Source organism: Bradyrhizobium forestalis (genome assembly GCF_002795245.1).
Taxonomy (GTDB): domain Bacteria; phylum Pseudomonadota; class Alphaproteobacteria; order Rhizobiales; family Xanthobacteraceae; genus Bradyrhizobium; species Bradyrhizobium forestalis.
The window spans coordinates 57,672-115,342 of record NZ_PGVG01000014.1 but is presented as its reverse complement, the minus strand read 5'-3'; the positions used below and the strand labels follow the sequence as shown (position 1 = coordinate 115,342).

47 protein-coding genes and 2 pseudogenes (2 of these 49 cut by a window edge) are annotated in these 57,671 nt (G+C 58.2%); 11 read left to right on the top strand and 38 right to left on the bottom strand.

Annotated elements, in window-relative coordinates:
* Nucleotides 1-32, bottom strand: the 5' portion of a protein-coding gene (locus CVM73_RS18645) for a CehA/McbA family metallohydrolase (RefSeq protein WP_245452336.1). It extends 2,602 nt beyond the left edge of the window; the window shows 32 of its 2,634 coding nt (coding positions 1-32); the start codon lies at nt 30-32; its stop codon lies off the left edge, out of view.
* Nucleotides 33-222: 190 nt separating this feature from the next.
* On the bottom strand, nt 223-1,548 hold the full coding sequence (locus tag CVM73_RS18640) for an MFS transporter (RefSeq protein WP_100233377.1): 1,326 nt from the start codon (nt 1,546-1,548) through the stop codon (nt 223-225).
* Nucleotides 1,549-2,253: 705 nt separating this feature from the next.
* On the opposite strand from CVM73_RS18640, the gene CVM73_RS18635 reads away from it, so the two are divergent.
* On the top strand, nt 2,254-3,036 hold the full coding sequence (locus CVM73_RS18635) for an enoyl-CoA hydratase-related protein (protein ID WP_100233376.1): 783 nt from the start codon (nt 2,254-2,256) through the stop codon (nt 3,034-3,036).
* Nucleotides 3,037-3,094: 58 nt separating this feature from the next.
* On the opposite strand, the gene CVM73_RS18630 is transcribed toward CVM73_RS18635, so the two are convergent.
* The 14 genes and pseudogenes from CVM73_RS18630 to CVM73_RS18560 all read right to left on the bottom strand — a co-directional run.
* Nucleotides 3,095-4,315: a substrate-binding protein gene (locus CVM73_RS18630; protein ID WP_167406917.1), complete on the bottom strand. Its 1,221-nt coding sequence runs from the start codon at nt 4,313-4,315 to the stop codon at nt 3,095-3,097.
* A gap of 150 nt (nt 4,316-4,465) precedes the next feature.
* Nucleotides 4,466-5,722 carry an amidohydrolase family protein gene (locus CVM73_RS18625; RefSeq protein ID WP_158237578.1) on the bottom strand — a complete coding sequence of 419 codons (1,257 nt, stop codon included), beginning with the start codon at nt 5,720-5,722 and terminating at the stop codon, nt 4,466-4,468.
* 77 nt (nt 5,723-5,799) lie between these two features.
* Entirely contained in the window at nt 5,800-6,495 is a 696-nt protein-coding gene (locus tag CVM73_RS18620) for an ABC transporter ATP-binding protein (protein ID WP_100233374.1), read from the bottom strand.
* Nucleotides 6,488-7,222, bottom strand: a complete 735-nt coding sequence (locus CVM73_RS18615; RefSeq protein ID WP_100233373.1) for an ABC transporter ATP-binding protein — start codon at nt 7,220-7,222, stop codon at nt 6,488-6,490. Before CVM73_RS18615 ends, CVM73_RS18620 begins: the two co-directional genes overlap by 8 nt.
* Complete coding sequence (locus CVM73_RS18610; protein WP_100233372.1) at nt 7,209-8,219, bottom strand: branched-chain amino acid ABC transporter permease; 1,011 nt, start codon at nt 8,217-8,219, stop codon at nt 7,209-7,211. Before CVM73_RS18610 ends, CVM73_RS18615 begins: the two co-directional genes overlap by 14 nt.
* A gap of 65 nt (nt 8,220-8,284) precedes the next feature.
* Nucleotides 8,285-9,505 (bottom strand): substrate-binding protein, encoded by a 1,221-nt coding sequence (locus CVM73_RS18605; protein ID WP_100233371.1) that lies wholly within the window; start codon nt 9,503-9,505, stop codon nt 8,285-8,287.
* Complete coding sequence (locus CVM73_RS18600) at nt 9,502-10,365, bottom strand: branched-chain amino acid ABC transporter permease (RefSeq protein WP_100233370.1); 864 nt, start codon at nt 10,363-10,365, stop codon at nt 9,502-9,504. The genes CVM73_RS18605 and CVM73_RS18600 overlap by 4 nt, the downstream gene beginning before the upstream one ends.
* A 904-nt stretch (nt 10,366-11,269) precedes the next feature.
* Nucleotides 11,270-13,039, bottom strand: coding sequence for an FAD-dependent oxidoreductase (locus CVM73_RS18590; protein ID WP_100233368.1), 1,770 nt, complete (start codon nt 13,037-13,039; stop codon nt 11,270-11,272).
* Nucleotides 13,032-13,895, bottom strand: coding sequence for a phosphoenolpyruvate hydrolase family protein (locus CVM73_RS18585; protein WP_100233367.1), 864 nt, complete (start codon nt 13,893-13,895; stop codon nt 13,032-13,034). Before CVM73_RS18585 ends, CVM73_RS18590 begins: the two co-directional genes overlap by 8 nt.
* Nucleotides 13,888-15,135, bottom strand: coding sequence for a Tm-1-like ATP-binding domain-containing protein (locus CVM73_RS18580; RefSeq protein WP_245452335.1), 1,248 nt, complete (start codon nt 15,133-15,135; stop codon nt 13,888-13,890). Before CVM73_RS18580 ends, CVM73_RS18585 begins: the two co-directional genes overlap by 8 nt.
* 1,280 nt (nt 15,136-16,415) lie before the next feature.
* Nucleotides 16,416-17,765, bottom strand: a complete 1,350-nt coding sequence (locus CVM73_RS18575) for a type II toxin-antitoxin system HipA family toxin (protein ID WP_100233424.1) — start codon at nt 17,763-17,765, stop codon at nt 16,416-16,418.
* Nucleotides 17,755-18,096, bottom strand: coding sequence for a helix-turn-helix transcriptional regulator (locus tag CVM73_RS18570; RefSeq protein WP_100233366.1), 342 nt, complete (start codon nt 18,094-18,096; stop codon nt 17,755-17,757). Before CVM73_RS18570 ends, CVM73_RS18575 begins: the two co-directional genes overlap by 11 nt.
* A 777-nt stretch (nt 18,097-18,873) precedes the next feature.
* The gene (locus CVM73_RS39210) at nt 18,874-19,134 is read right to left on the bottom strand and encodes a hypothetical protein (protein ID WP_146006610.1); all 261 of its coding nucleotides are present in this window, start codon (nt 19,132-19,134) and stop codon (nt 18,874-18,876) included.
* 70 nt (nt 19,135-19,204) lie between these two features.
* Nucleotides 19,205-20,187 (bottom strand): annotated as a pseudogene (locus CVM73_RS18560) (IS630 family transposase); the annotation flags it as partial.
* On the opposite strand from CVM73_RS18560, the gene CVM73_RS18555 reads away from it, so the two are divergent.
* Nucleotides 20,186-20,485 (top strand): LexA family protein, encoded by a 300-nt coding sequence (locus CVM73_RS18555; RefSeq protein WP_347338458.1) that lies wholly within the window; start codon nt 20,186-20,188, stop codon nt 20,483-20,485. The pseudogene CVM73_RS18560 and the gene CVM73_RS18555 overlap by 2 nt on opposite strands.
* Here CVM73_RS18555 and CVM73_RS40375 read toward each other — a convergent pair.
* Complete coding sequence (locus tag CVM73_RS40375) at nt 20,412-20,939, bottom strand: hypothetical protein (protein ID WP_167406910.1); 528 nt, start codon at nt 20,937-20,939, stop codon at nt 20,412-20,414. The genes CVM73_RS18555 and CVM73_RS40375 overlap by 74 nt on opposite strands.
* Before the next feature lie 575 nt (nt 20,940-21,514).
* On the opposite strand from CVM73_RS40375, the gene CVM73_RS18545 reads away from it, so the two are divergent.
* Nucleotides 21,515-22,024 carry a hypothetical protein gene (locus CVM73_RS18545; RefSeq protein ID WP_100233364.1) on the top strand — a complete coding sequence of 170 codons (510 nt, stop codon included), beginning with the start codon at nt 21,515-21,517 and terminating at the stop codon, nt 22,022-22,024.
* 322 nt (nt 22,025-22,346) lie between these two features.
* Here CVM73_RS18545 and CVM73_RS18535 read toward each other — a convergent pair whose 3' ends face one another.
* The 6 genes and pseudogenes from CVM73_RS18535 to CVM73_RS41755 form a co-directional block, all read right to left on the bottom strand.
* Nucleotides 22,347-22,973, bottom strand: a complete 627-nt coding sequence (locus tag CVM73_RS18535) for a hypothetical protein (RefSeq protein WP_146006609.1) — start codon at nt 22,971-22,973, stop codon at nt 22,347-22,349.
* A gap of 602 nt (nt 22,974-23,575) precedes the next feature.
* A complete protein-coding gene (locus CVM73_RS18530) occupies nt 23,576-24,649 on the bottom strand; it encodes a DUF2939 domain-containing protein (RefSeq protein WP_100233362.1) in 1,074 nt (357 codons plus the stop codon).
* 97 nt (nt 24,650-24,746) lie between these two features.
* Nucleotides 24,747-24,920, bottom strand: coding sequence for a hypothetical protein (locus CVM73_RS40370; protein WP_167406916.1), 174 nt, complete (start codon nt 24,918-24,920; stop codon nt 24,747-24,749).
* A 168-nt stretch (nt 24,921-25,088) separates the two neighbouring features.
* Entirely contained in the window at nt 25,089-25,586 is a 498-nt protein-coding gene (locus CVM73_RS18520; RefSeq protein ID WP_100233422.1) for a thermonuclease family protein, read from the bottom strand.
* 153 nt (nt 25,587-25,739) lie between these two features.
* The gene (locus CVM73_RS40990) at nt 25,740-26,003 is read right to left on the bottom strand and encodes a tetratricopeptide repeat protein (protein ID WP_245452334.1); all 264 of its coding nucleotides are present in this window, start codon (nt 26,001-26,003) and stop codon (nt 25,740-25,742) included.
* Between the two features lie 225 nt (nt 26,004-26,228).
* Nucleotides 26,229-26,384, bottom strand: a pseudogene (locus tag CVM73_RS41755) (DUF4236 domain-containing protein); the annotation flags it as partial.
* Nucleotides 26,385-27,022: 638 nt separating this feature from the next.
* Between CVM73_RS41755 and CVM73_RS18510 the strand changes: the two are divergent.
* Both CVM73_RS18510 and CVM73_RS18505 read left to right on the top strand, forming a co-directional pair.
* Entirely contained in the window at nt 27,023-27,592 is a 570-nt protein-coding gene (locus CVM73_RS18510) for a DUF2130 domain-containing protein (RefSeq protein WP_245452333.1), read from the top strand.
* Nucleotides 27,593-28,400: 808 nt separating this feature from the next.
* Nucleotides 28,401-28,952 (top strand): hypothetical protein, encoded by a 552-nt coding sequence (locus tag CVM73_RS18505; RefSeq protein WP_167406915.1) that lies wholly within the window; start codon nt 28,401-28,403, stop codon nt 28,950-28,952.
* A 4-nt stretch (nt 28,953-28,956) separates the two neighbouring features.
* Here CVM73_RS18505 and CVM73_RS18500 read toward each other — a convergent pair whose 3' ends face one another.
* The 8 genes from CVM73_RS18500 to CVM73_RS18465 form a co-directional block, all read right to left on the bottom strand.
* Complete coding sequence (locus CVM73_RS18500; protein ID WP_245452332.1) at nt 28,957-30,711, bottom strand: phosphoenolpyruvate hydrolase family protein; 1,755 nt, start codon at nt 30,709-30,711, stop codon at nt 28,957-28,959.
* Nucleotides 30,712-30,768: 57 nt separating this feature from the next.
* Nucleotides 30,769-31,881 carry an ABC transporter ATP-binding protein gene (locus CVM73_RS18495; protein WP_100233358.1) on the bottom strand — a complete coding sequence of 371 codons (1,113 nt, stop codon included), beginning with the start codon at nt 31,879-31,881 and terminating at the stop codon, nt 30,769-30,771.
* Nucleotides 31,881-32,708 (bottom strand): HAD-IIA family hydrolase, encoded by an 828-nt coding sequence (locus tag CVM73_RS18490; RefSeq protein WP_100233357.1) that lies wholly within the window; start codon nt 32,706-32,708, stop codon nt 31,881-31,883. The genes CVM73_RS18495 and CVM73_RS18490 overlap by 1 nt, the downstream gene beginning before the upstream one ends.
* Entirely contained in the window at nt 32,701-33,471 is a 771-nt protein-coding gene (locus tag CVM73_RS18485) for an SDR family NAD(P)-dependent oxidoreductase (protein WP_100233356.1), read from the bottom strand. Before CVM73_RS18485 ends, CVM73_RS18490 begins: the two co-directional genes overlap by 8 nt.
* Nucleotides 33,468-34,391, bottom strand: coding sequence for a ribokinase (locus tag CVM73_RS18480; RefSeq protein ID WP_245452347.1), 924 nt, complete (start codon nt 34,389-34,391; stop codon nt 33,468-33,470). The genes CVM73_RS18485 and CVM73_RS18480 overlap by 4 nt, the downstream gene beginning before the upstream one ends.
* Before the next feature lie 14 nt (nt 34,392-34,405).
* Nucleotides 34,406-35,266, bottom strand: a complete 861-nt coding sequence (locus CVM73_RS18475; protein WP_100233421.1) for a carbohydrate ABC transporter permease — start codon at nt 35,264-35,266, stop codon at nt 34,406-34,408.
* Nucleotides 35,267-35,277: 11 nt separating this feature from the next.
* Complete coding sequence (locus CVM73_RS18470) at nt 35,278-36,240, bottom strand: carbohydrate ABC transporter permease (RefSeq protein ID WP_100233354.1); 963 nt, start codon at nt 36,238-36,240, stop codon at nt 35,278-35,280.
* A 68-nt stretch (nt 36,241-36,308) separates the two neighbouring features.
* Nucleotides 36,309-37,694, bottom strand: coding sequence for an ABC transporter substrate-binding protein (locus CVM73_RS18465; protein WP_100233353.1), 1,386 nt, complete (start codon nt 37,692-37,694; stop codon nt 36,309-36,311).
* Between the two features lie 1,957 nt (nt 37,695-39,651).
* Between CVM73_RS18465 and CVM73_RS18445 the strand changes: the two genes are divergently transcribed.
* The 5 genes from CVM73_RS18445 (at nt 39,652) to CVM73_RS18425 (ending at nt 45,733) form a co-directional block, all read left to right on the top strand.
* Nucleotides 39,652-39,882, top strand: coding sequence for a hypothetical protein (locus CVM73_RS18445; protein WP_100233351.1), 231 nt, complete (start codon nt 39,652-39,654; stop codon nt 39,880-39,882).
* 1,484 nt (nt 39,883-41,366) lie between these two features.
* Nucleotides 41,367-42,491 carry a hypothetical protein gene (locus CVM73_RS18440; RefSeq protein ID WP_100233350.1) on the top strand — a complete coding sequence of 375 codons (1,125 nt, stop codon included), beginning with the start codon at nt 41,367-41,369 and terminating at the stop codon, nt 42,489-42,491.
* A gap of 695 nt (nt 42,492-43,186) precedes the next feature.
* Nucleotides 43,187-43,630, top strand: a complete 444-nt coding sequence (locus tag CVM73_RS18435; RefSeq protein WP_100233349.1) for an SET domain-containing protein — start codon at nt 43,187-43,189, stop codon at nt 43,628-43,630.
* Between the two features lie 407 nt (nt 43,631-44,037).
* The gene (locus CVM73_RS18430) at nt 44,038-44,589 is read left to right on the top strand and encodes a MarR family transcriptional regulator (RefSeq protein WP_100233348.1); all 552 of its coding nucleotides are present in this window, start codon (nt 44,038-44,040) and stop codon (nt 44,587-44,589) included.
* 589 nt (nt 44,590-45,178) lie between these two features.
* Nucleotides 45,179-45,733 carry a hypothetical protein gene (locus CVM73_RS18425; protein WP_245452331.1) on the top strand — a complete coding sequence of 185 codons (555 nt, stop codon included), beginning with the start codon at nt 45,179-45,181 and terminating at the stop codon, nt 45,731-45,733.
* 651 nt (nt 45,734-46,384) lie between these two features.
* Here CVM73_RS18425 and CVM73_RS18420 read toward each other — a convergent pair.
* The 7 genes from CVM73_RS18420 to CVM73_RS18380 form a co-directional block, all read right to left on the bottom strand.
* A complete protein-coding gene (locus CVM73_RS18420) occupies nt 46,385-46,651 on the bottom strand; it encodes a DUF3551 domain-containing protein (RefSeq protein ID WP_100233346.1) in 267 nt (88 codons plus the stop codon).
* 1,450 nt (nt 46,652-48,101) lie between these two features.
* Nucleotides 48,102-48,458, bottom strand: a complete 357-nt coding sequence (locus CVM73_RS41480) for a HipA domain-containing protein (RefSeq protein WP_283809922.1) — start codon at nt 48,456-48,458, stop codon at nt 48,102-48,104.
* Complete coding sequence (locus tag CVM73_RS18410; protein WP_283809921.1) at nt 48,377-49,408, bottom strand: HipA domain-containing protein; 1,032 nt, start codon at nt 49,406-49,408, stop codon at nt 48,377-48,379. The genes CVM73_RS41480 and CVM73_RS18410 overlap by 82 nt, the downstream gene beginning before the upstream one ends.
* On the bottom strand, nt 49,405-50,163 hold the full coding sequence (locus tag CVM73_RS18405) for a zincin-like metallopeptidase domain-containing protein (RefSeq protein ID WP_430641307.1): 759 nt from the start codon (nt 50,161-50,163) through the stop codon (nt 49,405-49,407). The genes CVM73_RS18410 and CVM73_RS18405 overlap by 4 nt, the downstream gene beginning before the upstream one ends.
* 1,133 nt (nt 50,164-51,296) lie before the next feature.
* Nucleotides 51,297-53,420, bottom strand: coding sequence for a prolyl oligopeptidase family serine peptidase (locus tag CVM73_RS18395; protein ID WP_100233345.1), 2,124 nt, complete (start codon nt 53,418-53,420; stop codon nt 51,297-51,299).
* Between the two features lie 594 nt (nt 53,421-54,014).
* Nucleotides 54,015-54,323, bottom strand: a complete 309-nt coding sequence (locus tag CVM73_RS40690; protein WP_157329652.1) for a hypothetical protein — start codon at nt 54,321-54,323, stop codon at nt 54,015-54,017.
* Nucleotides 54,324-55,161: 838 nt separating this feature from the next.
* Nucleotides 55,162-55,737: a hypothetical protein gene (locus tag CVM73_RS18380; RefSeq protein ID WP_100233344.1), complete on the bottom strand. Its 576-nt coding sequence runs from the start codon at nt 55,735-55,737 to the stop codon at nt 55,162-55,164.
* A gap of 1,657 nt (nt 55,738-57,394) precedes the next feature.
* Between CVM73_RS18380 and CVM73_RS18375 the strand changes: the two genes are divergently transcribed.
* Nucleotides 57,395-57,671 carry the 5' portion of an MFS transporter gene (locus tag CVM73_RS18375; RefSeq protein ID WP_167406914.1) on the top strand. 1,070 nt of this gene lie beyond the right edge of the window, so only the first 277 of its 1,347 coding nucleotides appear in the window; its start codon is at nt 57,395-57,397; its stop codon lies beyond the right edge, outside the window.

Sequence of the window (57,671 nt, the reverse complement as noted above, 5' to 3'; positions counted from 1 at the left end):
GGCGTGAAGTGCGGCGATGAAGGTGTTTTCATGCTTCGGACTCCAGTTTCAGCAACTCAGTGCCGCGTAAGCAGTCTTTGTGTTGTGAATGACTGCTCTCGCAAGGACGCTTGCGCCGACCCCATGCTCAAAGGGATACGCGCGAGCGCTCTTATGTTTTGCACCTGACGTGGACACTTTGCGTCTGCCGCGGGTACGGCGAAGCGCAGGGGCAGAGCGTGTTCATTCACCGATGTAGAGGCGCCCGCGCTTCTTGGCGATCTGGTAGACCAGCACGCTGAGGAGCGCGATCAACGATCCGTAGACGGGAAACATCCAGGCGATGTGCTCGCGTTGCAACCAGACCAGCAGATAGGGTGACGTCCCACCAAACAAAGAGACGCCGAGCGCATAGCCGAGAGCCACTCCGGTGGTCCGCACGGCGCGCGGCATCAGCGTGGTGGCGATGAAGTTATAGAGGGCCATGTTGAAGCCGACGATCGCGCCGCCGAACACCGTGACAAAGAAGAACGTGACGATGCCTTTTTCCGAATAGAGCAGTGTCAGGAAGAAGCATGGGATGAGCAAAAGGCGCAGCAGCGTGAACGCACGCGAGGGTCGCACCTTGTCCGCGAAAGCGCCGATAAGAGGCGCCGTTGACATCCAGATCAGGACCATCAGCGTCATGATCCCGTACACATACGTGCTGTTCTCCTTGAAGACTGTGTTTGCCATGTTCGGCAGACCGGTATTCCAGGCATAGTTGGCGATCTGCACCGACCCGATCACCAGGATGACGGCGAGCAGCGAAAGGCGGACGCTCCATAGCGTTTTCCACACACCGCCAGTCGTTTCCTGAATGCGCGAAGACTCGTCTTGACGATGCATGGCTCGATTGATCAAGGTTTCCGGCACCGTCGTGCGCAGATAGATGATCAGAAGGCCGAGCACGCCACCGACCGCAAAGGGTATGCGCCAGGCCCATTCGCGCATGGCTTCAGGTGCGACGGAGGCACTCACCAGGAAGGCAACCAGGCTGGACCCAAGGTTTCCTAACTGGATGAACGTGCCACCAATCAGACCGAGGTAGTGCCCCTCCTTTCCAGGTGGCGCCAATTCAATTGCGATGGCGTTGGCGACACCAGCCTCAGCGCCTGTGGCAAGCCCCTGAATTAGACGCATGATCAGCAGCGCTATGGCCGCCGTGACGCCGAGGTCCTTGTAGGTGGGCAGCAAGGATATCAAAAGCGAGCAAACCGCCATGGCCGTGACCGAGATCAGCATCACGCGCTTGTGGCTGATGCGATCTGCGACCGGCCCCAGCAAAACCGCGCCGAGCGGTCGAGCGCAAAAGCCCGCCCCGTACACGGCCAGCCCCGCCAGCAGCGAGGTGGTGGGATCATCGGAAGGGAAGAAGTGCGGCGAGAGAAACGCTGCCATTACGCCGTAGACATTCCAGTCGTACCACTCCAGCGCCACCCCTCCTCCAAGGCCGGCGGTCATCCGCTTGTTGGCAGTTTGCTTGTCAAGCTGGATGGGTCCAGCGCTGGGCTGAGCAATGATGTTCATGGGTCCTCGGGCTTCGTTGATGACGTTAATGATATTGCGGGTCGCGCGAGAACGAGCAGCCGCTCGTCGGCTCAACTGCGCCCGCCGCGATGGGGGGTCTACGATAGCGGCGGCCTTGAGCAGGCCGGACCCGCGGAAGCCAGGCGCAAAAGGTGTCCGGGACGCCGACGGAAAGCCCGCCTGGCTTCATGTATTTGCGGGCCTCGCCTCACGAGTGGCCGTTGCACGACAATCGCGCAGGACGCCTCCACCGTTGCTTCCGACTTGCGCGGCGGCTCGCATAAAGCGCGCGCCACATTCCGTGCCATTCCCATGGCTAACCCTCCTCCTGTTGCTCTAAGCGCGCTTCTGAAGAAGCTGATGTTCTTGTTGGACAGCGCGGCGTCGCAAGACCGCCGCAGCGTCAATGAGATCCTTCAGATGCGACCCACCGGCCGCACGCTTCCGGTTTCCCGCATTCATCGGGCATACTGACACCATCTTTGAAATCGATTTCACGATCAATAAGAATTCGGAACCGTGGAGTCAAGCCGCTTTTCAAGGCTGAGGGCCGCCTTATGGGGCCACTTCAGCCCACCTTGAGCTTGTGGCGCCAGCGCCGCGGGCGGCTGATACCGTGAAAACAGCCCTCAAAGAGCGTTGTTGCTAAGAAATCGATTTCAGTTTAAGGGCCTGACTCTCATATTACTTCAAGAGAACCGCTCCATGACCAATACGTCCGATCTCATCCTGTCGACATCTGTCGCGCCCCACGTGCGCCTTTTGACGCTGAACAGGAAATCGAAACGAAACGCCTTAAGCAACGACATGATCGTGGATCTAGGCGCCACCTTGCGCGATGCCGCAATCGACGAAGATGTCCGCTGTGTCGTGCTTTGTGGCAGCGATGCGTTCTTCTCTGCCGGCGCGGACATCAAGGAGATGCGAGAGCGCGGCTTTGAGGCAATCGACAATTCCGCGCGACGTTCTGCCTGGAGGGATGTCGCCAATTTCCCCAAGCCTCTCATTGCCGCAGTCGAGGGCATTTGCTTCGGCGGCGGCCACGAATTGGCACTGCTCGCGGATATCGTGATAGCAGGCGAAGGGGCGGTATTTGGGCAGCCTGAGATCAACATCGGGATATTGCCGGGCGACGGCGCTACGCAAAGGCTGACACGCGTGGCTGGCAAGTCGCTGGCCATGCTGATGATCCTGAGCGGCCAATCCATCACGGCGCGGATCGCGATGCAGGCCGGCCTTGTGGCGGAAGTTGTCGAAGGCGGCAGGGCGCAGATTCGTGCGCTCGAACTAGCCGATCTGATTGCGCAAAAGCCTCCCCGTTCGGCTGAACTTGCCAAAGCCGCCGTTCTCGCCGCGTTTCAGACCACGCTGGACGCCGGGCTCGAGTTTGAGCGCCAAGCGATCCGGTTTGCCTTCAGCACAGCTGACCAACAGGAAGGCATGAACGCCTTCTTCGAGAAGAGGCCGCCGAACTATCGCGGGAACTAGGTATCGCGATCTGCCCGCATGCGGCGCCAGCGAAGCCGGCCCGTGCAACATGGGGCATTCAACACTCCTTCGGGTCGACCAGGCCGGCGCTACGGGCGACGATCTCGTATTGGCCGGCCCTTGCCACACCAACATACATGTTCATCCTGCAGTGGCGCCTGCCCGGCACCATCTCCGCCGGCCCGCCAGGCCCTTGCGCAAGCTTTGCGTGGTCGAGCGCGACGGCGACCGCGTCGCGGTCAATTGTACCGGCTTCCTTGACTGCGGCTTCCCACAGCTTCAACCCTCGATAAGTGCCGGTCGCGGCGCTGCCTGCTGAGAACCGGAACTTGCCAGGAAACTGCTTTTCGTAAGTCGACTGAATTTTGGCGCTCACCGGATCTTCCACCGCGAACGCCCTGTAATAGTCCAGGCTGCTGGCGAGGCCTTCGATCTCGTGAGCCTGATTCATTTCGAGCGTGTTCTCGTCGTAGTAGACGCAGCCCAGCTGCCCCCCATTCCTCGAAAAGCCCGCTTCATAAAGCTGTTTGAAGAAGGAGCCTACGCCCGGGGGGATGACGCTGTTGAATACCACGTCTACTTTGTTGGACGTGATGCGGCTCACGGTCGATGAAAAATCGATCTGGTCGAGGGGATAGTACTCCTCGAACACCACCTCCCCGCCGCTACTCTCGATCACCTTGCGCGCATAGGCGTTGATTGTTTGTGGCCAGACGTAGTTGGAGCCAGGCAACGCGAAGCGTGTGCCACCATTCTTGATCAGCCAGGGGATGAACCGGTCGCAATTCTGCGCCGGTGCCGGGCCGGTGCAGAACAGATAGGGCGTGCACTCCCTGCCTTCGTAGGCCTGCGGATAGATGTAGAGCGTCTTGCCACGAGAGATGATGATGTCCTTGATGGCGTTGCGCATCGAGCTCGCAATGCCACCGAGCACCAGGTCGACCTTGTCTCGCTGGATCAGCTTGCGGACATTGCCAACAGCTACGGACTCGTTGGACGCAGTGTCCTCGATCAGGAGCTCGATGGGGCGCCCCAGCAGACCACCAGTCTCGTTGATCTCATTGACCACCATGCGAGCGACATTGGCGTCGGTATTCCCGGCAAAGCCGAGTGCCCCCGTAAGGTCGGTGGCAATGCCTATCCTGATCGGGCCTTCGGCGGCGTTGGCCCAGTCAGGACGGATCACCCAGCTGCCCGGGCCGGCCGCAATGGCCGCAGAGGCAAAGGCGAAATTGCGGAGAAAGCGGCGGCGGCTGAGTTGTCGGTGATCATTCAACATCGAACTGACCTCCTCTTAGCTCATGGCCTTAAATCCACGTGCCCTGCTCTTTCCGGCGGACCGCGGCAGCCTGAAAGCTATCCCTCGTTTTGGGTTTCAATCACCCTCTTCAGCTCATGTTTGGGTAAAATCGCGTAACGAAGGCAGCATTCAGGACAGTCTGAAAAACTCCTTCGCGTTCTCGCCAAGGATTCTGATTGCCAAGCGCTCTGCGTCTCGCGACCGAAAGTAACCGTTCGCGACTTTTTCGTTCAGAACCTCGCCGATCAACCGGCGCGCGCCCTGTATTGCGGCAAACGTCTCCTCAACGTGAAGACAATCTCCTCCAATCATCATTCGCGATTCATCTGGCAAGACTTCAATGGCTTCGTGGAGGGCGAGCTTGAAATGGGAAGGGCTCAACAGAAAAGACCAGCACAAATCAAGCCAGACATTTCGGTACACAAAGGCCATTCCCAACAGGTCCCGGCTCCATGGATAGGCCAAATGCATCAGCAGAAAGCGGGTCCGAGGATGACGCTCAATCAACCCGGTCATGCGCAGGGGGTGGGAGCCGCTTATGATTGCCGTTCCAAGATGAGTTTGGACTGGCAGGTCGGCCTCGCCTGCGAGTTGGCAAAACAAGTCGACGACAAAGTCGCAGAACGCCTTGCGCGCCGCAGGGGATGGAGATCTTTGTCCCCAAGCCTGCCGAGCCAGTTCCTCATCCGGATCGTCAAAGCTTAGATTCCGGTCATAGGCGAGTGCGTTTTTGAGCGCAACGTGATTGCGCCGGGCGCAGCCGGCTACGAGCTCACGGATTGCGCCGCAATAATCATCGAAGGTTTTCACCTCTAGGCCGAGGCGCCGCAGCAACGTATGCCCACAATTTCCATTATGATCGCAAGATTCGGGATGCCAGCCGAGGGCGAATGCGTTAATGCGCAGGACCGCATCGTAACTTTGCCCAAGGACCGGCCGCGGATCCATCAACGGATCGAGAAACGGGTCCGTTACGATCCTTCCGATGGCGGCCCGCCCAATCACTTCACTTGGCCATGTCGCTTCCTTGTGGCGCAAGCGCACTAACGCGTCTACCGCCTCCCAGTTGTCGCGCGTGATTCCAGTGTCGGCGACGCCGTAAAGCTCGGCGACTCCGCGGACGAGGTTACGGACGAATGCGTTCGATCCGCTCCTCTCGAGGAACGGAGCAAGGGCCTCCCAGTTGGTCGGCTCGGTAGGGCTAGATATCACTTCGATCGTTGCCTTGGGCTCGGATGGCAGCACGTGGCTCGTCCAAGCCGCATAGCTCTGTTGGAGCAGTTTCAACAGATTTACGTCCGGGCTGTGTGCGACCTCGGGCATGTGATGTTCATGAACATCGACGACTTGGCACGCATTGACAAAATCGCTGATGGTTTCGGACATGGACCCTCTCTGCTCAGCCATCTCAAGGAACTCGAATGCGCCACCTTCCACCAGGGAGTGGCCGCCGGCGAACGCCTCTACGGCGCCAGATACGTCAACAGCCGCGGGTCGTTGCGCAGCTGTTGCGCCGGGCCCGAAAGCGCGACACGGCCGCGATCGAGCACATAGGCCTGCTCCGCTACACGCATTGCGAGGTCGAGATGTTGCTCGACGATGATGATGGCGATCTCTCCGGCTAGCTCGACCAAGCGCTCGGTGATCTCCTCGATGACGCCGATCCAGACACCCTCGGTCGGCTCATCCAGCAGGAGGAGTTTCGGGTTTCCGAGGATCGCGCGCCCGATTGCGAGCATCTTGCGCTCGCCACCGGACAGCGTTCCGGCCGGCTGATCGAGGCGCTGGCCGAGTTTCGGAAACATCCTCATCACCCGGTCCACTGCCGATCCATCGCGGTGCAAAAGCGATCCGACGGCGAGATTGTCACGCACGGAGAGGCGCGCGAACACTGAATGCTCTTGCGGCACGTATCCAATGCCGGCCCGCACCCGCACTTCGGTCCGCCGGCCATCGATGTCTTGGCCGTTGAACTGCAGGCAGCCCTTCCATGCCGGCAGTTCGCCCACAATCGCTTTCATGAGCGTGCTCTTTCCGGCGCCGTTGCGGCCGAGGACGGCCACCCCGCCACGCGGCGGGATGGCCATATTGACTCCGAACAAGACTTGGCTACGTCCATAGCCGGCATCGAGATGATTGATATTGAGGAATTCAGGCACGGCGCAAATAAATCTCCTGGACGCTTCTGTTGGCTTGGATCTCGGCAACCGTTCCTGACGCCAGCACCTTGCCCTGATCGAGCACGGTCAGGCGGTCACAGATGTCGCGGATGAAATCCAGGTCGTGCTCCACGATGACGATCGAGCAATGCTGTTTGACCGGCTGCAGCAATTCGCCGGTGACGCGGCGCTCCTCCAGGCTCATGCCGCCGGTGGGCTCGTCCAACAGCAGCAGGCGCGGTCGGCATGCGAGCGCCATCGCGATCTCCAACCATTGCTGCTGCCCGTGAGATAGGGTCGCCGCAGCATCAAAGGCCCGATCGGCGAGCCGGAACTGGAGGAGCAGCGTCATGACCTCCTCGTGCAGTCGTCCACGAGTGCGCGAGAACGCCAGGTCCAGCAGTGACGACTGGGCCTGCAGCGCGAGCAGAATGTTGTCGTAAAGCGTGAGGGGCGGTAGCACGGCGGTGATCTGGAATTTCAGGCTCATGCCGGCCCGCGCACGCTCTGGCGGCGTAAACGAGGTGACGTCAGTGTTGATGAACGTCACCTTGCCTCGGGTCGGCACGAGCGCACCTGCAAGACACTTCATCAGCGTGCTCTTGCCCGAGCCGTTCGGCCCGATGAGGCCATGAAACTCTCTCTCGCCGACGGTGAGCGCCGCTCCATCCAGAGCGGTGAGCTTGCCAAAGACCTTGGAGATGCCGGCGGCTTCAAGGAGCGGCATTGCGCTTCTCCTTGAGGCTCGGGCCGAAATGACCTACACGATCCCGCTCGCCCAACACGAGGCTGATCAAGCCGAGGGGCCGGAACAGAATGACGAGCAACAGCAGAACGCCGAGAATGATCGGCCAAATATCGCGATAGTTGTCGGACAGCCAGAAGCTGAGTCCCTCGACAATCGCCGTGCCGATGACCGCACCGATCAATGTCCCGGAGCCGCCGAACAAGACGTAGAGCACGACCTGAGTCGACATGACCACGCCCAGCATGTTCGTCCAGACGAACCCCTCGTGAAACGCATAAAGGCTACCGGCAGTACCTGCAATCGCGCCGCTGATTGCGAATATGATCGCCTTCAAATGTTGCACTTTGTACCCGAAGAAGGCGATCCGCTGTTCGTTCTCTCGCAATCCCGCCAGCGCGAGGCCGAACTGGGATCGCAACAGAAAGCGCGACAGAAGGTAGATTAAAACTAGAATGGCGAGCACCAGGTAGTAGAAACCTGGGCCCTCGCTCAGTTCGTGCGAGCCAATTGTCATCGGTTGGATCGACGGGATACCGTTCTGACCGCCAAGATAATGTGAACCTCTCGCCAGGCGGTCAGCTGCGTAAGCTCCGGTCATAGTGCCAAGCGAAACGAAGACCACACTGGAGGGGTGACGGCCGAGCAGCAGGAAGCCCGCCAGCAACAATGCGGCCACAAAGCCTATCAGGGTTCCGGCCGGAAGAACGGCAAAGATCGATCCAACCCCGAAATCGCGAGAAAGCAGCGCCACACCGTAGCCGGCCATGCCGAAGAACAGCGACTGACCCAAGCTCAAGATACCCGCATAGCCCCACACCAGATCGAACGATAACGCGAAGAGGCACAGAATGAGCACTCGTGTCGCATAGACAGTGATGTAATCCCGCAAGACGAGAGGTGCGATGGAAGCGGCAATCAGCAATGCTAGTTCGAGAATCGGAAGCACCTTCTTTCGCCCTGCGAAGGCAGATGCCATGAGGGGCGAACGAGCAGCTTCAATGACGCGTGGCGGGGGCTGTATGCCAGTGCCGGTCGATGACATCAGCACTCCTTCGGATCGACCAGGCCGGCGCTGCGCGCGACGATCTCGTACTGGCCGCCCTTCGCCACTCCAATGTACATCTTCATCCTGCAGTGGCGCTTGCCGGGCGCCATCTCGGCAGGCCCGCCCGGCCCTTCCGCAATTTTCGCGTGGTCGAGGGCGGCGGCTACCGCGTCGCGGTCAAGTGTACCGGCCTCCTTCACTGCAGCTTCCCACAGCTTCAGTCCTCGATAGGTGCCGGTAGCGGCGCTGCCTGCTGAGAACCGGAACTTGGCAGGGAATTGTTTGTCGTAAGCCGATTGAATCCTGGCGCTCACTGGATCCTCCGCCGCGAGCACCTTGTAGTAGTCGAGGCTGCTCGCAAGCCCTTCAATCTCATGGGCCTGGTTCATTTCCAGGAAGTTTTCGTCGTAATAGACGCAGCCCAGCCGCCCGCCGTTTTTGGAGAATCCGGCTTGGTAGAGCTGTTTGAAGAACGGGCTAACGCCGGGCGGGACAATGGCGTTGAAAACCACGTCTACTTTGTTGGATATGATGCGGTTAACCGTAGAGGAAAAGTCGATCTGATCGAGCGGGTAGTATTCTTCAAAGACGACTTCGCCACCACTGCTCTGGATCACCTTGCGCGCATAGGCGTTAATTGTTTGCGGCCAAACATAATTGGAGCCAGGTAGGGCAAAGCGTTTGCCACCATTTTCGATCAACCAGGGAATGAACTGGTCGCAATTTTGAGCCGGTACCGGCCCGGTGCAGAACAGAGAGGGCGTGCACTCTTTGCCTTCGTAACCTTCCGGATAGATATAGAGCGTTTTGCCGCGAGAGATAATGACGTCCTTGATCGCATTGCGCATCGAACTCGAGATACCGCCGATCACCAAGTCGACCTTGTCTCGCTGAATCAGCTTGCGCACATTTCCCACGGCGACGGATTCGTCGGAGGCAGTATCCTCAATCAGGAGTTCGATCGGGCGTCCCAACAGGCCGCCGGAGTCGTTGATCTCCTTGACCAGCATGCGAGCGACATTGGCGTCGGTGTTGCCGGCAAAGCCGAGTGACCCCGTAAGATCGGTCGCAATGCCGAGCCTAATCGGACCTTCCGCAGCATTTGCCCAGTCCGGGCGAATCACCCAGCTCCCCGGGCCCGCGGCGATGGCCGCGGAAGCGAAGGCAAAATTGCCGAGAAAGCGGCGGCGACTCAGTTGACGGTTGGCGTTGATCATCGGTTGACCCCTCTTCCCGAAATTAAGCCTTGCGGCCGGAACTTGATGAAAATGATGGCGAGCACGAACACCAGAACGTCGGCGATGACCGGCGACATCAGCCAAGGCAACCAGGCACTGAACGTGCCGATGACGCTGGCGCCCGCGACCGGGCCCGCGAAGGACCCGACGCCGCCGACCATCACGGCAACAAAACCCTGGATGAGAAATCGGATGCCGAGATCGGCGAACAGCGAAAAGACCGGCACGATCAGCGCGCCGGCGAGGCCCGCGAGCGCCGCGCCAAACGCAAAAGTGACGCTGTAGATCATGCCCGTGGAGATGCCCGAGGCACGCGCTAGCTGTGGGTTCTCCAGCGAGGCGCGGACTCGCAGGCCGAACGAGGTATGGGCAAGCAGTGCATGGCTCGCGGCCATCACCAGCAAAGTGATTATGACGATGACGCTCCGCCAGGCGGCGAAATGCAGGCCACCGATCATGATAGAGCCACTGATTGGCTCCGGCACGGAGAGATAGAGTCCGCCGGTCAGGCCGCGCACGGCTTCACGAATGATCAGCCCGAGCGCATAGGTGCCAAGCATGGCGACGATTGGAGCGGCGTAGAACCGTCGCACCACGACTTTTTCCAGCACGAAACCAAGCGCGCCGACCGCGACGGGGGCGACAAGCATGCCGAGCGGGACCGGCAAACCGAGGCTGTGCACGAGATAAGTGACGTAGGCGCCGAGCAGGACGAACTCGCCCTGGGCGAAGTTGAAGATACCCATCATGCTGGCAATGATTCCGAGGCCGAGCACGACCAGGACAACGATCGCGCCGAAGCTCAAGATTTCGAACATGGCGATAAGTAGCGTATCCATGCCGCTGCCTCAGATTCCTTGAGATTGCGAGCACATCTTCTTCACCCCGATCGTTTGAAGGGGTGAGCTACTCGTTGGAAACGAAGGGCTGCTGGCACGAGAGCGCTCCTAGAAGGTCATCCCGGCAATGGGAGTTGCAGGCGATGGTGGGCTTCTTGGGCGGCCCGCCTATCGGCGCTTCATTCACGACATGCTGCGCGAGATTGCCTAGAGAAATGTAGGGAAGTCTGAGTAATGTTGGGTAATGTACGCAGGGCAACCGACATTGCGCCCGCGTAAAGAGAGCCGCCGGCGGGCCGCGAACATTCTCGCCAGGCCATTTCAATTCAGCCAAAACGATAGGAGAGCTACCCGCATGTCCTAACCGAGTCGCAGGGGGCGCAAACGCGTTCCGCCGCGAACGATGTCGAAATGGAAGAAATCAGGTGAAATGACGCACCACTTGGCTATGCCGCAGGGTGTTTGTTCAGTACTGAAAAGCTCATTGCGGCCGAAGCCTGCCTTGCCAACCAGCGGAAATGTAGATTCAATTCGCCCCGCAAACGTGTTTTACAAGGTTTGAAGCAACTTGTCGGACGCCGGAGGCGTGTCATTATACTCTTCTAGCCGCCTGACGACGGCGCATGACAACCCGCTTCGGTCGGCGAACTCCTTCACCGACCAGTTCAGCATCACCGGGGCCTCGCAACTGCCTCCCGGTGAGCGTTCATACGGGCCGACGGTTGCGACGATCTTGGCGTGGCGTGAGCGGCGCATCGTGCCCCTCCAGTTCATGAGATCATAGTTGCATGAAGCCCGGCAGGGCTCATAACGTGTTTATAACGGTGCTGGTTGGCCATGCGCACTCTCGCTTTACTTCTGGTCCGTCGTCGCGGGGGAACAGGAGAGAACATTCGGCTTACGCTCATGATGCCGCCGCGGGCTGCTCCTGTCGCGCCGACCGCACAATGCTGTGGACCGCGCGGTAGGCGAACACGATCGCCGGGCCGATTGTAATGCCTGCCCCAGGATAGATTCCACGCATCGGCGAGGTCATGTCATTGCCGCAGGCATAAAGACCTGCGATCGGCGCCCCATTTCCATTCAGGACCTGTCCCTCTGCATCTGTTGAGAGGCCAGTCGCCGTCCCAAGGGTTGCCGGGACAATTGGGAGTGCGATGAATGGGCCGCTCTTGATAGGCCCAAGGTTCGGGTTTTTCTTTCCGACCGCCGGATCTCCCAGCGTGCGGTTGAAAGCCGATTCACCCCGGCTGAAGAGCGGATCGCGTCCCTCAGCTGCGTGGGCATTGTGTTCTTCAACGGTCTTTTGGAGCTCGTCCGGGTCGAGCCCCAATTCCGCTGCAAGCTCCGCAATAGTCCGGCCGATCTCAATGTAGCCCAACCGGGCATACTTGTTGACACTCAATGTCCATGGCCAGGGGAGCAGATGTCCCATGCCCCTGAGGCGAACGAATTCCTTGTCGCAGATGAAATAGAACCGCTTGTCCGCCGGATAACCGTTGTTGAACATGGCAAGGCAGATATCATGATACGAATTGGATTCATTGACGAAGCGCTTGGCATTTGGCCCCACCGCGATGACGCCTGGACGGCCACGATCGAGCCAGCCGTACGGGACCACTTGCAAGGAGCGGCCGTTCCTGAGGATCGAGACGGGCGTCCAGAAGCCGCTCGATGCAACGTCATTATCGATCGCAGCTCCGAGCTTGCCTGCGAGCGCAATACCATCGCCGGTGACATCGCTGTGGGCGAGCGTATCATTGTGCTGGTGGGCTCCGCTGAGCTGGGCGCGTAATTTCCCGTCCCGCGCAAAGCCACCGGTTGCCAGGATTACTCCGTGCGAGGCGCGGACGCGGAGATCTCTGCCATCCCGCTTGAGGAGTGCGCCAGTAACTCTCCCTCCCTCCCTCGTCAGATCTACCGCCGGGCAGCGTGGCCGGATTTCAACGCCATATCTACGAAGGCTTACCAATAACCGCGCAATCAGCGCATTCCCGCCACTGAGTTCAGTGCCCCTCCTGTAGCGCAGCCGGTCGCCTGCGTAGCGGCTGACCCGGCGCAGGACGTGTTTGAGCGAGGCAGCCGACTGGAAGGGGTTGAGGAAACTTCTGACCTCGCCGGACGAAATCATCATGCCGCCGAGCACGACGCGAATCGGATCACCTATCAGGTCGAAATCCTTGCCGAGAAGCCGTCCGTCGTAAGGTGCTGGGCTCAGCGCCCGCCCCTTGTCGACCCCGCCGATTTGGCTGGAATGATAATCTGGAGCGGAGGCCAGCGTGAACTTCACTTCGCTCCCATTCTCCAAGCTGGCGAGCGCCGTTGGGCCGTCTTCAAGATAAGCGTCCACGAACTCGGGGCGATAGTAATTGCCAAGTTCGTGTTGCAGATAGGTCTTCGCTTTCGCAATCGAATCATCGATTTTCGCGGCTCGGGCCTGTATTGAGCATGGAACCCAGATCATGCCGTTCGACAGGGCGGTCGTGCCACCGAGCCGGTCAGACTTCTCGCACACCGTCACGCGAAGCCCGGCCTTTGCCGCATAGAGCGCTGCGGACAGTCCGGCCGCGCCGCTACCGATCACTAGCACGTCCGTCTCCAAATCGTGCGTTGGCTTGCTTGCTTTGGAGAAGGAAGCGGCATTGGGTTTCAATTCGGCGACTGGGCTATTCATTCGTGCCTCGGTGCAGATTCTGCAGTGGATGCTGACGCTCTCGCGTGAGCGGAACGGCTTTGAATTCTTCGGCAGCAGCCTTCACCGCCCGCTCGATCGGGATCCGTTCGATGGAGGAGGCGCCAACGAATCCGACACATCCGGTCGATCGGTAGACTTCCGAGGTATCCTGGGGCTCAGCGATTGCCCCCCCATGGCAGAGAAGGGTGACGTCCGGGCGGACGGCTTGAGCTGCAGCATTGATGTCGTTGATGCGCCTGATGGCCTCTTCAATCGACTGTCCCTCCTCATGCCCCACAAGGCCGCCGCGCGTTGCGCCGACATGTGGGACGATGCAGTCGGCTCCCGCCGTTGCCATCGCTTTGGCGTCGTGCGGGCTTGCGACGTAGGCGAGCGAGAAGATGTTCTTCTTGCGAGCGGCCGCGATCATCTCAACTTCACGCTCAAAGCCGAGCCCGACGCGGCCTCGACGCTCACGCCATTTCTCACCCATCGTTGAAATGGTCGGGTAGTTGATCACGCCGGAGAAGCCGGCAGCCCAGAACTTGTCCAGAAGATCATCGAGGTCGAGCCGGAGGGGATCCCACGCCTCGACACCGCCTATAACAGGAACGGAGGAGACGACATTGCGGATATCCGCCGCCAGCTCAAGCGTCCGCGCATTGGAATCGCCGATCCGGCTCGTCGGCAGCCCCATCAACCGCGATAACCCAGTACTGTAGACCACGAGCATGTCAGCCCCGCCCAGAGCTGCGCATTTTGCGACGAGCCCGCAACTGCTCGCCGCGGCAAGCACTGCCTTTCCCGCCTCAACTTGAGCTGTGATCTTTGCGAGTATTTCGGGCCGATCAAACATCCGCACGGGAGGACCCTCCTGGTGTCAGTCGTTCAACGATCCACGATGCGGCCGCGTCCGCAAATTCCGGATCGTTGATGTGACAATCCAGCTCGCGAGCGACGATCGAGGGCGGGAGGTTTTGCCTGACAGCGTCGAACCAGGCTCTATCGGCTTCAGGATTTCGAAAGATTCCACCGTCCCGGTCATAGTCAGACACCCCCTTGGCCGGCCACAACACGAGGGCGGGCGCCTTTGCTTGCGAGAGGCGCTCTGCTGTGAGCGTGCCTATGCGCTCGTTCTCCGAGGCGGTCGTGCGCATGAGCGTCGTGAAGGGGGTATGCGAATAGAATTGGCGCCCCTTGAACTCGGCAGGCACGCTCGAGGGAGGGCCAAAGTTCACCATGTCGACAGCTCCCGGCGCGATAAGCTGAGGAATCATGCGGTGAGAAGCTGCTTTGAGCCGATCCGGACCTGCACTGGCCGTGCCGCCGACCAGCTCGTCAGCGAGCTCGGTTGTGGTCAAATCGATCACCGCATCGAACTCACCGGCGGACACGAGCTGCTCCATCTTGCGGCCCCCAGCGCCATTGGCCGGAAAGACAACCGCGTCGACGCCTGCCTCTGCCAGCCGCGCTACACAGCGATTTGCCGCCGGCGTCGTGACCCCAAAGGCAGTGATCGCAACAGTCTTCTTCCGCCGCTCTCGAGCAGGCACATAGCGCATCGCCGCAATGGCGCGCCCTGCATTGTCCAGAACGCGTTCGGTGAACGCGTTGATTCCGAACAGATCGATCAGGGTCGGATAGAGGATGATGTCATGGTGGAGGGCGAGTTCGGCCAGGAGGGCTGGCCTCGCGCTGCTCACCAGCAGCTTTGGGAATCCATACGGCAAATCCGATACAACTTCACCGAAGACTGCGCTACCTTTGCCGCCCGCCACTCCGACGGCGGCGTCGATCGCACCGGATCGCAGGAGCTCCTTGACTTCTTCACGCGCGCCCGCGGCTATTTCCCGTAAGAGCTCAGCGGGTGCAGCCACCCGTTCATCGCTGCTATCCGCCTCGCTTCTGCACCTTCTGTTTGATGTGCCTACATCAATCGTAAGAGTCTTGCGGCCCCACTGTTCGATGACGCGCGCGAGATAAGCGCTTTCGCGGCCCTTTGTGTCCAAGGTTGCGATAATCGCGACCTTGCCCGTAAGATCGGAGGCGTGACCATCCCGGACCGACCTCACGTCGCCCTCGCAATGGTGAGACACGATCTTCCTCCTTGACGTTTCTGGACATTTGGAGGTCTAGATCGAAGTAAAATGGCTCATAAGCCCGGATACGAGCGCAACTGGGTAAAGTTGGGTAGGTGCCAAGCAGCCATATGAGCAGCGGTCGCTTCGCGGAGAACTCGAAATCCCAAACAATTAGATTCTGAGACTGTCAGGGCTCGTCCAAGGCGATCAAAGTAACCCATTGAAACGGTCCCTTAATTGACGCCGCCTCCAGGCTCGTCTTAAACAGAACAGGAACGATCAAGCCAATCTTGGTGCAAAAATTTCCCGCGGGAGACCGCGCGCCGAACCCCGGAGCCGGAATCCCATGTCCCGCTTCACCGCACGATTGTCGCCCCAAGGGACTGAACGCTTCGAGGTCAAGGCCGACGTGCAAGGGGCTAGCGATCCGAGTAACGGCTTCGGCAGGAAGAGCAGGCCGCGCGCAACCGCTTCGAGGAAGTGAAGGCCCGTGCCGATGCTACGGCAGCGGGCCACTTGACGGCAGCTTTGCCGGAGTTTTTCGCGCTAGGAAACGGCACGGCTCGTGGACTATTGCTGGAAAGGATGATCGGTTGCAGCGGCTGTCCTCCGATATGCTTCTTCAGTCGAAGGACAGCAGTCCCAGCTTTGATGCTTCAGGGTCGCCTTAGACCAACTGGGCGCTGCCCTGTCCGCTTCATAGCTGAGAGTCAGCGCAAGTCGCGAGCAGGTTGAGCGCGGGGTCAGATGTGCTTTGTCCGGATGCTAACCGGATATCGCCCACGGGATTATGCTCGTGCTTCGTTTCCGCGGGCTAGCAAATGAGTTGAATACCGCCTGCTCGGTTATTACCCGCGAAGCAGGAACGCGTACTCAAAGGCATCGAAAGGTCTTGCGTCGCGTCTGACTGGAAAGCCGACGCAGCCTGCGTCTTCCCTCGTCCGTCGCGTTTTGGTTGATTCGAGGCTTTCGAATAGGCGTGTGGCTATCTCGTATGGCAATGGAAAGGCAGCGATCTGAACGACGCGCATCTCGGCAGCGTGGCTGCCTATGCCGATGTCACCTAAACCTATGAGGCGTTTCGAGCAGCAGAAGCAAGCTACCGATCCTGGCGCAGTTGGTCCGACGCGTCGAAAAAGCTGGCCGCTATTCAGATATCATCAGGCATCTGCGGCGTTCCTCCGGCCACGCTCAGGACTAGCGACCTAGATGTCTCGTCCACTGTCGGTTGGCGCCTTCTGGCGGCCGCCTGATGAGCGCGCGATCATCGCGCTTCGGCAGATTTCCCGTTCGCTTTAACGCGGACGGGTCGTTGGCAGCTCTTCGGCGTCGTCGGTTGCGATCGTCGGATCCGCCAAATCGTAACCGAAGCCTTCGTAAACGAACGCGCTACGGATCAATTCGCAGTCACGCTCGCTGACGCCAACCTGTCGGCAGACCCTATACCAGGACTCCCCAATGATCGCTTTCATGCCGTCGACGATTGCCGTTGCCTCTTCTTTTGATAAGAGGAAACGTTCACTCTGCGAGAGCAAATTGAGCCGGTTGGCGTAACGCCCCCAGTTGCCGAACGCCATCGCCAGGTCCCGGCGCTCCAAGGCAATCATCGGGTTCGGGGTGAGGTCGTATGCCGGTGACAGAGACCACGCTTGGTCCTTTGCCAAGATGGCATGGTTACGTGGATGATCGTCGGTATTGGAGATGAGAGCGTTGAAGCACACCCGCCGAAACAGCTCTGGCAGATCTTTCGACTGACTTCCGGATGCGGCTCGCCGAATTTCGTCAGCCAGCAGGAGATATGACCATTTTTGACGCTTATCGACAGTATCAGGCGTGTCATCGGCATCGAGCAGCGTCAAGGCGCTCACCATCCTGCTGCGGTGGTAACCCTTCTCCGTCTTATTCCGATCGAACCGTTTAATCAGGACGACATCTTTATCGCCGATCGTGGTCATCTGGCTCTCTGCGCACGAGATCCCGCACCCGCGAGCAAGGGTCAGCATGGCGTGCTCGACCCGAGGGTTATTCCATCGATCGTCGCGGTGGGGGAATTTCGCGAGCCAAAGCGCACCCTCGTCCTCGACAGTGGCCTTCGGCCGCGCGCCCCCCATCGAAGTGCCCGCGCGCATCAACGCCTCTGCCTGTTCAGCGTCAGCACCTGCTGGTGCTGGTGCTGCTGCTGCTGGATCCTTCTCGGCGGCAACGATCTGGTCGGCTACTTCGATTAAACGCGCCAAGTCCAGCGTCTTGTTGAACGTACGAACAGGTGCCGGCGGTTGCACGTTGAGACCAAAGCCCAAGGCGCCGGCGCGATCGTCGGGTGAATTGAGCAGATATTGAATTTCGCTCGGCGACGGATTGCCCAGACGAGTTTCCATCAGCTTGCGTCCCCAGGCGTCCGGAGAGCTGTCGCGCAACGCGCCAAAATTGCCCCGCAGCTTCGTTGTTCGGAATGGCGGAACTTGAATCTTGAGCTCGACCGGATCGAACTCGACGCGATCCTTTCGCTCGAGGTAGCTGCGGCCATAGACGAATTGTCCAACGGCGGCACCTTGGCGTGTCGTGTCGAGCTGATACCGCCCGGCCGTAACCGGTTCTGTCTGGCCTGGCAGCGTGATATAGACGAAACATTCCTCAGAAGGCATTGCTTGGCCCCCCCCCCTGTCGCGCACGCTCGCGCTCATCGAGGCCGCTTAGAGCGAGCCCCTCCTCATCGTTCTTCGGGTTGGCAACGTCGGCAAGAGACGGGAGAAGATTCATTGCCCACAGCATGCCGAGATACACGCCGGCACTGGTGCTCAATTTCCCGTTCTCAGCATCGGCGATGACGTGCCGATCTACGCCCAGCTTAGTTGCCAGCTCTGTATGGCTCAGGTTGCGGCGCAGGCGCGCGGTCCGGAGGTTGTTGCCCAAGCGCTTGATCGCTTCCTGAACGGCAGAGGGTGGTGCGCTGATAAACTTACTGCGAGGAGGCATGTCGTCTTAAGGCTCCCTTAAAAGGCTTATCGGCGCCTTATGGCACCGAGAAATATATCACCACTCCCTGCGATGTCAACTACTTGGCGCCTTAAGCTACCGCAAAGCCACATATTGGCGCCTTAACACGCCAATAGTTCCCTAGAAGGCTGAGAATTTACCGTGTGCACCTTGCGCCTCAACATGGGCCCGCTGATCCCGATCCCGTCATGCACCAGATGGGAAACCAATTGACGGCGGCCTCAAGAATTGTGATTTCACAAACCAGATACTTGCCGCCCTACTACGACTCAATCAGGTTCATTTCCCCCTTTTCACTTGAGGGGATAGTTGCCGTGCGTATGCCGTCCATCGGCATTCCTTCTGCGTTCAGCCTGAAACAGCTGAAGCAGGCCGCACCCCGCGTATCCGAGGGTGGCCAGCGGGCTGTACGCCCCGCTCACAGAAGGAGAGACCACCATGGCTAAGCCCCATGGCAAATGTCCGAAAATCGTATTTGTACCGTCGTATAGGCGTTGGGTGGATGGGAAGGGAGGCACCGTGAAGGGATACCTTCGCGGCAAATCGCATCGCTTAAGCCTACGCCATTCGCCGGATCAACTCGATTTCGGCTTCTAGGTCTGCCGATGGACGGCAACTAGTTTTTGTCGGCGTCGTCGCCCGCTTTGGTCCTTATCCTTCGCAGTGCGAGGAGATTTGGCCAAGCCTTTCAGCGTTGCGTCAAAGCGTTCCTGAGAATCGTCCGCGTCCGCCTCACGCGCGGCCTCCCGAAACTTCTCAACCTGGGACTTCTTTTTCGCCATGTCTGATGCATCTAGCCGGAGGCTTCACGTCGATAAGATCGACGTTGCCATGAGTCAGCTTAAGACCTGAATACGATTGTGGTTCCACGACGCTGACCCCGTTTCGGCTTATACCCTTGCCTACGCCGCCTACACCGTCATCGACGACGTTACCAAAGCCAAATATCCATATCGCCCCGCGCTGCTTTTCAATTCGCCGCATATCAATGAGGCGGATCGAAAGATGATCAACCAAGTCTACAAGGACTCCGCGAATTTTTGTAAACAAGCTGATCGCGATCCTTACGACAAACTCGCACTTTCGCTCGCTTGGGGTTGTCGATCCTGCGGGCGAGGCACTGTCCCCGCAAGACGCCAATCTCTCAACCATGTTGAGCCAGCTTGCGTGCTTGGGGTGTAGTGGAACTCGATCAGCCGCAGGATGCGCCGCCTCAGCAGGCAGGAACGTCTGATACAGGGCGCCGGCGGAGTGGGTCGATAAATTATCCTGCACGACGCGGATGATCTCGGCATCGGGATAATGGATGTCGACGAGGTCGCGCATGCATTGGGCATAGTCTTTTGCCGTTCGCCGCTCGGTGAGCTTGACCTTCCGCCAGGGGCGATGCACGTCGAGGAGAACGAACAGATTGACCGTCCCATTGCGACGGTATTCGTAGTCGTAACGTTCGGGCCGGCCCGGCCTTGGCGGAATTGGCTGACGGACCTCGCCGATGAGCTGCACGGGGCTTTCGTCGAAGCACACCACCGGCCTGCCCGGATCGGGTGCCTCGGCATAGAGATCGAGCACGTCCTTCATTCGGGCGACGTACTCACCATCGACCTGCGGAATGCACCACATGTCCTTGCGCCAGGGTTTGAGGTCATTCTCCGCCAGACGTCGCCGGACCGTCTCGCGCGACAGGCTTTTGCGCTCGGTGAGCTTGACGAGTGCACCCGCCAGCAGATCGAGCGTCCAGCGGGTACGCCCCCTTGGAGGGGCCGCACAGGCGGTCGCCACCAGCAGAGCTTCTTCCTTGCCCGTGAGCTTGCGTTCCGCCCCGGGCCGCAGCTCCTCGCTCAGCGCCCGTTCCAGATTGCCTTCAATGAAGCGGCGCTTGGTCCGGTACACGGTCGAGCCGCCCACGCCGACGCTCCTGGCGATCTCCTCGTCACCGACCCCGGCATCGGCAGCCAGCAAAATCTGGGCGCGCTTGAGCTTGCGGGCCGCATGCTTGCCGCCGGTGAGCAGCGCCTTGAGTTCGCCGCGCTCGACTTGGCTGAGTTCGATCCGATAGCGTACATTCATGCCTGCCTCCCTGAGAGGCACGCACGAACAACTGAATCGGATGGCCGGCGTGAGTCTTTCGACAAAAACCTTCACGCCCAAACAGGGTCAATACCTCGCCTTCATCCACCTCTATACGAGACTGCATCGAAGGCCTCCGGCGGAAGCCGATATGCAGGAATATTTCCGCGTCAGCCCGCCTTCGGTTCACCAAATGGTACGATCGCTCGAGACCGAAGGCCTTATCAAAAGGTTGCCAAGGACAGCTCGCAGTATCGAACTCCTCGTTGATCCCAAGACTCTGCCGGAGCTAATCTGACCGACTGACCCAACCGGTCAAAATCACTGTGACAAGCCACTAGTGGGGTTGGCGCTCGGGGGGGGCGATATTGACCGGACTTAATCAAATTGTGTGCCTCACACGTTGGGCATTTCAAAACGTGCCCCGCGTGCATGCTGTAGTGATCCAAAACAGAGATTTTTCCCTGTTGAAAGTAGTTGGCGCAAATATAATGTGGTGGTTCGCCGCCGCTCATCTCCGCCTTTGGCATGTAGGCACGAGCACCGCCGCCGACGTCCACCATTTTATAGCGTAGCTTTTTTGTTTCCCACGCTTCGGCTGCGGCCAGTCTTTCTTCGAGTTCGCGCACTTTCTCAATCAGCGCCGCTCGCTCCTCATTTGCAGCGAACAACCCACTCGGGGCTTCCAAGATAGTTCCCTGTAGTTCGATAACCTCCGCTTGAACCAGCGACCAGTCGCGCAAGTCTTTCATCGCTTTCGTTATGTCTACGGCGACCCTTAGCTAAGAAACCGCGCCAGCATTTGCACTCATGTCCGGCATGAAATAACACCTCCGCAAATACGAAGAAAGTTTATACGTGCAGCCCGTTCCTCCCAATGGCAGCGCATAGGCCGTCGTCCGGTCTTCCTTGTTCGCGCCACGCATCACGATTTAGGGCGCATCATCTGGCAGCCGCCTTTACAGCGCCTTCGCCTCATCCCACGGCGCTCGCATCCATATATAGCGCTCTTCATCGGTCGTCAGGATTACCGGCGTCGCCTTCGGATCGGCTATATCACCACTTTCGGTATGCCGAGAGGAAATCATAGAACGGTCCCGGGATCGGTTCGGACTTGGTGCCATGCTCGCCATTGAACTCAGTCCAGATACCGGCGGACGCCGGAAGTGGGCCTCGTCGTTGCAGGGCGAACCATACGACACCCTACCGCGCAAGGGGCACCTCGCGCGGACGTGGCTCAACGTTCCTAATCCGCTCATTTTCTAAGCGACCCAATCAGCAACCCCAAGTATAATCACTGAAGAAAAGAAGATTAGAGGAGGAGCAAATGGAAATCGGATCGTACATCAGCGCGGCGGTCGCCGCTTGTAGTCTCACGTTGAACGGCTACCTCGCTTATCTTCTCCGTCACAAGCGTACACAGGTGTCGCGAGACGACGATATGCGGGTCCGCCTGTTCAAATTAAAGCTCGCTCTTGCTGACACGCGACTTGTAGACATAGCTCCGCACTACGAACAGTGGGAATACGGCTTCCAGAGCCTAAAAGAATTACGGACCGCCGCTGTGGACTGCAATAACCTTCTTCAGATAGCCCCAGATGGCGCCGTGTCTCGGGATGTTAGAGACGCCGTTCAGCAACTGGTCGATGACATTAAAAGTCTTTATGCATATCGCGATAGCTACAGGATTTTTTCCAATGGAAAGGTGATCACTTCGCAAGAGAAGCTATCAAAGTGGAAGGACTTTGAGGGCGCGAAACATGCGCTCTCGCTGCTACAAACAGATTATCGCAAGAACATTCCGATCATAAACTCTCATTTGACCAACCTACATTGATGCGCGCTCAGGGGATTTCACGGGGCGCTCGCATCCGATCCCGGTTGCGTGGATGCGAACTTCGCTCGTCTTCGTTGTCGCGTCATCGTGATGAACCCGGCGAGCAGAACCAGGTTCTTTTAGTTTCTCTTCTCGGGCGCATATTCGGGGCTGGTGAACGGCACGGGACGATGGTTCTCGGGCTTAAGCCAGCCGCGCCAATGCGGTGATAGCTCATGGCACGCCTGCGGTATTCGCAGCAAGCGGCTCATTAGACGATCCTTTCCTTCCTGTTCGGTCGTTGCAGGTGAAGGCTTCTCAAACTTCCGCCGGGCATGCCTTGTCAGGTTAGATTGTAATAGTTTGGCACCGGCTTTTCGCCGACGACAACTTCATACGCGGGGTAGCTATCAACGGCGAGCAATCTCACTCTCACGACGAGCAACTGTCGATAGCCAATGCGAATAAAGCCATCCTCAAGAACGTGGAGGTGCTTGTAGTCGCTCTGCGGCAAGCTGGGATCAATTTTGCCAATATAGTGAGACAGGTGCATCGGTCTTGCTCCGCGGATTGCACCAGTTAGAAAGGGGACGAATGAGCCAAGTCCGCGAACTGCTACCGCATAGGAGTGCGCAATCTTAGCCAAGAACCGCCCTAAATCTTCGGTCGTGAATGATTGCTTGCTGGTTCCGCCTACTAAAACGCTGCCGCCTGCCAGACCAAGAGCGCGACCTCGCTCCTGAAAGTCCTGCGGAACGTAGAGTTTTGGGCCTGCAATGATAAACTCATCATCGTCGTTCCGCAGCTCACCTCTCAAAATCCCCGCCCCGTCCAACAATTCATAGCCGACACATCCGCCCGGATGTTTATCCGGAGCGATATCGCTCTCGCTAAAAGCTTCCAGACTATCGTGAATTTCAATTGCTTGGCTCCGATCGTCTGGCAGCCCACGCTTCGAAAAGACTTTCAACGAGGCGTTCTTAGTTGGCTGTATTCCCGCGACATGACGCGCGGTACCAAATAGCCGATTGATTACGCGTCCCTCGAACGCATGTGTTTCTGATCCGCATCGAGCACAACTGGCCTTTCGGAACACTAGCCTGCCACGCAAACCTTTCGGGATGATGTGTTCTCGGTGCAAATCTGGATCGCCGGTTGACAGGCAATAGATGCATCGACCAGGCGGGTCGAACGTGTACTCCGGATTTCCGATCATCTTAATGTTGGGCCCTGCATTGCAAAGTCACCTAAGCGATGTGCACCTGAGTGGCGACGGAGCGAACGAGGGACGGTCAACCGCTAGTGATCGGAAGCAGTCGAACTTCCTGCGCGAGATGGGCTTCGCTGCCAGTACGTATGCAGTTGTAGTTCTGCGCAGAGCATCACAAACTCGCAGTCGCGTTTGTTGAGGCCCGCAGCGCTGGCTGCAACCGGCAGTAGCAACGATAGCAAAACGATGTACGTCATGGCTGCTCCCGAGCACAATCTCCGCATGTGCTCACGTCGATGTCGCGGCCATGTCGTCCTCTGCTACCTAGCCGGGGCCTTGTTTCATCCGCGCCGGATCAAGCGCTATCGAGAGAGCTGCTCCGTACTGCCGTCAGCAAACAGTAGTTTCCTCGGGACAAACCTGATCTTCAGGTTATCAAAGGATGCGCTTCGAAGGCGTTGATGAGAGTCGATAAACTGGTTGTACTTGAGCTTTCCGTTCCAAACCAAAGTCGCGCCGACACGTACTGGTTCATTGATTGCGAGAAACGACGAGTGAATTTCGTTATCCAACAGATCGGTAAAAGTGAGGGTGCCATCAAAGGCTCGAAGGTCCCGTTGACCGACGTTCTCGATCGCCAACGAAAATGTAACATCATCTTCAAAATCGCTGTTTGTGGGGTCTGAGTTCTTGAACCCTTTGCGGGTCAAAGAGACTTTGAATGGCGATGGAATTGACGACGACGCCGGTGCGCTATTCGCCATAGCGGGAGTGGACCCAGCGATCCTGCTTGAGGCTGCCACTGGACTTGAGGAGGATGGCTTTTTGTCAAGCGTGTTTGCAAATACGCCCTTTGGAAGCACCAAACGGTTTAAGCGCCAACTCCCGTCCCATCGAAACAAAATGACAAACGGCTCTTCATTCAACTTCTCGTTTCTTAGCTGCACCTTGAAAGTGAAAGGCCCGCCGTCGAAGAAAGCATATTGAACACGAGAGAGATCGAACCCGCTTCTATTTTTGTCTCCGGGGGTAGTGTCACCGGCGCTGCTTTGCTTTCCTTGGCCAACGAGGTTGGCCATCCCCTGCGGAGTTATGTACCCATCGATCATCTGATTGATGATGGCGGGCGCGAGAGCCGCAACAAGTCCCGAGGCTGTAGGGGATGATCCTGTACGAGATGCGTTTTGCAGGACCATCGCATTGAGGTCGGCTCGTAGACTTTGTCGGAGATGCTCCCAATCAACTCGGCTCTCAATCGCGTCCGCGTTGCCGTCTCTCATCGCAACGGCCAAATTGTAGGCAACATGATAAGGCCATGCGATCCAAAATAGGACGAACGAAAATAGCGAGAGAGAGATTGCGGTCTTCCTCCCGAAATGTGCAAATGCGATGAGAGCCACGATAGCGAAAAAGATAATTGGGATTAGCCAGTCCAAATTACCCTCCGTCCAATGTACGTCAGATTGGAACTAGTCATCTGGGCAGGTACGGCTGGGCTTCTGGGGGAAAAAGCCAGCACAAGTCTCCTCCCAATTAGCGGTCCGGCTTGTGTGCTACTTCTCGCGCAGCCAAACCAAGCTCTACTTCCCGAAGCTGCTCAATCAGCAGTTCGACGATCTCCTCATAGTCGGATGGCGACAGCGATCTTATGCCGCGTGATGTCATCTGGTCTTGGAGAATAGCTGCCATCATGGCTTTGACGCTCATTGGCGCCCCGTCTGAAAATTGGATCGTCATAAAAACAATCTGAAGTAGATGCGAAACGGGAAAAATATGCAATGCCCGTAGAATTACGGGCAGTGAATGGCAACGCAGCATTGCGGCGCACAAGGCGCGCAAAGGCCCCAAATGCGGCTTGACTGATCTGCCGAGACGTTAGCGATCTGCCTTTTCGTCGTCTGAACATCCTTCTGGTCGCCCGCCGGCACGGATGCAGGCGCGATAAAGCCACGGGGCCACGAAACTACCCGACCATATTCCGCGACCGGCGCGTTCGGCTTCCCGCTGAGCCTCGCGATACTTGCCATTGGAGTAGCGCGGCCAATCGAGCGCGAACCCGTTGCGAACAAGCCAATCCGCCATGTCAATGCCAGCCACCGAGCACGTCGCCACAGTGCGCCCGTATTGATCCAGCTCCTTTGGTGCGCAATTCACTGGCTGTCGCGCAATGTAGGCGCTGAGAAGATTGGCTGCCTTCGCACCGCAGCGATACTGGAGGCTGTCATCGCCCCTGCATAACTGAGCGCTTTCTGGTGCATCAATGCCAGACAGCCGAATGCGAGCGCCGTGGATTTCGAGCGTATCGCCATCAATCACGCTCGCTTGACCGATCAAATCGGCTGCCAACGCCGAAACGATCAGTGCGAGGCTCATAAGAAATTGGGTCAATATCCTGACCAAGTTTCGTTGTATCGCGATTGCCAGTCCTCGACCTGCCATTGCGCTCGCTAATTTCCAGCAATGCGACAGACTGAAGCTAATTAAGCTGCGCGATAAGCGCGAGCAGGGCCGTCGATCTAAAAACGCTCAGTTCCTTGTCTTTTGCAGTTTCCGTATCTTGGCGGCGTAGACGGCACCGGTTTCGGCGTCAACTAGCTTCAAGACGCTGCGATAGTCACTGATCGCAGAAGCGGCATCACCCTTGTTCTCGTAAGCCGTACCGCGTCTTATGTAAGCAAAGGGATTATTTGGATCATCAGCTATCGCAGTCGTGAAATCCACAATGGCGGTGTCGAAGTCGCCATCATTAAGAGCGGCTAATCCCCTGGCATAGACAGAGAGCGCGGGCATCTGCGGAGCCAGATGATCCGGTCGTTGTAAGGCGGACGAAGAGGTCTGCGCCGCCGATTGCTGCGAGGATGGTGCTGTCTTGGTGTCGGACGCTGACGGCCCGAATGTAACGAACGCAAGATAAATGACGCCAAGCAATATGACCCAAGAGAGCCAAGTCCTTCGTCCCGTGGCAGCACCTCCGGTGATTTGGAGTGGAGTTGGTGCCGCTTCGGACCAAGACAAACCCGTCCCGGGTAAACTTGCCCCTACGCGTGCCCCTTTAGTGCCGACAGTATAGTGGAAGCCGCGACCGCCCATCGAAATACTGGTGCTTTTAAGTCCGATGTTCCATCGAACTCCGGGCAATAGCCGAATTGACCGTCGGAAGCGCAGACCCATTGTACCTTCACCCCCATGAAGGGATAATTACCCCAATCGTTGGTTGACTGCAACCAATAGGCGTGCCGCTTTGAACCACCTTCCGGATGGTATTGCCCCCGGCTAACGAAGACGGATGGGTCGTGCTGGCTGGGTTGGATCGGTAGAAAAGGCGCGCCATCCAACGATACTTGAAAAGAAGCTCCTGCCATTGTGCGAGCAGGTCCATTCCGGCGTGCTATCAAAGGAGGCGGCCTATCATCGGTTCTGCAAAGCTAAGCCGACTTGGAATTACTAATGCTTGTCTCGGCGCGCCGTTTTCGCCGGCATGGTCACGTCCTCCCACTGGCCTGCGAAGCGCTCACGGCCGTCGTGGTCGCGAAATTTCGCGCTGCGAGTGCGCTAAAGCTGACCTTGCGTGCCATGATGCTATGCCCCGTTCTCGCGATGTGTCGCGAATGTTCCCGCGAACACTAGAGGATGCGGGTGGCATTATGGGGCCAGAAGATTTGTTAGATCAACGGGTTGGACTTTCCGCAGGAGTGCGTGCGCGTCCACGGGCGCTATTATTTTCCCCTAGCGAGGGAAGGAAGGCGCGCGAGGCGGCTGCCGCTGAGCTACAAGCGAAGGAAGCGGAGGCTGCGGAGCTAAGGGCCAGCTTGGCCAACAACAACCTCAAGCTGGCCGAGACCCAGAAGCAACAAGCCGAGTTGATGCGACAGCAACGAGCGCTCGAAGAGGAAAAGCGGGAGCTCGACTTAACCATAGAAAAACGCGTGCACGCATCCATCGGGGAAATCCAGACTAAGGCAAGGCAGGATGCCGACGAAGCCGCGCGCTTGCGCGTTGCGGAAAAGGACCAAACAATCGAATCCATGGCCCGCACGATGGAAGAGTTGAAGCGCAAGGCCGAGCAAGGTTCGCAACAGTCGCAAGGTGAGGTTCTCGAACTTGAGCTGGAGGAGTTGCTCCGGGGAAGGTTTCACACAGATCTGATTGAGCCTGTCGGCAAGGGTGAGCGCGGTGCCGACGTGATGCAGCAGGTGAACGGCTCGATCAGTCAGCCCGCCGGCATCATCCTATGGGAGTCGAAGCGGACTAAGGCCTGGAGCGACGGCTGGGTTGCAAAACTTCGCGATGATCAACGCTGTGGCGCGGACGTGGCGCTTATCGTCTCACTGGCTCTACCGAAGCATGTAGAGCATTTCGATCTCATCGACGGCATCTGATGTGCGCTCCCGGTTGCAGTGGCTCTCCGCCAGGGACTTATCGACGTCAACGCACGGCGAAGGTCGGTTAACCCATTGAACTTACACACATGGTAGGCTCATTGGGGGATATTAGCGTCCGAGGTCCTTAGCCAGCCAAGAGCGTGCCGGGGCCTGCCGCATCATCGAAAGAATCGCTCGCGATGGAGCGACCTGACGGGGCCCTCTGCGTTTCGATGAAGGCGCCCGATGAGGTACAGCAGTTCCGAAACAAGGTGATTGAGCGCCACCGTGTGGATTGGAAGCCGCCTCCCATGAACCGACCGGGGCAAGCGTGGCTGGCGGATATTTGATGAATGTAGGCTCCGGCATGGTCGCGAGCCGTCCAATTCCGCGACACCAGTTTTCTCGCGCGGCGAGGCGCGGTCCGAGTCAAAAAGATGCCGCTGCCGGAGTTTCCAGCAGCGGCGCCAGTCAGGGAGGAAGCAGACGAGCCGGTCTGCTAGCGGATCCGTAGGGCGCAGATAGCTCGCCCGAATTTTTTACCCGAGACGCTTCACGGCCGTCTTTCACCGCGAGCCGAGCTCGCTCAGTACCCTGCAGCAAATCGCATCCGGCACTCAGGACGGCGCGGAGAGCCCAGTTAAGCAGCCAGGAGGAACGGCGCCGACCATTCCTTCCGATAACGATCGACGTCGTGGTCTAGACCTGGATGAAGCGGCGTGTAAGATCGGCGGAAGCATCAATTGGGTAGGGTTGGGTAGAAACCGTGAGAGCCAATGTTTTAGGTCGCCTTGCCGCAAGTCTCTCCTCGTCTCGCGGTGATCAGATGACGATCTATGCGCCGTCACTGCGGACCCTTCCACAGAACGCCATGCTAGTCATGGCCACGCTTCCCGTCATCGACTGGAACGACTGTCTCCTGCGGGACCTGCAAGCGGGACTCAAAGTGCCCCCTTCCTGCTATGCAGCGATCGTCATGATCGACCCGTTTGCATGCTGGGAAGATCTTGGTGATTTGTTGAAAGATGCAAGGATGACCGGAGTGACGAACTTTCCGCCGGCCTCCATGATTGAACGGACACCGGCAGGAGTGCCGCTAGATCGCGGTCAGGAACTTGAATTTCGCCGTATGGAGTGGTTTGCAAGCCGAGGGTTCAAAGTCCTGTTTGTCGCGGCGGACGAGGCAAAGATGACAGCAGCGGAGCAACGGCTAGGTTCGCAGCTGGATGGGTCCGTCTATCTGCGACCCGAGGCGCTTGCACTGCCGATTGGATCGGACATCGGGCTCGTAAGCCTTGGCTCTCATGGATCGTCGTCGGTACCGAAGTTCTCCCTGGAGCAGGCCGCCACGGCCAAGCAGCCGCTCCGACGGGCATGAGGCCTTATTCGAGGATCCGCAGTTTCTTGATTTTGTTGTAGAGGGTTTTGCGCGAAAGCCCGAGAGAGCGAGCAGTCTTGCCGCGGTGAAGCCGGTTTCTCTTCAGGCCCTCGATAATCCAGTCTCGCTCGGACAGCGTGGCCGCGGGCCGTGCGCCCGAAGGTGGCTCCAACAACGGCTTTAGCACCATTCCCGTGATGTGACTTGATGGCAGGGTCACGAGCTGGTTCACGATCTGCCGCAACTCGCGCAAATTGCCTGGCCAATCGTGCCCGGCGAGCGCAAGGAATGCAGAGTTTTCTATCGTGAGCGTCTGGGCGCTGGAATCTCCTTTGGCTTCGACGGTGAAGTGTTGAACGAGTTGCGGCAGATCTTCAAGCCTGTCGGGTAGCGAAGGTAACTGGACATCCAGCCCGGTAAAAAGGTCGAGAAGCCGCGCGCCCAGAACCGTTTCAAGCCCAGCGCCTCGGGCCACCGTCGCGGTCGCAATGATCCGGGCGTGGGAACGCATGACAGTGACCCCGTTCAGAGGGGTAAACCCGCCTGTCTCCAGGTAATCGGCGAGGCGTTCCTGGCCTTCGCGCGAAAGCTGGTCAACATGCAGCAGCAAGACGGTGCCGTCGCTCGACGCCTCCAGGAGCGACAATTGGCGTCTGCCACTCTCAAGGCGCTCGGCGCCGAAAAACGGGCCGAGTGTATCCATCGCCGGACCTGGTCGGCAATGAAACAGCGTTGCCTTGGCGTGCCTGCGGTCGCTGAACGCGTGAATGAGGTTTGCTATTCTACGCTTGCCGGAGCCGGCCTCTCCCCAGATGAGGACTGGGCTTGGGGTTGCGGCAAGGCGTTTGGTCATCTCCAGGACGCGCTTCATTGCCGAGGACTGCGCGATCACGCCGTGCCTGAAGCCACTCAACTGCAGCTTCCTTTCGAGCAGATCCACCTTCTCGCGCAACAGGTGGATGGTCTTGAAGCCCGACGTCACCTCGAGGACCGACATCTCCAGAGGCACGCGGTCTAGCGAAGAGCCTCCGATGAACCCCTGGATTCCGGTTTCGCGGCAGATGTCCAAGAGCTCGTCTGGCTTTGTGATCGGGCCGCCCCCAAGCAAGCAGATGGTGCTCTTGTTGACGGATTGAGCTACGCGCGCAACGGCATTCGTACGCGCTGCAAGTTCAGACATGCTGATCGACGGATCGGGCCCGCTTTCAACCGCGCGATTTAGATTGAAGTTGATGCAAATGGCCTCGGCGCCGGCTTCGACCATTCGACGCGCTTCAGATTGACTGCGCGTATAGGCAATCGTCATCAGGCCGCGTTTTGCAGCCTTCACAAGGAGCTCGATCTCTCGGGAATAGCCAAGGCCCGACTTCTCCAGCAACGACCTGCGGTCATCATCGATGTGTATGACCGAAGGGAAGTTGGTCACGCCAGCAAATCCCCATTTGATGATCCGGTCGAGCCATCGATCCAGATCAAGCTCGGGGTCGAATGTACAGGTGCCGAAGAAGACCGGCAGCTTCGTATTTGGCAGGATCTCGGTCCGTCCGAACCCCGCCACGAACTCGTTACTATTGCGGATTGGAAGAATGGAGGCGGGCGAGGCCCCGCCCATGGCACGAAAACGGCCAGCATTGAGTGCGAGCACAAAATCGGCGCCCGCCCGCTCCGCGGCCCTGGCCGTCATGCCCGATCCGATGCCGGCACCAAGGACAAACGAGCGGGAATTCCGGAAGAACTGCCTGATGCCTGCTCCCTTCACCTCAGTGGTCCGCGTGTCGATCCTGAGCCGGCATCATCGCACGGCTCGACGTCAAGACTAGCTCCAAGTCGCAGGTGCTTGCAACCGCCGTATCGCCTTTCCGTTGCTCATGAACAAGTGGCAATCGGCTGGAGCGGCGGTCAGGCCGAGCTTTCCGGCGCTTTTGCGCGAGCCGGATTTTGGGGCCCTGGCGACGACCGTTTCGTCTCCAACGTTGCCGTAGATGTACGTGACGCTACCGAGATGCTCAACGAAATCCACGTCGAGTCCAATGGAGATCTCCTGCTGGTTGGGTGCCGGCGAGGAGAAGTCATCGGGGCGGATTCCGACAGTGACCGGCTTACCAACTAGCATTTGGTCCGGCTGGACCGGAACGGAGATCGTAGAACCGGCCTCCAGTCGGACGTCAAGGCCATGCTCGTGAGCTGCCTCGACCTTGCCGCCCAGGAAGTTCATCTTCGGCGAGCCGATGAATCCTGCCACAAAGCGCGAGGCGGGATTGTGATATAGATCGTGGGGGCTGCCGACCTGTTCGATGTTGCCGTCCTTGAGGACGACGATCTTGTCTGCCATGGTCATCGCCTCGACCTGGTCATGCGTCACATAGATCATGGTATTTCCGAGCTGCTTGTGGAGCTTGGCGATTTGGACCCGCATTTGCACGCGCAACTCGGTGTCCAGGTTGGACAGGGGCTCATCGAACAGGAACACTTTTGGCTCGCGCATGATGGCGCGCCCGATTGCGACGCGCTGGCGTTGCCCGCCTGAAAGTTGTCGAGGCTTGCGATCCAATAGATGGTCGATCTGCAATAGCGACGCTGTTTTGGCTATCTTGGCGGCGATCTCGGCCTTCGAGGCTTTGGCCATGCGCAGGGGAAAGGCCAGGTTCTCTCTCACCGTCATATGCGGATAGAGAGCGTAACTCTGAAAGACCATGCCGAGGTTACGATCGGCCGCATCGATGTCGTTGACGAGCTCATTGTCGATGAGGAGCCGCCCACCGCTGATGGGCTCGAGCCCACCAATCATGCGCAGAAGGGTGGATTTGCCTGACCCGGACGGACCAACGAAGACGACAAATTCGCCGTGATCGATGGTCAGGTCGACATTACGCAGGATCTCGATGGTCCCGTAGGCCTTCCAGAGGCCCTCCAGGCGAACGTTGGCCATTATGCCCTCCTCTGTCGCGCCTGAGCCGCGCGAGCAGCACGTACCTCAATTTCGCGCAAGCTCGATACGATGAAGTCGGGGGCCATCAAGAGTGGATCCTGACGCATCGGCACGCCGGTTGTGACAAGCACCGTGGCAAGACCCGCCCTCTTTCCGGCTTGAATATCCGTAGGAACTTGGTCTCCGATCATAATGGTCGAAGCGCGTTTCGTGCCGAGGCGTGAGAGCGCTGTCTCGATCATCGGCACTTGCGGCTTTCCGGCGATCGAAGGCTGCACTTGCGTGGCGGCAGCCACAGCTGCAATCGTCGCGCCAGCCCCAGGTTCAAACCCGCTGGCCGTCGGCAGCAGGAGATCGGGATTGGTTCCGATGAAGACAGCGCCATTGAGGATCGCCTCAACGGCAATTCGCATCTTCTCGTGCGTGATATCCCGGTCAAGCCCCATCACAACGGCTTCGGGCGTTCGGTCAGTGACCTCCAGCCCAACATCGCGCATGGCCGTGACAAGCGAGGGAGCGCCGATGACATAGATTCGCGTCAACTGCGGATAATTCGCTCGAATGAGTTCTGCGGCGGTGATGGCACTTGTAACGACCTCTGACGGTGCGATGGAAAGACCAAATCCTCTCAGCTTGCGGACGACGTCCTCCGGGGTATGCGTGGAATTGTTCGTCACAAAACAGAACGGCAGGCCGGCTTTCTGCCATCGCGTAAATGCTTCTATGGCATCCGCCATTGCGGTGCTGCCACGATAGACGACGCCATCCAGATCGGAGATAATCCCTTCTATCGGCGGCCAGTTGACGTTGGAGCCGGTGCTAACCATTCATCAGCATCCCGCCGTTCACATGGACAATCTGTCCGGTCATGTAGGAAGCAGCGGGGCTCGCCAGGAACACCGCGAGCCCTGCGATATCTTCAGGCAATCCGACCCGGCCCAGCGGAATTCGGCCACTGTGGCGCGCTTCGGTCTCCTCCCGCGGACGCCCGTGCATGGGTGTATCGATAATCCCGGGTGCGATCGCGTTGACGTTGATCTTGAGCGGAGCACATTCATAAGCGAGCAGCTTTGTCACGTCGTGCACGATGGCCTTTGACAGGCAATAATCAGCGCCGCCCGCCTGGTAGTTGAAAACCGCGCCTTGAGATGACAACGAGGACCCGACATTGACGATGCGGCCGCCTTTGCTCTTCATGAAGCGCTCGATCGTTTGCTTGGCACAGCGAAGCACCGCGACGGAGTTGATCCGTATGGTTTTCTCGATTCTATCGGCATCGCCGGTTAGAAGCGGCTGAGCCGATTTAATTCCGGCGTTGTTGATCAGGACATCGAGCCTGCCGAAGCGCCTGGCGATCTCATCAAGCACCCTACCGACATCGTCTTCTCGAGACACGTCCATGCTCATGGGCAGGATGCCATTGCCGTGCGGCAAGCGCGTCAGAATGTCCCGGAGATTTTCTACATTTAGATCGGTTGCCAGGACGTTCGCACCGCCTTGACGGAAAGCATTGGCAATGGCTGAGCCAATGCCCCCACCCGCACCGGTCACGAGCACGGTCCTGTCTGCAACTGAGAACTTTTCGGTCATTCCAACTCCAAGATCGTTTGAGAATTCAGAAATTCGTCGACGGCCCAACCGCTGGGCATCGAGCTTTGGGCGCCGCGTCGCGTCACACATAACGCGGCAACCGCGAGCGCCTTTTTGATCGCTTCTCTTATCGGCAACCGGTGGGCAAGAGAAGCTGCGAAGGCTCCATTAAAGGCGTCGCCCGCCGCGGTCGTATCAACGACCTTCACAGGAAATGCCCGTAGCGCAAAAGACGCGCTGGCATCAGCGTAGTAGGCCCCCTGCGCACCAAGCGTGATCAGGGCGGCTCTTGGCCCGAGATCGAGAAGCTTTCCGGCCGCATGAGCGGCGCTGTCGAAGTCGTGCACCTCGACACCGGTGAGCTCGAAAGCTTCCGTCTGGTTTGGAGTGACGAAATCAACACTCCTCCACGCCGCCGCGGACAGGCCCGCCCTCACGGGGGCCGGATTGAAAATGAGATCGAAACCTTTGACGCTCTTCATTGCAAAGAGATGATTGAGCGCGGGGATCGGCATGCCCATCTCGGCGACGACGATTGCGTCCCGCTGAATGAATTCGGCCGCCTTTTCGACCATGCTTGGTGTGACATTTGCATTGGCGCCCGGGTCTATGACGATCATGTTGGAGCCGTCGTCACCGACAAGGACGAGAGCAGAACCCGATATCTCCCCTGGGCACACCGCTATGGCATCGAGACGGACGCCTGCCTCACGCAGCGCTTGCAGCAATGATCGACCGGCGTCGTCATCGCCAAGTCGGGTGTAGAAGCTCGGCCGAAGGCCCAATCGAGCGGCGGCGACCGCCTGATTGGCGCCCTTGCCTCCCGCATTCCGCTTCAAGCTTCCCATCAAGCTTTCACCCGGCATTGGAATCCGCTCGACGTTGAAGCAGAGGTCGAGATTTGTCGTGCCGAAGAACATCAATGGTCTGGGGCTCATTTCACGGCCCCGAAGGTAAGACCACGTTCGAGATGACGCTGGCCAAGGATGATCAGGACGACCGGCACAATCATGGTCACCACCAGACCCGCAGCCATCACCGGATAGAACTGAACGCCCGGATTGAGCAGCTTGAGCAGGGCGACGGTGACTGGTGCTTTCGTCGAACTGAGGATCAGGCCGAGCGCGAAGTTGTGCCACGCGAGCAGGAAGATAAGCAAAGAAGCGCCTATCAAGCCGGGCTTTAGAAGCGGAAGAACGATGTGCCAGACAACCCGGATTGGCTTTGCGCCATCCATGGCGGCCGCCTCCTCAATGTCCTTTGGGATGTCCTCGATATATGAACGGCTCAGCCAAATGATCATTGGCAGCGTGACGACTTGATAGACCCAGATCATACCGAAATAGGTGTCGTAAAGGCCGACTGCCTGAAACACGCTGAACAGCGGTATGACGACAAGTAGAGCCGGCGCGAAGCGGAAGCCCAGAATGAAGAATGCGATGTCCTCCTTCATTGGGATATCACGCCTTGCCAGGACGTAGCCTGCCGGTATCCCGGCAACGAGCGATACGAGCACCGCACCAAGCGAGATCACGACGCTATTAGTGACCGGGGTCAGGAAATCAACCTTGATGGTGCCGTAGCTTGTTGCCCCGGCCTGGGCGGCATCGAACAAAACGCGGAAGTTTTCAAATGTTGGAGTGAAGATAAAGCGCGGCGGCCAGGTCATGACCTCGGCCTGCTGCTTCAGCGACATCATCACGATCCAGACCAACGGAAATGTCAGGATCAGCGTACAAGCAACAACCAGCAGATTAAGGAACAAGCTTGCAGGCGTTGAGCGACTGAAACGCATGTCAGCCTCCTCTAGCTTACGCGGTGCCGGACCAACCGCCACAATCTCACCATGACAAAGGTCCCGAGAAGCACGATCATCCAATTGACAACCATGAGCGCGGCACCACGCCCGAAGGCGAGATTTTGAAAGGCCGTGATGTAGGCGCGAACCGAGAGCACGGAAGTACTGTCACCCGGCCCCCCCTGGGTTGTTCCGAAGATGATATCAAACTGATTGAGCGATTCGATCAGCCGAAACACCGCGGCGATCAGGATGTACGGTGCAATGAGCGGAAGCTCGATATGGAGGAACGTTGCCCAACCCCGCGCGCCATTGACCCGCGCGGCTTCTCTGACCTCATCGTTGATGCCCTGCAAGCCGGCGAAGATGATTAGCGCAAAAAATGGTGTGTAAGTCCATATGTCGATGAGAACCAGCGAGCACATCGCCGTGCTGGCATCCGAAATCCATGCGAACCGACCGATCCCAATGAGCGAAAGCAAATAGTTCAGGATCCCATTCTGCGGATCCATCATTGTGGTCCACATCAAAGCGACGCTCATTGGCGGCAGAACCAGGGGAAGGAGAATGACGGGCCGCATCAGCCGGGCAAGGAACACCCCACTTGCGAATAGTTTGGCGAGCGCAAGGCCAAAGAACGCTTCGGCGAGCACGGCGGAGCAGGCATACGCCATAGTTGCCCGCACGCTATTCCAGAAATCTTGGCTCTTGATTGCCACTTCATAGTTGGTGAATCCAATGAACCGAACCACGGGACGGCCAAACTTGAGATCGGTCAGTGATTGAAAGACCCCATAGAAAAACAGAAAAAGAAATCCAAGCAGGATGATGATTGCGGGGGCAATCGCCGCGAGGCTCAACCAGTCAAGAGCATTCTGCTCGGCCTTTTGCGCCTGCTCGTTTTTGGACGAGGCCAGCTGGTCTGCCGATGATTGTAGCGTCACGATTGCGTCGATGCCTTGAAGGTCCATCGCTCACTTCTCAAAAGATACTCGGGCGTGGTTGGGGCGACAAACCCTTATGCCGCCCCCCGACCGCCTTACATGGAGGAGCGGATCTCGGAGGCGAGGTCGGTCAACGTCGCCTTCACGTCCGCGCCGTTGACCATTTTCTGCATGGCAATTGCCCAGGCGTTCATTGCCTCGGCAAATCCTGCGCGCGGCGTAAAGGCCAATGCAGCCCTGTCCTGCACGATTTTGAAGGTATCCACGAAGTTCGTGAATTCCGGTTTAGCCGCGTAGTCGAGCCAAACCTTGTCGCTCCAGGTGGAGGCGCGCGGAGAGTTGACGAGCTTCCCGGCGACGGCACCGTTGAGCTCGACCTGCTTTGACGTCGCCCACTGGATGAACAGCCAGGCTGCTCCCTTTTTCTGAGAGGCCGCATTCATGGCGAGGGACCAGATCCAGATGTTCGATTCGAAATTCTTGCCGTTTGGAGCGCGCAGAGGGGGAGCGAATGCAATCTTGCCCGAAGCGGGCTTGCCGGCGACATCGTTCCAGAACCCGAACATGTTGGAATCGATCGCCATCGCTGTCCGACCCGAATTGATGCCATCGACCACCTGATACCAGTTGTCGTTGGCAAAGGATGGAGCCGCGCACTTCTTGATCATCTCCACATAATCCTTGTGGAAGGCGACCGACTCAGGCGAATCGAGACCAGTTTCTAATTTGCCGTCCTTAACCACGAAGTCGTGCACACCGTAAGACTTTGCAATCGAGATTGCGGCCGTGTGGATGCTGCTCCAAAAGCGGACTCCCCGCACGCCCAGAGGTGTGATCGCCGGATCCGCAGATTTCAGCTTCTCGCAAGCCGCGGACATCTCCGACGGGGTTGTCGGAACCTTGATACCGTGCTTGTCCAGAATGTCCTTACGGTAGAATAATTGGATGTTTTCGAACCCGTGCGGGATAGCCCACACCTGACCCCGGCCCGCTTCGATTTGCCCGCCATTGACTTGCCACGTCAGCGCGTCACGCAATGCGGGGAAGAAGTCCTTGTAATCATAGCTTGCCGAGGTGAGCTTGGGGTTGTTCAGATAGCGGTCGAGCGGCTCGAGTAGTTGACTGGGCGCGAGATCCCAAGCCGGCTGAATCCCCGTGCCGACGACGTCCCACGAGGGCGACTTCGTGCTCAGCTGGATTGTCAGCTTATTCCAGTAGGCGTCGTCCGGATAAAGCTCGGGCGTCACTTTGATGCCTGTCAACTTCTCGAACTCAGGCAGCTGTGCTGCAACGGCGTCAGCATATGGATGGATGTCGTAAGCCCACACGATCGAAGAGCCCTCGAACTGGCGCCAGTTGATATCCTCCGCTTTCGCCCGGACGAAAGATGCGGTCGCACCGGCCAAGAGCGTTGAGCAAATCAGAGCGGTTTTGACGAAATGAGCCGAATGGCCGCGCAAAGCGCCTGGCGTCCTTGGCATTAGTCCCTCCTCTGGGCTCTTTGGCCCGCAATTCACGTGCCCCTTCCCTTCCAGGGCCGCGAGTGTTGGAAACGCTAACCGCCATTTTCCGCCCATATGCACCCATTCAGATCGAAGTTGGGTAACATTGGGTAAGTCAAGAAAAGCAGCATCACATGAGCGCCGTAGCGGGAGATGATCAATGCCGGCGCATGTTCAGGCCCCGCGAAGCCACCGTCCAAAGGAGTATCGATCCTGGCCAAGTGCTCGCGCTTTTGCATCAGTAACTGGTTCAAATGCTCTATTGATCCCGCCGCTCGTCATAGACGCGTCTTGAGTGGCAGCCTCAATAGAGACGACAACTCGCTGCAGAATAACGACAGATGGTCGCAACCTTTCGCAATCTCCCATCGCACCGACGATCTGGTCGCTCGATTGGCCGAACGGCGGTGCGATAAGCGCTGCGCCCGCAGCGTGGGGAAGTGTCTGATCTGCTTTCCTCGAAGCAACAGCTCTGCAGGACGGTGTGCAGATGGATTTTGCAAGCGTTCCAGCAGTCGCGCGGCGCAGGACGCCCTTTTCGAGCACCCCCGCCTTCAGCCATTTGTCAATAATCAGGTTTTCTGCCCAATCAGCGACAGCCCCTTCTTCGAATTTCTAACGGGGCGCGCGCACGCCCTGCACATTCATGCTGCGCTGCATGCGGCGTTTCGATGGGACAAGGTGCGGCGTTTCACCAGGGATGTTGTATGACAACACAGGATCAAGAGGTTTCTCACCTTAACCAGCCATCTCTCTGTTAGCATCCTTGCGTGCTGCCAAGCAGCTGAATGACCATGCCGCACGCGTGAACATCACACCGTTTACCGCCCAGGAATCAAGGCAATGACCGCACGGTGCGATGCGCTCGAAGGGCGCTTCGGAAAAGAAATGCACAACGAATATGGCTGGGCCTAGGTAGCTCTCAAAAATACCAAGCCCAACTTCGCGCAGATTGAAAAAGCCGCGTCCCTTGACCATTGCGGGCACGGTAGCATAGCAAAAGACAACTATGCGCCTGGGGCGGCGCGGCGCCGCGCAATACGAGCATGGCTGGCGCGCGCAACCATCTGGATAGCGATAAGGATGGCCGCGTTCTCCATGCTCGAGATTGGATGAGCGTTGTTTTCACTATAAACGGCCAAGTCTACCTCGACGCCAAACCCAGGGACAGCAACCGTCTGACGCAACTTTCTGATGCCACTCACAGTTCGAGAGCAGATGAAGCACTCGCCGTCATATAAAATTCGGAATGGGATTCGTTGCTCGCGCATCATCACCGGCCTTGATGACTCATGGGAACTTTGGACGCCCGCGCTGCGTTCGCGCCTCGGTATCATCGCTACACGCCGCGCGAAAACATCATTGCTCTCACGATATTAGCGCGATTCGCGCGCTATGATCGTTTGGTCAGCAGCTTCAGATTGCAGGATTTCAGCAGATTAGCCTGTAGTTTTGTCCAATTCCGTCCCGTCCGGAGGCTTTGTCGTGCAGTTAAAGCCGGCGAAGGACCTCCTCTCGCGAACTGGCGCACCGCTGAGTGCCGTCTAGCCGCGCGCGAGATCGCGCGCAACTACAAGCTGATCTAGCAGAAATACGCACGATCATGCCCCTCAAACGCCGCAGAACGTCCTGGTTGCAATGTTAGCATCCTTCGCCGATCGGCTGGGGGAACAAGCATGCTTAAAGCATTTCGCAATACTGTCATGGCACTCACTTTTGTCACCGTCGCCGGCAGTAACATAATTTGGAGTTTGCTGGATGACTACGTCGCCTGCGGCCTAGCGGTAGCCGCTTCAGTTACCGCCGGCTTTTGCGCCGAGCGCGCCTTCGTCAAACGGTCCCATCGCGAAATGATCCGTCAACACGGCGCAGACTGGCAGCCTGGTAGCGAGCGCATAGAGTCTGGCGGACCAACTAGGACGGCGAAGGCAGAGAAATGACAATCGACCGGAACATCGAGAGCGGCACGAAGCGGGGGGCGCCCAAGCTGGAGGTGCTCGATTGCCAAACCCCGTCGCGACAGTTGCTAGCCCATGCATCGGCGATCGAGGCATTGCGCGCCTGGTACGCCATGCAGTCAACCGTCAATACCGTCGCGCTCTACGACGCCGCAGCAGCGCTGTTCGGCTCGGATTTCGACCGGGCCGAATACCACGAGGTCGAGTGAATAAATCTGATCTCGACGCGCTTGTAGTTGGGAAAGCGCCGGCCGAAGTCCAGATTATCTTGCGCCGACGGAACGGTTGAAAGCTTCTAATTCGATTCCTTCCGTTACGTCGCGAGGCGGCCACCATAATCCCTGCCTCGCAATAGAAGAGGCAGGCGATCAGCCTGAGAATATTTAATCACACTCTTAAGGGGGGTCGCTCGATCGAGACAACACTCTGTCTGCTCGACCGGCGGTTCAAAGATTCACGAGATCGTAGAGATCGCGCGGGCGCGTTCGCTCGGCCAAAGCGTTGAGGTTTACGCGAACGCCTCAAGTAGTCGTAGGCCAGGACCTTGACGCCGTCTTCAAGCATGTCGGAATAAGGGTGAAAGATATCGACGGGCACCGGCCGCAAGAGGATGCGTTCGTCAGCCGTCAAACCAAGTTTGTTTCGCGTAAGTGGAGGGGTCGTGAAACGGGCCCCTTGTAGCTGATCTTGCTTTCATGAGAGCTTGCGGCGGAAGAGTTCGAATTCTTGCTGATCCACCGGGACCACAATGCCGCTTTCATCATAGACCCAGGCGCCACCTCGGCGAAACCCGCTTTAAGAATGCTTCGCCGAGGTGCGCTTCATTGCGCAACCTAAAATCCAGATCCTCGGAAAAGCATAGGTTCCGACTAAGCATGTTTTCAGACAGTACCGCCCTTGAAGACCTAGCCTTCGGCGAGTTCCTCATGCACGCGGACGCCGGCGATAAATCAGCCGAGAACGCAGTCTTTTCGACAACATGCGGAACGGGCGAGGTCTGTCCTGCGACAGCAAGAATTGCGCGCTTGCCGATCAATGTCTGCCTCCGCGAACCCAGGTCGACGGAATGAAGAGCCGCCATCTTGAGACGAGGCGTGAAATCCAGCGTGGGATCAAGCTTCGCATTTCCTGCCGTGCGCCGTGTGCGGCACAGTTCGGCAAATGATACGCCGTCCGAACGTCGCTACGCAAGAAAGCCAAGTTGCTTGAACACGTCGCCGTTGCCGAGCCGCTCACCATGTTCATGAGCGTTTGATCATTGCGATCGATCCGCTTGAGATAGGTACTCACGCGGATCAGACACCCGCTGAAAGCCGCCGCCCAGTGCGACATATCGATGAGCGATCCGAAGACCCCTTATGCCTTTGACTCAATGGACTTTTCGCGAGCATGTCCAGCGAGTCTTGTGGTCGTCCGATTTGAACAGATGGCCGTACCGGTCCTAGACCTAAAGACTACTATGGCCGGCAAAGGTCTGAACTGTTTTTAGTTCAGGCCGGCCTTGATCCAGCAGGATACCGCGAAATGCCGCAAGGCGGGCCACTTAAAGCGTAATCCGGCATCTTGCGCGTTTTTCGACCGAAGTGTGGTGATCGGGCAGGCCTATTTTGCTCACCGAATTCTCTGAGTGCGTCAGCTTGTCGACAGCTGGTCCTAATAGAGCGAGAGCGACACACTCGAACCGGGGGCGGACATGGACCCATTTAACACCATCAACCCATTCGCCCCAGAGTTCTCTGCTTACAGCGCCGCGGTGCCGCAGGGGCAACAGCAGCAAGCGGATTTTGAGCCGTACTTGGATGAAGTGCCGCAAGTTGGCACCTCTGCGATCGCAGAGGATCCTGTTTCTGCTGATCCCTACTATCCTCATCTGTCGGAAGAAGGCCTTAGACTCGCCGAGACCTTCGGACTTGAGTACCAGAGGGCCGACGGTTCTCATCCCGAACATGCAGTCACCGGACGCGAGGACGCCGCTACCCTGATGGGTGAGGACTACACCGGCCAGTTGAGGCCTGCGAAGAGGCAGAGGACACTAAGCCAGACGCAACCCGATGCCATTGAGCACCAGCACAGCGAGCCCAGCAATTCAGCCGCTCGCGAGCTGATTGAAGAGGCCGGCACACCGTTTCGGGTCAGCGGTCCGTTGACCATTCCTGAGGAAGACTGCATTCAGGATCTGCTGCGGGCGATGCTGGAAAATGCCGACTCATCGTCGTCTCTCGAGCCAACCGAGCGTCATGACCGCGCCGTGGATTCAGGAGCGGCCGTTCGTTCCTTTAACTCGTGGCAGGACGACCAGCGCACGTCAGGCGCGCATGAGGGTAGCAGCGTCCCGCCGAGCCAGGACACCCCACCCGCTCCTTTCATAGTTCATAACGACCGCTTCAGCTTCACGGCGCTGTTCGTGCCCGCGGCGGCGATGAGGGGCGGCTCTCCTCTCAATCTGTCAGGCGCACCCATTCATTTCGGATCTCCACTAGATAGCGTTTCGCAGCCGAGCGCACAGGGGGCGAATCGGCCCTCGCCAGCACTGCTTGCACAGACGATGGAGCAAGCCGCTCCGGCGTCCGTCAGAGCTGAGACGACGCCGCCCGCGGCCCGCGAGATCTACGCCGCATCATTCGCCGTTCCTGAGGGCTTTTCACACGGCACACAACCCGCCCCGATCACGATGATCTCGAGGCTCGGCCGCTGGGGCCTCTTGCCGGACGCAGCGCAGCCGATGAAGCAATACGACATTCGCGGCGAGCGTTACACGGCCCTCTTGGGGCCGGGAGGACCGAACGACGTTCGGCTCATCCACCATCCACAGATGTAGACACCAGCGATAGCCGCTACGTCAGGGGCCGCTCCAGACAGCTCAGGTAGCGGACATGGTGATGGACCATAGCTTGCTTGAGCGACTCTTGCGAGCTTAGTGGGGCTCAGGGCGGTGCGGATAAGCACTGCCGGCCCCAACGAACTTGCGGGCGCCAACGCTTAGCGGCTCCTTGTTGAGCCGAACAGCCATGGCCCCTTCCTGTTTGTGAACAGCGTGATCACGTTGCGGCTGGTTGCGGCGAGTTGATAGAGCAGAAAAATCGGGGGTGACTGCCGACCCCTCAGGGACGGCTCGTCATTCTGCCGATGTCTCCACTTCCTTTCTGGCCGGGTATAGGAACGAATGGGCATTGACGCATTAGGCCCCTGCTCTTGAAGTCTTGATGAAGGCCTTGTCGGCGGCTTGCAGGGTCGCGAGAAAGTCCGGCGTGCCGCCGCGCTGAGAGTCCCCAGGTCACGATCACTCGCCTCCTTGATCGGCGCGGATCTTTGCCCGGAATCCCACCGACCTGCAGCCCCTTCCAGCATCACCACGATGGCGGTGCCGCGGAGGGCGATCCGGACCAAGCAGCCGAAACGAATCCCTAGGAACTCGGAAGGCGCGGATAGACGATCCTACCAATTCGTGCAGGAGATTTCGCAGCTCACGTCAGTTAGCTTGCTCGGTGTTAGTGACTTTGGGAGATTTCTTCGATGTTGATTGTTGAAACTGTTTTGAAGCCAGACCAGTTTGGCGGTATTGGACTTTTCTCTGCGACTCGTTTGCCTAAAGGCGCGCTACTTTGGATTCACAACCCGATCGTTGACATTGCGGTGACGCGCGAACAATACGAGGCTCTAGCTCCGACATTTCAAGCTCTACTTGATAAGCATGCCTATCCGAGAGACCACAAGGTTAATGACGGCGTCGTAGAGTATAATGCTGACAACGCTCGCTTCATGAATCACAGCAGTCATCCAAACACATATCAAGACGATCATTGCAGAATTTTCACAGCCCGTGACGTACAACCTGGTGAAGAACTGACTTGCGATTACTTGTCTTTCGATCCAGGGTGTGACTTATCGTGGAATAAGGAGCTATTGCCGATCTCCAGCTCCTGCTTTCCAAGCCTGGAGCCGGCTCCGACAGGTTGATCCTGCGCCGTACGCGTTGTTCTAGTGATTCAGTGAGCAGTTCTCGACAACCTAAAAATTCTCGCCATCCAATCGCGCGGCGGAGCAGTGTCGCTTTTGGAGCGGACTCGCGACGTTCAGGACGTCAGACGCTGCAATCGCGCGCAAAAGCAGGTCATGAAGCCCGGATTCTGCATATGAGAGTTGTATTTTGAGTGAATTCACCAGGGTGAGTGTGTGAAGCTGCTTTGCACCTAGGCAGCTTCGGCACCGGACGTGTCTGCAAAGAGGGTTGGCACAGAAGCGAGTTGGTGGGATTGCTTATTGACCCGAGATTCTACGCTTCGAAGTAGGGGCATATGTAGTCCCCCGCCAACTGCGCTCTGCTCGCCCGGAATAGTTTTAGGATGGAGGCTCCCTGAAATCTGATGCCGTCTAAGCTGCCAGGATTGAAAAGACGGCTCGGAAAGAGCCCTGTCGCGAGTCAGGATGTGCTCAGGCGATTCACGTGGGAGATCAGAGCCATTAATGTGTGTCTGGACGACCTTCGTTCTTTCCAAGCGCATGCGCTGGGCATTGCTGCACCACAAATGATGATCTTGATGGCGTTGATCGACTTGGAAAAGGACGGCGGAGTTCCGGTCAACGTGGTTGCAAAGTTGATGAAGGTTGAGTCCGCCTTCATTACGAGGCATTCGAAAGAGCTTGAGGATAAGCGATTTGTGCGACGGAAGCGCTGCGCGAACGATGCACGAATCGTCAACCTGTCGCTAACCGATAGCGCTCGCAGACAACTTGCGAGCATCGCGGCGCAGCAGGAAGAACTCGATGAGTTTGTTGCTGGTTATCTCGATATTACGGACTTTGCAAAGCTGGCTAGTTGCCTTAGCGGAGTCAGGCAGCGGCTGGAAAAGGCTCGCCTGCACGCCGCGTTAAAGATGCAAGAACCTTCAAGAGAGCAGCAGCTGCGGGACGCCTAGCCGGTCAACAACTTGAGCCCACGAACCGACTCGCCGCCAACGAGCACCCAAATCCTGGATCGGGAGCTTGGATTTAACATGCAGCTCTGCAACACAGCTCGGGCCGGTGCCCAGTGATCAAATTCGGTGCTCCAAGCTATGGCTGTGCGCAAGCTGAAGGAGCCATGCGCCGACAGAAGCTCCAACGCAGCGATTACGTCTACTCTAGCAATGGTTTCTGCATCTTCTTCCGTCAGACGATGATAAGCGATAACTCTGCGGCATTTGGAGGCGCGGTGTTCTACGAGCGCGGCCCAGAGCGCTATCGGCTATCCTCGACAGCTCGTCGCGTCGTTCTCGGTTGAGTAAAGAATGATTTCACCGTCTAATGTGAGGACAACTGACCGAGATGCGTTCATTTTGCACGAGGTAGGACCCTACACCGTTGCTTGATACTTCTCTTCTGTTAAGAACGCATTATTTTGTAGCCAACCACGACGTGCCATCGAATTGCGGCGGGCACCATCGTCGATGTCTTACAGCAGAGAAGCAGGGATTCCTGGACTACTGCCCCTGCCGGCAGTCGGCTGGTTGAGAGCAGTGGCGCTACGTGATCAAGCGCGCCAGAGCGGAGGCGCATCCTGTGTTCTCGCGTTTTCATAGCAATTGTCACATGACTCCTATTGAAGCAATCAAACGTTGGTTCGTGTCCCTGGACGAGGAACTTCAATCAGACATCGCGTATATGTTCGTATCTCTTACGCTGGGAGACTGCCAGTTTTCGCCTGCTGCAGCCGTTCGAAGACTGCTGCAATGGTTCGACCTGCGCAGCGCAGGCACGGAATATGAGGATGCGCTAGCCGCGGTCGTGTTTCGCGCCTCGTTCGAATACATGTTTGCCGACCGCTTCACAGCCGCCGGGTGGACCTTTCCCGAACAATTGTTCAAAGACGTGATCCGCGAGGCTGCTGAAGGGAAGGAGGCAAGCAAGTTCGCAACGAGGGCATTTCGGTTGCTGCGTAACCTTCCGGACCGAAAAACGAAATGGAGAGAGGCAGGTGAGAATTGGAACGCCTTGGTCAACTCGGCACTCAACGACGATGCGCTGAAGCAATGGACTCACGAGCAATTCCTGGCGAGCGACTTCGGGCCGGCGCAAGACTGAAAATACCCGGTAATATTGCGAGAGCGCCGATTCGGAATGAAATTGCGTCAGACCAGGCAGCGCGACGATTAGAACGGCAACTTCCAAAGAGAGCAGAAAAGGCACCCGAGAGCGCCCCAAAAGAGCACTGCCGCGACAGGGAAATATCGCGATCTAACCAATGGCCGGTTTCCCTTAGGGATGTTTGGCGATGTAGCATTGCAACAAGCAGGATAGCGGCGCTTGTAAAGGCTTCGGGGCCGTATTTCTGCTCGGAATTAGCGCCTAGTGGCCGAGTGCATCAATACTCGGGCAGCCAATCAGAGCAGTGGGGCCGCCCTGGCTCACCGCACAGGGCGACCCGTCGCCAATCTGCTGCGGCCGCCGGGCCAAATCGAGAGCCGCAGCCGGCCTACTAATGTTAGGACAGATCGCCCGATAATTTTCAGCTTCTTGGAGGGCTGTCTTGATGAATGTCGGCTCAGGCTCTGCCTCGAACGGCTGTTATACTCCTCATTTGTCTGTCGCGGAGAAGCACAGGTATCCGCGGGCCTGGCCGGCATCCGAGAAAAGGCGAGCGCAGAAAAGGTGAGGCGAACGAACGGCAACAGGAGCCTGCCCGGGCAGATGTTTCAAATCCGCCGCTTGGCTTACCAGCGATTCCGATTCACATCAGCGCGATTGTCTTCCTTGCCGCCCGAAAGCGTAGGTCGGATTGATGCCGCAATAGGCGTATGTACCTGATGCAGTAGCCACGCACTGGTCGTAGGTCGAGAACTGGCAATTGCCCGGATATCCCCAACTGCGTCCCTGCAGACAATAGACGTCCTGGCGTACCGGTGACGTGTACGAATGAGCCCGCGAACCAGCCGTCGAACGCGATCCTGAGCCGACGAGGATGGGAAGTGCGAGCACTCCGATAAGGAGAAGGTAGCGCATAAGACCTCTTGCCTCCGTTAAGTTCACCACGATACAGGATCTGAATTGCACCCTTTGATCTTAGTCAATGGCAGATTGCCGGGGTCACTCCGCGGGCTGGCGCCGGAAAGAGGATTCAGGGCGACTGGTGCCTGCGGGCGTGACCGAAGTTGAGCGGGACCGTGGGTACACAAAGGCGCAAACAATAAGACGACCCAACGGTACGGCCCCGCGGTCAGGGGGGCCTCGAACGTCGTCAAACCTAGGCGCAGCTTTCCTGCTACTTTCCCCGGCAGCGGGCCTCTTATAGGCGCTTCGGCAGTGTTTGTGCGGACCCGCTAGGAGGCAAAATGTACGACCGATACATTCGTTAGCTCCCCGTGACGAACACCGTGCCCGGCCAACATCATGGACGTTCTGGGAGGCCTGCGTGATACTGAGGGGGTGCCGCTATCGAGGCATTGGAAAGCGCTTCGCGACCAATTTGTTTCAGCCGATCGGGCCCCGTCTCACCTGTGCTGGCACCTCCAGAATTTTCAAGGTGACATCAACGCGATCGCTCGTCTCGTACCGGGAGAGGCTCACGCAGACCTCATCGAGGACCAACCGTGATAGCGCAGCTGTAGCGGCGTTCAACATTTGGAGATCCCACAGTGCCGACAGGCGAGCCAGTGTAGGTGCGCAGCAACTCCATAGCGATCAAGCAGAACTCCCGCGAACTAGTCTGCCTCGCCCAATCCTAGTGGAGTCAAGGTGTAATCCTCAACCCAGGCAATCGCGAGGCAACCCGGAGCAGAGCGCCGCAATGATGGAGGAAGAAGCTGCCTCTTCTACATTCTTGTGCGCGTATTTGTCCTAAAACTGCATTCTCGCGCAGCTCTTGAGCGTCGTCCGGCCGTTTGCCGCGGATTCTTTGCCGCAGGCTTGATTACAAAGCTGAACGAAGGCTCACATCGATTCTGTTGCAGCGCACCGCCTGCTAGCGCAGGTCGATCCCGGCGGGCTGATTGAGTAGAAACCAGTTCAGCGTATATAGCCTATGCTTGGGCAAACGGCCTTCACTCGTATCGTGCCACGCTGGTGCGCGGCACCAACGATACGACTTCTTCTTTTTATACAAGCTTGTTACAACACTCGCGGCCCCCCGCAGATTGCGCGGTGAACAACGATCGATTCAGTCATTATAATCTTTCAGTGATTCAGGGGTGCCGGATTATGTTTGTAAGTATCACCAGAGACCAAAGATCTTGCCATAATGCGCTTAATGAGCTCGGCATATCGAGCCTGTCAATCCGATCGCGTCGCCCATCGGACAGCAGTTTGTATGTCCGTACCGTGTTGATCGCCAGCTGAGTGCATGCAAACCGTAACTCGGACGAGCATGAGGCGGCGCAGCAACGGCTATCGGACAGCCGTTCGGCGAGCGCGCCGATATCGGAATGAATGAGCTCGTGGTTGCGCTCGACTCCCTTCAACTGATGGATGATCCGTATCCTAGATCCCCTTTCAGAACGTATTCGCAATACTTGGCTCGCGTGCCCAAAGCCGTTGCCAATCGCTCGATAACAGTGTTCTCCAATCCCTCGTTTTGCGCGCGCGTGCGAATGTCCGGCACCAGGTCAGGGATCTGCCCGGCCATGGAGATCAGTGTAGCAATGAGCACGTCCGCATCAACACGCGTCTCGCGCGCAAATTTTTTCCACTGACGCAAGCCAATTTGACCGAGCTTGTATTCACCCCCGACTTTCATGGCGAGTTTGATCTTGCGCTGATCGACGTGGTCATAGGGAAGAATGCTGGCGACGTCGTAGAGGGGGGCGAGACGCACGAGAGGACCGCTGGCCAGAAGCAATGAATAGTTTTTGGCGTGAGCATCAAGCCTCCAATGAGCCAGTTGAAGACCAAAGCGCTGACGAACGTCTCAAGGTCGGCCTCGCGGTCTGTCGAGTAGGTACGCAAGAGCTCGACCACATCGGCAGGCGTTGGTCCGCCCTCGTTTTGGTATTTCTTGGTCGGCGGGATGCCCATGGCCTGACAGATATCTTCCTGATGAACGCGGATGATGTCGTTCCCGCTGACCTGCCGATCGTAACGTTCAACCACGATCGCGATTTCCTGTTCGAAGCGCATCACCTTGGTTTCAGCGGCTGGCAGCCCGAGTTCGCGTGCGAGCTGCAGGCAGTTATGCTCATTGTCGGCGTGACCATCGAAATCGCCCGTCAGTGGTTTCAAAATGTGGGTGGTCGGTATGCGCCCGGACGGAATGCCCCATTTGTTGTCTTTGAGGACAAGCGCGGTTTTCGGCTGGCCGCCTGCAAGACTGAATTGACCTGTGTCGCGGGGCAGACGCCAGGCAGCGTCAACCTCTCGCAAGACTCGAAGCCGGTTTGCAATTTCCGGCTTATCCAGCCATTCGATCTTGTCGTCTTTGCCTGTTTTCAGAGCCTGCAATCGATCAGGCGTGACGAACTGGATTGCCCCGGCGCAATCCTCGCCGACGTTAGAGATGAGGGCAAACACGTTGCGCGCCGATACCTGAAATCTCTTGGCCCAGCGCTCGAGCACCTGCTCGTTGTCAGGAAGCAGCCCCCACAAGAAGGCCTGAACAGTGTCTGGACCGTGCTCCTCGGCCGCAAGCGGCATGGAAAGCGACAGGGGATGGGCCTCCTCCGCGTTGCGCCATGCATTCTCATAGACGAAGGTTAGCCGGCCGCGCGCGTCACTGCGGACGCGACCGACTTCGGTGCCATCCAAAAGTGCAATGAGCTCGGCCATCATGTCTTGCCTTTCTTGGCCTTGGTGACGATGGCGTTGATATCAACTGCGGAGGTAGCGGCTGGTAGGCGCTCCACTATTGGCGTCCACCGGATGCCGAGAACGTCGAGAGCACGAAGAAGAAGGGCCACCTCTGCGCGGGGATGACCGTGCTCGACGTCGATCACCCATTGACGGCTAACGCCAATCCGCTTGGCCAGTGTCGACTGGTCTAGCTTGAGGCGTTTGCGTCTATCGCGAATGACGGCGCCGACGTCGGGGCGGGTCTGAGAAGATGATGACGTTGCGAGCCATTCTGCGCCTTCCCGCTCGATGCGTGGCTGCAACCCATGCTTCGGTGATTCACCTCTACCCGCCAAAGTAGAGATCACAACCCTGGATTGTTGATAAGACGCACAACTACTCTGATATTTAAAGTCGATCTTACTCGCGATGCCGGCTCTCAGGGAGAACAAGGCGCCGCGGCTCAGGTCGCGGCGGAATTTTTGGTGAAACCGATACAGGAAGTCCGCCGCCCGCTGGGCATTGGACGAGATCTTGAAGATCGCGCGATTGTCGTTCTTCAGCGCCTTGATCCAAGAAGGGATATAAGAGGCGTGCCCCTCCCTCACGTCCGGTGTCAGGCCGAGATCGGCGGACAGGAAGGCGGCGCCAAGCTCTGCGACCAACTCTTCCATGGCATAGCCTTCATCGCCGAAGCGCTTGCGGCCAAACTCGCGATTCAGGTGGCTCTCCTGGCATGTAGGGCCCAATGCCATTCATTGCGCACGTCGCGGCAGAAATGGAAGTACGTGGCCCTCACCTTTTCAGGTGGTGTACCGACCTTCGCCAGAGTAGCTGCGAAGCTTGTGGAGATGGCCACCACGATCGGTCGGAGCGAGATGTAAAACAGTGCGGGCGCGGCTCGGTGCTAACCGGACCCGGGGGCTGAAACCAGGCCAACTAGTCCGTACCACATCCGCACTGCCGTTGAGACTAGCGGAAAGATGACTCGGCGCTGATCGATCTGGAGCAATAGCGCTGTCCCTGCCATATCCCGTTAACCCCAAAGGACTCTGTATCTGTGATAGCTTACCGCAAGCTGACAGGCCTTTGCGCAGTCCGTCAATAGTACGTGTGGGCTATCAATACCCGCTCAATCTGCCACGGAAATTCCTGCAATCACTCAAACATCGTCACGACTGCAGGATCAGCCGGACGGTTCAGGCTGCTGATCGGCGACACATTGTCGGTTGCGGACCGTACCATCGTAGATACTCCACCGTTAGCGGGCAGGTCTCGCTGTGGCGTCAAAATTGCGAATTCGGTGCTTTGAGCCGCCCATACCTCCGCCGTGCATATTGTACTGCCAGTTTCTTCGCACTCCGCGTATCGGTCGATTGCCGGAATGCATTTGTGGAATTGCAGTGAGCCTTCAACCGGGGAATCCTGCGGATTGACGAAAAAGCGAGCAAGATGAGGATTGCACACTTTTGGCTCGCTGATACGAGAGAAATACAGCATCGCACGACTGAGCGACATAACGCCGGTCAGCACTAGACGGAAATCAGCGACTTGGTGCCTATCGAGGGGACTTGACGAGAAAGGCGCTATCGCTATCCGCGTCCGCACCGCCAATGAAGTTAGCCACGGGATCGAGAGGCTGGCGCGCCGGTATGCCGCGAGGGCTGGTCACACGAAATGCCTCGTGGGCATTAACGTAACGAGAAATCGGCCCTTGAGTCACCTACCCGGACTGATAGGCGAGACTAAGGGGTGGCTGATCGCTCGGATTCACCTCTAGGGAGATACTATAGTCTGCGGAGAATGAGCAAAGACGGGCTTGCTGGCGCCGCCGCCGTTAACGTCGTCCGCCAAGCGTCATCATTGAAGTAGATCTTAGTCCTCGACATCACTCATCGACAAGCCGCTGGGATGCATAAGTATATTCCAAAGAGATCCGGCGTGCCTGTTCAATGAGGTTGGCGGCGGCGCTATGGCCCCCGTCGATATTCTCATAGTAGAGGTACGGTTGGCCCAACGCAGCGAGCCTCGCCGCTGCCTTGCGGCCATGCGCTGGATGCACGCGGTCGTCCTTGGTGGACGTGAGAATAAAGGGGGACGGGTAGGTCGTGCCTGGCACCAACCTCTGATAGGGCGAGTAGGCCTCGAGCCATTTGCGCTGTTCGGGAATGGTGGGATCGCCATACTCGCCGATCCAGGAGGCTCCGGCGCCCAGCTTGGTGAACCGAACCATGTCGAACAGCGGAACCTGTAAGATGGCCGCATTGAAGAGCTCGGGTCGTTGGGTGATTGCTGTCCCAACCAGGAGGCCTCCTTGGCTACCGCCGACTACGCCCAGCCGGCGGGGAGAAGTGATTTTGCGCCGGATCAAGTCCTCCGCGACGGCGATAAAATCATCCCATGTGCGCTGCTTCGTTGCTCCTTGGGCAGTCTGGTGCCATTGGGGCCCGAACTCACCCCCGCCACGCAGGTTCGCAACAACATACGCGTTGCCCTGCTCGAGCCAGAGTCGTCCAGTGAGGCCCAGGTAAGAGGGGATGAGCGGAGTCTGAAACCCACCGTAGCCATAGAGAAGCGTTGGAGTTGATCCGTCAAACCTTGCGCTCTTGGGGCGTAGCAGAAAGTAAGGAATGCGGGTGCCATCGCGCGAGATTGCCTCAAACTGTTCGACGACAAGTCTCGAGGCGTCGAACCTAGGAGGTGTCGCCTTCAGCGTCTCAAGGCGTTCGGTTGCAGCGTCGAAGTACCAGAGCATCGTCGGGCTAAGAAAGCTGGAGACGGTGAACATCGCCTCGTCCGTTTCATGCGATGCCGCAGCCAGACCGACACTCGCATTCTCTGGAAGCGGGATCGGCGTGGCCTGCCAGGCGCCCTGATGGTACTTGTAGACGAACGCCCTACTCTGAACATTGTCGAGAATCGTTAGGATTAACAAGTTTCTTGTGGCGGTGAATCCGCTCAGTGCTTGTCGAGGCCCAGGCTTGAAAACGAGCGTGGGTCTGGCGCGCAGCGGATCCTGCTTCCATTCGGCCAGGTCATACGAGATGATCGAGCCGGCTGAGAAGGAGGTGTCGCCGGACGGTGGCGTCCAGTCTTCGTTTAGCGTCACCAGCAGGCGACCACTCGCGATGCCCCCGATGGTCGCCTTCTTTGGCAGATTGAGCTTAGTCGGCTTGAACCCAAAGAGAACATACTCGTGCTCGAACGCACTGATGCTGCGGACGGCGCCGGTCGCATGGACCGTGCCCTCACTATCGCGCAGCACGAATGGTGTGGCCCCGACATCGGTCGGCTCGCCCCGGAAGACCTCGTGCGCTTCCACGAGCGACTGAGCGCGCTTGAGCTCCTTCACAACGAAAGGGTAACCGGCTTGCGTCATGGTCCCTTCGCCCCAATCTCGTGCAATGAGGACCGTGTCGCTGTCTACCCAAGTGACCTCCTGTTTTCCCTCGGGAAGTGCGAAGCCGTTCGTGACGAAGGTTTTGGCGACTGCGTCGAACTCCCGGACGAACACAGCGTCCTTTCCGCCCTCGGACAGGTTGAGCAAGCATAGGCGCTCTTCGGGCGGGAGGCAGCTCACCCCTTTAAGAACCCAGTTCTTCTTGTCCGCGTCAGCGAGAGCATCCACGTCGAGGATGGTCTCCCATTGAGGGCTCTGGGTGCGATAGCTTTCAAGCGTCGTACGCCGCAAGACTCCGCGCACCTGGTTCTCGTCCTGCCAGAAATTATCGAGACCGCGCCGTCCCAATGAGACGTACGGAATCCGGTCCTTGGCCTGAAGAATGTATAGCGCATCGCCGTAGAAGCGCTGGTAACGTGGATCGGATTGGAGCGCACTGAATGTCTTGTCGTTCTGGGTGTGAGCCCAAGCCAATGCGCGCGACCCTTCGATCTCCTCAAGCCAAAGAAAAGGATCCTCGGCTCCGGTCGCAGGCCCTAGCGTCTGGGACAGTCCCGCGGCCATCAAACAGCTCATGGATAGCGACGCTGCGAGAAAAAGCGAATTCTTCATGGGAGTAGTCCTAAAGTTGGCCAGCCGGACTTGAGCGTCTTGCTAGGTGAGTGGAAGCATCGGAGGATGCATACTCGGCTTCAAAGCGCGGGCATGCGGGAATTGCGTCCGCTGGCTTTCGGTGGAGCAAGCAGCGTGCCGCTTGAAAATTGGAGGTTCTCCAGTCGTTCCAACCATGTAAGTGTCGACTTTTGGACGTCCGTCTCAAACCTGACAATCGGTTCTTACTAAGGGCGGCATGTTGCGCAGCGGCCGCCTTGCTCATCGCCGCAGTAGGTAAATCCTCGATGATCGCTTGCGCCACCGCTCGGCCACTCACAACTCGGCGCTGCGGGCAGCATCGTCCGCCGAAAGTTTCGACTTTAGGTGTGACGTGCGAGCACAAGTCCGATCTTCGCGGCCTGCTGATCGCGTTGGCTGGCACCATCGGCGCCCCACGCAGGCCGCCGGTACTCGACGTCATTTGCGGCCTGTTGGCCGGGAGAGACTCGAGGCGATTGGCGTTCAGCAACGCGTTTGTCCGCCAGCCAAACGCGTAACCTGCGGTAGGTTCGGTGGCCGAGCCTGTATGGAAGGCGCTAGACGCCACGATTGCTATATTCCGCAGCGGGATCTCTTCTGAGCAACCGTGACCGCGGCGAGCCCCAACATCACGTCGCCGGTGAACCCGAAATGGAGACGATAGAGCCACCAGATTGCGCAGCACCGGTCGAGATCGTACATGGCGAGCGCGCGCCTTCTTGCTACAGCCATCCGCGCCATCGGCTTCATGCCTAGTATTATCTGGAAACCTCGAGGTCTCGGGGCCAGCACTCTCCATTTGAAGACTTTTTGTTCGGTGATGGCTCGCTGTCCGCCGCGTGCAGCTGCAATAGATGGCGAGGTGAGATTGATGTTCGTCATGGCGCCTTCTTCCGCGGTTCGAAGCTGTTTGCGCACGCCTATGTACATGCGGCTTTGCTGTGATCCTACGGAGGAGGCAGTGCTTGCAAAACGCCCAGATCTGGTAGCGCCAATTGACAGGATCGCGATCCAATAAGCTCGCCCAATCTCACTGCTACGCAAAGCGACTGAGCCACTTGCGACGATCGTTGCAGATATGTAACCTTTGCTTCCACCTCCCTGAGAATACCTCCGCGCGCACAAGGCTATGTTAGGCTCGCACCGGCACCGCCTACGCCGCTCCCGCGTATACCTTGCACGGCTACCGGTTTCGCCGCCCAATTTGCACGAACCCAGCCGACATCGAGCGCTGGTCGGCGGCCGAGTAGCCCTTCCTGAGCGCTCGCAAGTCTCCGCCTCGCTGAGCAACACCGAACAGCTCGGCCCGCCGCAAGCACACCATCGTGCAGCGCTTGTTGGGATCGCTCAGACGCAAAGCCGCGCACGGCTAGAGGTACGGCGCTGGCCGCGTGTAATGGGCCCAGTCCTCCGCTCCTGCGTGCCACGGTGCAACCTCGGACTGGTCGACGGCAGTAGCTACATCACTCAAGGGAAAGTAACATCCTCAGGTTAGGCAATACGGGTTAGATTGCAGCCCGAATGACACGTAGGCACCACCCAGACGAAACGGCCAGGATGGCCGTGAATCTCGTGGGCTGCCAGTGGGTCCGATGATGCGAACCCACTGGCGGCGCGAGCAATCCACTTGCTGAGCGGTGAATTGTCTATCCGGGTAAGGACAACCGAAGTGACCGCGGGGCTCCAGTCCGGCGCGATCGCTTCACCGTCGGGTTGCGTCTCATACCCGCGTAAGCTTAACGAACCCTCCTTCGGCTAATTCGGCTTTGTAGGCCCGTCCGTTAAGCTGGATTGTTGTCGGGTTACTTTCGGTCGGCATGAAACCTTCTTCGCGCAGCTTGTCCATCAGGGCAGGTGTGGCCCATTGCTGTGGTAGCGGCGTTCCGAAGCGCCGGTGCTCCGTCCAGAAAGCTCCGAATTCCGGTAGCCCCGCCCGGCCGGCCGCAACCACTTGGTCCTCCGCAGGGTTATGAAAAAGAAGAACGCGATTGGACCCATCCAAACCGGCCGTGTAGCGGTGACCTCGGATTTCATAGGTCATCGTCGGCTGGTCCGAGTCCGGCAAGAGACCTTGGTGGAACAGCCTCTCGACCATGAAGTCAGGGGCGATTTGCGAACCGTGTGAGAATCTCGGGGGAGCGGCGAATGAGACATCTACCGCTTCCTCAGGTGCGGCAGATGATGATGGTCCCGCTTCATTCATGATCTGACTGAACAAATCATGATCTTCTTGTGTCCAGACGTGCGCCGTTGGTGATTCTGGTGAACGGGCATTGTCGATTCGGTTCGGATCCATAAAGCTCTCCTTTCTATTATGAGAACAAAGGCCTCTTGAAGATCTCCCCATGGAGTGAGCTGAAGTTCGTCACGAATTTAGACATTGGCGGCTTCGTCATCGAGAGGCCAAGCTTGAGTGTTAAAGAGGCTGGCTTTCGAGAAGCTGACAAAGGTCGAAGAAGGGAGACAAACCCGCGACCACATCTGCCACGCTTGATGCGATCATCTGCGAGCCAAATCTCGTTCCGCCTCACCTCCCAATCGGCGCGCAGGTCTGCGTCGTGCATTGCATTCACCTGGCGGTGAAGCTGGTTAGGAGGTCCAGGCGATGCGGACCGCGGCCAGATCCAGCCTTGCATCGAACGCGTGCATTTCGATCTCCGCTCTCGACCAGTCGTTCTGGCTTACACTTCGAGCCTATGCACTGGCCGCTAACCGTAGCCGCACCAGCGCGAAAACGGACGAGAGCGCGACCTACGTGAGGGTCCGGCAACCGCGGAGCGAACTGCTCACCTGATTGGATGAAGAACGAAATTGCTCAGACGCAAAGCAGCCGAGACGATCATTCAGGTGCGGTCGTGCCGGTGGTCCCGGGACTGCGGATGGCACTGCGTGTAATGGGAGTTCGCGACGTCCCCAGTGCCTCTGATCCTGCGCGCCATCATGGAACTTCGGACCGACAGCCGGAGCTACATCGGTCGAGCGGATGCTACATCCTCGGGTGAGCCAATACGAAAGGCCCAATTTGTCCTCGCTGCTATTGACTTTCAGCGGCGAGTTCGACACCGCGCGCACGAATTACGACGATTTTCCTTATTCAGGGAGACGAGTGAATTCTCTTTCCAACGGTCCGTGGGGATGAAACGTAGGCCGTATTCGTGCTCGCCCCTCCGGGCACACGAACGGTAGCCCCCGTGTTGTGTGGCGTCACTGATTTGCGTTAACAGCTCCTCAAGTGGTTGACCAAGATGTACGCCCCTGAAACTTTGTCAGCGCTCACGGAACGACTTGACATCGGCATCGTCGGCGTCGGGGCCCCGCGCCTTGTCCCCGTCCCCAGGACACCCTCGCGCCGGAGATAGCTGAGATGCACGGCGGGCGGCTCCGAACGCACGGATGACGGACGGTCTGGGTCTTGATTGTCTCCAGATGCGAGCGGCCCCTGAGCAGACGGGTCGCCCGCTCGCTGGCGACCCGGCCGTGGCCGCAGGTGGAGCACCGATAAGTGGTGATCAGGCGCGAGAAACCGCCGCAGGCGCGCTAAGCGGCGGCAAGCGCCTTGGCGATAAAGGGCCTAGCCCATTAACTCCTTAGGGAGCGGACGCAACCTGACCGAGGCGGAATGGCTCGAGTCGTCGTCAGTCGTGTGCGACGCCCGTCAATTTTGTCGCACACTCGCCGCAGCAGCGCAAAAGTCTGCAGCCACCGGACGAATGCAGCAGGTTCGAATATTTGTCTTTGCCGCCCATGCCAGCGATCAGATCAAGGGCTAAATGGTGGCGGAGAGGCAGGCATTTTTATTGCAGACGTTACGGTGAGCTTCGTCGTGACACGCCTCAGCAACATATTGCTTGGCGAAATGGCCGTGTGAGACGGGAGCGGGCAGAGCAATGCAACAGTGCGACCTACCTGGCCAAAATATTTGGGCAGAGATCGCGCTTCAGATTAGGTTGAGGATGTCGAGGCAATCTACTCGAGAGGGGCTGGAGCCGGTCCTCGATCCCGCAGACGAACGCTTGACGAGCCGCGCCGTGTTGGGCGCAACCATCGGCAATGTTCTCGAATTCTACGACTTCGGGACCTACAGCTTTTTCGCGATACAGATCGGCCAAGCGTTCTTCCCGGCAACCGACTCGTTCGCTAGCCTCATGCTGTCACTCGCAACCTTCGGCGCAGGATTTGTGACCAGACCAATCGGGGCCATCGTACTCGGCTCGTATTCGGATCGGGCCG

Coding starts and splice junctions, on each gene's coding strand:
- CVM73_RS18640 (WP_100233377.1), bottom strand. CDS start 1,548: ATGAACATCATTGCTCAGCCCAGCGCTGGACCCATCCAGCTTGACAAG.
- CVM73_RS18635 (WP_100233376.1), top strand. CDS start 2,254: ATGACCAATACGTCCGATCTCATCCTGTCGACATCTGTCGCGCCCCAC.
- CVM73_RS18630 (WP_167406917.1), bottom strand. CDS start 4,315: ATGTTGAATGATCACCGACAACTCAGCCGCCGCCGCTTTCTCCGCAAT.
- CVM73_RS18625 (WP_158237578.1), bottom strand. CDS start 5,722: ATGTCCGAAACCATCAGCGATTTTGTCAATGCGTGCCAAGTCGTCGAT.
- CVM73_RS18615 (WP_100233373.1), bottom strand. CDS start 7,222: ATGCCGCTCCTTGAAGCCGCCGGCATCTCCAAGGTCTTTGGCAAGCTC.
- CVM73_RS18610 (WP_100233372.1), bottom strand. CDS start 8,219: ATGGCATCTGCCTTCGCAGGGCGAAAGAAGGTGCTTCCGATTCTCGAA.
- CVM73_RS18605 (WP_100233371.1), bottom strand. CDS start 9,505: ATGATCAACGCCAACCGTCAACTGAGTCGCCGCCGCTTTCTCGGCAAT.
- CVM73_RS18600 (WP_100233370.1), bottom strand. CDS start 10,365: ATGGATACGCTACTTATCGCCATGTTCGAAATCTTGAGCTTCGGCGCG.
- CVM73_RS18590 (WP_100233368.1), bottom strand. CDS start 13,039: ATGAATAGCCCAGTCGCCGAATTGAAACCCAATGCCGCTTCCTTCTCC.
- CVM73_RS18585 (WP_100233367.1), bottom strand. CDS start 13,895: ATGTTTGATCGGCCCGAAATACTCGCAAAGATCACAGCTCAAGTTGAG.
- CVM73_RS18575 (WP_100233424.1), bottom strand. CDS start 17,765: ATGCCTTCTGAGGAATGTTTCGTCTATATCACGCTGCCAGGCCAGACA.
- CVM73_RS18570 (WP_100233366.1), bottom strand. CDS start 18,096: ATGCCTCCTCGCAGTAAGTTTATCAGCGCACCACCCTCTGCCGTTCAG.
- CVM73_RS18555 (WP_347338458.1), top strand. CDS start 20,186: ATGCCTGCCTCCCTGAGAGGCACGCACGAACAACTGAATCGGATGGCC.
- CVM73_RS40375 (WP_167406910.1), bottom strand. CDS start 20,939: ATGAAAGACTTGCGCGACTGGTCGCTGGTTCAAGCGGAGGTTATCGAA.
- CVM73_RS18545 (WP_100233364.1), top strand. CDS start 21,515: ATGGAAATCGGATCGTACATCAGCGCGGCGGTCGCCGCTTGTAGTCTC.
- CVM73_RS40370 (WP_167406916.1), bottom strand. CDS start 24,920: ATGAGCGTCAAAGCCATGATGGCAGCTATTCTCCAAGACCAGATGACA.
- CVM73_RS18520 (WP_100233422.1), bottom strand. CDS start 25,586: ATGAGCCTCGCACTGATCGTTTCGGCGTTGGCAGCCGATTTGATCGGT.
- CVM73_RS40990 (WP_245452334.1), bottom strand. CDS start 26,003: ATGCCCGCGCTCTCTGTCTATGCCAGGGGATTAGCCGCTCTTAATGAT.
- CVM73_RS18505 (WP_167406915.1), top strand. CDS start 28,401: ATGACGATCTATGCGCCGTCACTGCGGACCCTTCCACAGAACGCCATG.
- CVM73_RS18495 (WP_100233358.1), bottom strand. CDS start 31,881: ATGGCCAACGTTCGCCTGGAGGGCCTCTGGAAGGCCTACGGGACCATC.
- CVM73_RS18490 (WP_100233357.1), bottom strand. CDS start 32,708: ATGGTTAGCACCGGCTCCAACGTCAACTGGCCGCCGATAGAAGGGATT.
- CVM73_RS18485 (WP_100233356.1), bottom strand. CDS start 33,471: ATGACCGAAAAGTTCTCAGTTGCAGACAGGACCGTGCTCGTGACCGGT.
- CVM73_RS18480 (WP_245452347.1), bottom strand. CDS start 34,391: ATGTTCTTCGGCACGACAAATCTCGACCTCTGCTTCAACGTCGAGCGG.
- CVM73_RS18475 (WP_100233421.1), bottom strand. CDS start 35,266: ATGCGTTTCAGTCGCTCAACGCCTGCAAGCTTGTTCCTTAATCTGCTG.
- CVM73_RS18470 (WP_100233354.1), bottom strand. CDS start 36,240: ATGGACCTTCAAGGCATCGACGCAATCGTGACGCTACAATCATCGGCA.
- CVM73_RS18465 (WP_100233353.1), bottom strand. CDS start 37,694: ATGCCAAGGACGCCAGGCGCTTTGCGCGGCCATTCGGCTCATTTCGTC.
- CVM73_RS18445 (WP_100233351.1), top strand. CDS start 39,652: ATGACAATCGACCGGAACATCGAGAGCGGCACGAAGCGGGGGGCGCCC.
- CVM73_RS18440 (WP_100233350.1), top strand. CDS start 41,367: ATGGACCCATTTAACACCATCAACCCATTCGCCCCAGAGTTCTCTGCT.
- CVM73_RS18435 (WP_100233349.1), top strand. CDS start 43,187: ATGTTGATTGTTGAAACTGTTTTGAAGCCAGACCAGTTTGGCGGTATT.
- CVM73_RS18430 (WP_100233348.1), top strand. CDS start 44,038: ATGCCGTCTAAGCTGCCAGGATTGAAAAGACGGCTCGGAAAGAGCCCT.
- CVM73_RS18420 (WP_100233346.1), bottom strand. CDS start 46,651: ATGCGCTACCTTCTCCTTATCGGAGTGCTCGCACTTCCCATCCTCGTC.
- CVM73_RS18410 (WP_283809921.1), bottom strand. CDS start 49,408: ATGATGGCCGAGCTCATTGCACTTTTGGATGGCACCGAAGTCGGTCGC.
- CVM73_RS18405 (WP_430641307.1), bottom strand. CDS start 50,163: ATGGCATTGGGCCCTACATGCCAGGAGAGCCACCTGAATCGCGAGTTT.
- CVM73_RS18395 (WP_100233345.1), bottom strand. CDS start 53,420: ATGAAGAATTCGCTTTTTCTCGCAGCGTCGCTATCCATGAGCTGTTTG.
- CVM73_RS40690 (WP_157329652.1), bottom strand. CDS start 54,323: ATGACGAACATCAATCTCACCTCGCCATCTATTGCAGCTGCACGCGGC.
- CVM73_RS18380 (WP_100233344.1), bottom strand. CDS start 55,737: ATGGATCCGAACCGAATCGACAATGCCCGTTCACCAGAATCACCAACG.